Here is a 57,671-nt window from a genome sequence, read left to right as displayed (position 1 = left end):
ATCATGAGGCGTGGTAAGCTGTGTATTTATGGCATTTTTGTGAAAACCGCTAAAGGAAGAGGCAGACAGGGAAATCACAAAGACGGAAAAGACGAACAACGGCCTAGTGGCCGGAGAAGGAATAATGGCAGAGGACGATAAAATTTCGGCTGCAGCTAGCGGCCAGCACGAGCAGAAACAGCGTGATCGACAGACAGCCAAGCAAATCAAGAAGCAGCAGGCCGCAGCAAAACGCAAGGCCCGCAAGCAGAACCCCAGACCGCACCGGGGCTGGAGCGAGCGCCTGCATCTGACCGACATCAACGTGGTGGACAGGTCCACCCTCAAGCGGGCCATCGCAGGCACCGTGGTCGGCAACTTCATGGAATGGTACGACGTGGGGGTCTACGGCTACCTGGCGGTGACCATTGGCCGCGTCTTCCTGTCCGACGCATCCGATGCCGTACAGCGGCTCTTCTCCCTGGGTGTTTTCGCTGTGACTTTCGTTGCCCGACCGCTGGGCGGCGTGGTCCTGGGCCAGCTGGGCGACAAGGTCGGCCGCCAGCGCATTCTGGCCTTCACCCTGCTGAGCATGTCCGCAGCCACCCTGCTGATCGGCCTTCTGCCCAGCTATGCGGCCGTCGGCCCGCTGGCGCCCATCCTGCTTATCCTGCTCAAGCTGATCCAGGGCTTCTCCACAGGCGGCGAGTACGCAGGCGCTTCGACCATGGTCACTGAATACTCCCCGGACCGGCATCGCGGCTTCTTCGCCTCCCTGCTGGATGTGGGATCCTACCTCGGCTACGCCTTCGGAGCAGCCTTGGTCTCCTTGCTGGAGTTCTCCATCTCCCCGGAAGCCATGCTGGCCTGGGGCTGGCGTATCCCCTTCATCATCGCCCTGCCGCTGGCTGCCATCGCGGTCTACTTCCGGGCCAAGGTCCAGGACACCCCTGCCTTCCGTCAGGCCCAGGATGCCAGCGCCGAAAAGACCAAGAGCCAACACAAGAGCCTGCTGGACCTGATTCGCGGCTACTGGCGGGAGCTGCTCATGGCCTTCATCCTGGTGGCCGCGGCCAACACCCTGAGCTACACGCTGACCGCCTACATGCCCACCTACCTGTCGGGCACCCTGCACTACAACACGGCCCAGGCCAACCTGCTCTCCCTGCCGGTCCTGCTCATGGTGGCCTGCTGCATCCCCATTACCGGAGCCCTCTCCGACCGCTTCGGACGCAAGAAGGTGCTGTTCATGGGAGCATTCACCGGACTCTGCCTGTCCCTGCCGGCCTTCCGACTGCTGGAGCATGAGACCACGGGTGCCGTCTTCGGCGGACTGGTCCTGCTGGCCATCCCGGTCATCTTCTTCGTGGCCAACCTGGCCTCCACCCTGCCGGCTCTCTTCCCCACCGCTTCCCGTTACGGCGGCATGGGACTGTCATACAACCTGGCTGTGGCCGTCTTCGGCGGCACCGCGCCTGTCATCATGGAAGGGTTGGTAACAGCGACCGGCAAGTCCCTAGCACCCGCCTACTGGATCATGTTCACCTCCACCTGCGGTCTGATTACCGTGCTCTTCCTGGCGGAGACCGCCCGGCGCCCCATGCCCGGCACCCTGCCCACCGTGCTCAACCGGCAGGAGGCACGCGACCTGGTGGCCACCCAGGACCGTAATCCCGACCTGGACGTGAAGACCATCATCAAGGATGCCGAAGAGAGTGGCGTGCGCAAGACACCGAAAAAGCTGGCTGCCGAAATGATGAAAAAACTGGGCAGCAACAAATCAACTAGAGGAACAAAATAAAAGGGCGCGAAAGCTTCTCTACTTTGATACAAAATGGATTGTCGGCTCCGGAGACAGACCCAGAGCCGACAATCCATTAACCTCAATTAGGTTAAGAACGCAACAGTATCTCAGTCAAGGCCGATTGAACCGACCGTGGCACTGCCGAAGGCATCCCCTGCTCACCGCCAGGGAATCCAGCTTGCAGGGTATCCAAACCCGCAAGCGCATCCACTCCTTGCCTGGACACCATATCCGCGAGCTGATCTTTAACTTCAAAAGAGATCTGCGCTCTCTTTAAGACCGCACCGGCGTCATGCATCGCGGGGTTGCTTGCCAACTCAGCCCGCTCAGGCAATATTTCAACTTTGGAGCCTACTGGCACCCTACCTAGATCAAGCCAGACTGTCAGTGTTGATTCGTCATATGTCGTTGGGACTTTCCTCACACTCCTGTCAATCCGCACCTTGCAATCCGTAGGTGCCCAACCGCGCAAAGCTACTTTCCAATGCCTGTGAGATGGCAAGGCTTCAACGCGTCCATTAACAGCATCTATCGTGACTACGCCGCCGGAAGACCAATTAAGGCGGATGGCGGTCCTTGCAGCACCCGCCTCCCGCTCAGCATTGTCAAGATTGGGAGAAACAGGGAAACGTCCAGCATCCTCGATCAAGGTGAAGCAACCGTCTGCACCAGGGAAAACCATCAGGACCATCTGTTCGGGGTTGCCAGACAGAGGATGGCAATCGACCGATAGTTCCTTCCTAGTTTCCGCCCTAGGTTTGCAACGTCCAACAGAATAGCTGTCAGGAGAGGAAACGCTCTCTCCACCCGGGGCTTCATAGGCAGGCCCTAAAGGAATAATTCCTCCGGCTTTTGCCAAGACCGGTACCCTGTCGATTGTCCGCCACAGGCTCAACCTGCGACCTTGCGGATCACCAGCTTGGTAATGACGACCGTCCATACAATCAAACCAGTCCCCAGAAGGCAGCCAGGTTAGGCTCTCCCCCATTCTGGTAATGGCATCAACAGGCTGCAAGATCGGAGAAACCAGAATCTGGCTGCCAAACCAATATTCGCCGGGAAACGCATAAGCATCTTCGCATTCTGGATCTTCCCAGTAAAGAGGCTGGACCAAGGGGAGCCCTTCATATGCCGCCCGCCAGTTCATTGTATAGAGATAGGGTATCAGCGCCTGTCGTAAGCGCAAGGCATCCTCCATAGCGCCTCGGTAGGGCTGAGGATATTCCCAGGGCTCCTTCCCTTCGAACGGCGAAGCTGATGAGTGCAGACGGTTGATGGGACTAAAGGTACCCAACTGATACCATCTGGCCTCCAGCTCGTCATCCCGACACCCTTTCATATGGCCGCCAATATCATGACTCCACCAGCCAAAACCGATGTTGCTGGCAGTCGCAGTGAAGTAAGGCTGGAACTTCAGTGAATTCCAAGTGACAATGGTGTCGCCAGAGAATCCTATAGGGTACCGATGCGACCCAGGGCCGGCATACCTGGAAAGAATCAGGGGCCAATGACCGGAACGCGCACTGTCTAAGTAATGGAAGTGATTAAGCATCCACAAGGGGTCCAACCCCGGCACCCGAGTCACACCCCCCTGCTGCCAGTCCAGCCACCAAAAATCTACCCCCTGGGACTCCAGCTGATGATGCATTTGCAGGTAAGCCTTGAGGAAGCGGATATTCGTGAGATCGAACATAATCGGATCTCCCTTGTCTGCGTCCACCCCCAATGTCCGTGCCATATCAGCATATGGCTCCTCGAATGCTCTAATCCCATCTCTAGGATGAACATTGAGAGAAACGCGCAAATCCCGCTTATGAAGAGAATGGAGGAAACTCTTAGGGTCCGGAATCAGCTGTCGATTCCAGGTATATCCAGTCCATCCGGACCCGTACTTGGGATCAACTGAATCCGTCAAATGCCAATCCATGTCCATGACGGCGACGGTGAATGGTAACCGAGATGCTCGGAAACGATCCATAAGACCTAGGTACTCCGCTGAAGTATAGGGGTGGAAACGGCTCCACCAGTTTCCAAGAGCCCACCGTGGAAGAAGCGGAACAGGTCCGGTTAACTGGTAAAAATCCACCAGGGCCTCCCGATAACGATGGCCATAGGCAAACAGATAGATATCTATCTCCTTGTTTTCCCTGGGGGTGATCCAATGACCATACGGATCTTTCTCCCCCCCAGCCTGGTCAGTACGAACAATAAGGTTCGAAGATGAATCGTCCAGAATGGCCCACCCATCGCGGGAAATGACACCGTCTCCCAATTCGATTGATCCATCAGCCTCGTCAAGAGTTCTCGCTGTCCCACGCAGGTTATGCAGGGAATCATCACCGAAATGCCAAGTGTTGAACTGATTGGAAACCCCTTTCACCATGGCACTGAGCCCCTCCTTGGCAAAGGAGTTGTAATCATATTCCAGCCTTAGTGCTGGCGTATCAATGACAAGCTGTTCATCTCCTTTTATTACACGCGCATGGATTTGGTCTGGATCGGTGAAGTTTCTGTTGATTACAGTTTGAGTGGCCTGGTCTTCGAAGTCCCCTTTCGCAGACCATTCCAGCCTGATCAGAGAATCGCTCAGAATCCCTATCCTCCAGCAATCCCCACAGATGGTCCACCTGGTATTCATGGTTGGCTTAAGCTTGTTATTAAAAGCAGAAAAGCCTCGATATGAGTCATCTATTCCCCGCATAGAATAATTCCTTCCTCTGTTTTCTTATATCCAGACCCGCATCAAAAGAGCTTCCATGTAAAGAACCGGAAACCTGCTCCATTTAGAAGATCTTCTTGAACATTGTCTACTTGCCGCTACCGCTGGCCACTCCAGCTATAAACTGCTTCTGGAAAACCACATACACCACCAGCACCGGAATAATGGCGATAGAGGTTGCAGCAAACAAGCCACCGTAATCGGTCCCATATCGCCCACTGAACATCTTCAGACCTACGGAGAGCAGCTGTTTCTTCTCATCGGTGATCATCAAGAATGGCCAGAGGTAATCCTCCCAATTCCACAGGAAGGTAAATATAGCCAAGGCGGATATGGAGTTCCTGCTCATGGGCAGGATGATGCGGTGGAAGATTACTGCGTCCCCGGCACCATCCAATTTGGCCGCTTCCACGATCTCATCCGGTATTCCTCCAATCGACTGGCGGAAAAGAAAGACTCCGAAAGCGTTGACGAGGCCCGGAGCCAGCAGAGCCTTGTAGGTATCCAGCCAACCAAACTTGGTCATCATCTCGTATTGAGGAATAATGGTGACTGCCCACGGTACCATCATGGTGCTAAGCACAATACCGAATATCAAATTGCGCCCTCTGAACCTCATCTTCGAAAACACATATCCCAAGGCTGCGCTTGTGTAGATGATCACGACCGTCTTGAACGATGACACGAACAAGGAGTTCAGAAAAAGACGGAGAAAATCGAACTTCTCCTGTATGCCCCGGTAATTGCTCAGAGTTGTGGGTTTGGGAAAGATACCGCCTGACACTTTCACGATCTCGCTGTTGGGCGCAAATGACGAAATGAACATCCAGACAAAGGGGATGATTGTGATCAGAGCAAGGATGAAAAGCATCCCAGTCAGGATCCAGGACCACATTTTCCTTGCTCTCATGATTCCTCCATATCCATATCACCTGAGGCCTTGAACATCAGAATCGTGAGTATTCCTGTCATAAGGAAGAGAAGAACACTCATGGCCGAAGCTGTGCCGAACTTGTATTTCTGGAAGGCCTCATCGAAGATGAGATAGCTGATTGTGTATGTTTGCGTTCCGGGTCCACCGCCAGTCATGATCATGATCTGCACGTAAGCCTGAAGATAACTGATCAGGGAAGTGATGACGATGAAGAGAGTCATCGGCTTCAGCAGCGGAAGCGTGATTTTCCAAAAAGTCTGCCATGCATTGGCTCCATCAATAGCGGCGGCTTCGTAAACACTTCTCGGCAAACTCATCAATGCCCCCAGATAGAGCACGACCGCGTACCCGAAATCCTTCCATATTGTCATGATGATCACGGCCGGCAAGGCCCAGTTGGGATCCTTGAGCCAGTTGATATCCAGCCCAAGAACCCGGTCGATCATGCCGAACTGCGGGTCAAACATCCAAACCCATACAAAGGCCACCGCAACCATAGGGGTGATGGTCGGCATATAGAAGAGACCACGCAGCGTATCCTTGGCCTTGACCAACTTCGAACTGAGCAAGAGCGCCAAGCCCAAACCGAGAACAATACGGAACACAACCGATACCAGGCAAAAGACAGCCGTGTTCCCTATGGACTTCCAAAACAGACCGTCGGAAAGCACCAGACGGAAATTATCAAAACCGACCCATTTATAGGTCCCTATCAGGGGATTCCAATCATGCATGCTACCTGCGAATGCCTTGAATATCGGGTAGATCATGAACACGCTGAAATATATGACCAGGGCCGCAAGAGATACGTTCCTCATCGTGAATACACGACCGAGGCCCTTACCAGTCTGGATGGTCTTGCTGCCTGTGTGACCTGTTTTCGTCACTGCCTTCATAGCTGTGCCTTCCGACGTCCATCCATGGTCTATCGCCTTGCCTCCTTATAGAAGGCATAGGCAGGCTCAAGTGATTTGAATCCGGTGCCTTTGATGTCTTTCTCCATCAGAGCCTGGGTCGAGTCCAGGGCGCTATCAATCGATTTATGGTTCTGGAAAACGTCCTGGAAAGACTTCTTGGCGCTCGATTCCATAGTTGAAGGCGTGGGTCCGGGCCAAATCAAACGGTCAATTCTCGGCTTGATAGCAGCCATGATCGGCATGGAAAGAATCTCTGGATCATTCTGCAGGGATTTCTTAGCCGGGAACGAATTGAAGGCCTTTGCATCATCCTTGATGAACTTGTCATTGGCGAGGATGTATTTGAGGAAGTCCTGCGCCGCCTCCTGCTGTTCTTTGGATTGATTCTTGTTGACGCCGGGGGTTGATTCTCCGTTGTAACGATCGTAGGCAAAAGGCGTCTGTTCAGAGAAAGTCGGGGTTGCGAAGACGCCGTAATCGATATCCGGATACTTCAGCTTCAGCGTGCCAGCAAAACCTCCCCACTGGTAGACCATGGCCGTCTGTCCATTGCCGAAACTCTGCCCCATATCCACGCCGAACGCCGTTGAAGCCACCTTATATTTGTCATACAGGTCCTTGATGAACTGCATGTTCTCTTTGGTCGTTTCATTTTTATAGTTGGGTTTCGTTCCTGAGGAATCAAACATGAGCTCGCCTTTTTGATAATTGAGCCCCTGCCAGAGACCAGGGTAGCCCGCACTTGCTTCGTCTCCGTTGAGGTTAAAGCCGGATTGCACCATCTTGGAGCCATCCCATTTGGTAAGTTTCTGGGCGACTGTAACCAACTGGTCCCAAGTCTTCGGAATGTCGGAATCCGTCAAATTGGCCTCCTTCCACAGCTTCTTGTTGTAATAGATGTTCCCCGTGTTGATGACCGTATCGATGTAGTAGGCCTTGCCCTTCTCAAGGTGGGCGGAGACCCCGGTGTAATCGGCTTTGAGCTGGTCTGCAGGTATATCAATCGGGGCCATATAAGGCTTCAGGAGGGCATCTTGTGAATTATGGATAGCAAATAAAGCAGGTCCATTCTTGCCTTTCAAAGCTAGCGGAACCTTCGTCCAATAGTCAGCCCAAGCAACATTCACAATTTTAAAAGTGACATTGGGGTGAATCTTCTGATAATCACGGGTCATAGCACTGATGGGGTCCTGTTCCTTGTCGACCCAAGACCAGTATTCAAGCTGAATGGGCTTACCTTTATTCACAAGGTGGTTGGGGTTGTACTTGACATTCACCCCAAGAGTTTTCAATCCCTTATCGGCCTTGGTGTCAGTCTGGCCTCCGCCCTGACCGCCCTCGGCACCACACGCCGACAAAGCAATTATGCTAACGGTCGCAACAAATGTAGCCAATACGCGTTTTATTCGCATTGTTTTTCCTACCTCCTTGTAAGATACTCACTTGCGAGACCTATTGTATATCAAAGAATCAGGCTCTATATTCAATCATTCATAACAAATTATCAGGTTATGCGACCCTTAGCATTATTTAGCTATTCTTCCTGAGTCAATTACCGCTCGCTACATCCCAATATGCGGCGTGTCGATCTAATCCATCTGCAAGCGAGGATAAAGTGAGCGATTGTTATACTTACAGAGTTGGTTGCATTTTCTCCGCATTGAGGTGGCAAGTGTCCAAAGCCAGCGTTTACGACGTTGCTCGCGAAGCAGGGGTGTCGATTTCGACAGTATCGAGATCTTTCACCAGTCCAGAAAAGGTGTCAGCGAAAACACGGGCGAAGGTGATGAAGGCCGCTGAGGCCATGAATTTTACCGTTACGCACACGGCAGCAAGCCTTAAAACCGGCCGGACATTCCGCGCCGCACTGCTGGTTGGCAACGAACGCTTGGATTGGTTCGGCTCCTTGGTACGCGAAGGGCTGGATTCCATCCTCCATCCGGCTGGCTACGATACCTCCATCTATCCCATCGGCGACTCCGAAGAACAAGAGCATTTCTTTGCCGAACTGCCTATCAGGAGAAACGTTGATCTGGTTTTCGTGTCCTCTTTCGACATCACTTCCAAGGAAACCAGCCGCTTGAGTAGTATCAATGTACCGATTATCGGCATCAATGTGGAATCGAACCATGACCTGGACGGTTCAGTGAAAATCGATGACGCAAAGGGTATCCAGCTGGCGGTCAATCATTTACTTACACTTGGTCACCGGAACATCGCGTATATGCACATCTCGCCAAAATCGTCCCTGCACTTCAGTTCCTTGAACCGTTTGCAAGGTTTCCTGGAAGCTTGCAGACAGTGGCCGGAACCAGTGAAAACCAAATTAATAAAGCTGCAGCCCGGACAAGACGTATTTAGCTCCTTTATTTCTCAGCTACAAAGCATGGAAAGCCGCCCTACTGCTCTCTGCTGCCAGGATGATTCGGTCGCTATCCCGTTACTTTTCAAACTCAATCGTTTTAGGCTCACCGTCCCAGGTAACCTTTCCCTGGTTGGTTTCGATGACAGCACTTACGCAGATAAAATCGGGCTGACAACAATTCGTCAGGATCCTTTTGATCTGGGCGCCAAGGCTGGTTCGCTCGCATTGGAATTTCTGAAGAAAACCCCACCAAAGAACCCATACATAACCTTGGACACCCAGATCATGATTCGTAACACGACTGCCCCGATTGAAGACACCCGCCCCTTGGATAAATGGGCCTGCAATTCATGATTTCACACCGCCGTAAGTGTGATACGAAAATATTTCCTTGGAAACACCAGAAACACGACATTAGTGGGCAGGTCACCAAATATTTATCGGACCGGATCAGGCAACCAAAATCAGGTCTAAAGCAATCCCGGGGCAGATGCCGGATGATTCACCAAATCCCGCTCGATCCAGGCCATGACCAGCCTGGCCAGGGCATCAACCTCTGCATCGGTCAGAGCCCGGCCGCGAGGAATATGGTGCCAGCGCTCGATGCACCCCCGGCAACAGGTGGCCGTGGCATGCTGGGCCGTGAAGACCGGATGCCCGCGGTAGGGGGTCTGCTTGCCATCCTTCAAAGGGTGGGCAGGCCCCACACGCTTGGCCAGCATCTCATGGGCGTGGCGGTCGATGGTATCCCTACCCTTGGCACGGGCGTAGGCGCGATCCTTGGCCGACAGGGAGAAGCCGGCCCGGAAGCGCGAATGCCCCAATCTGGCAAGAGTGTCCTGGGTCCAGGCCTCATCTGCCCTGACCGACGCTGATCCGCTGCTGGTCATTGCCTGATCGCCTCCATGTTTAGCCTTACCAAAGAGTCTGTACCCAGGCAAGGTTTCCCATGCGGAATAATTCACCAAACATGGACCCAACGGGGACCAGTGTCAGGGGTAGGGTGAAGACAGTACTTGTATCCACTAACTACCAGACCCGCCATGTTCGGTCATGTCCGGGTCACACAAGGGGGCTTCATGGCCAAAAGCAAGATGACTGTAGCCGAGATGATCGGGCTCTTCCTCACCCCTGACGCGCCTGTGCAGGTGACCGCCTTCGATGGGTCGGTCTTCGGGCAGGACCAAGCGCCGCTGCATCTGGAAGTCAAGAATTCCCGTGCCATGTACTACATCACGGAAAATCCCAACGACCTGGGTCTGGCCCGCGCCTACCTGCAGGGTGATCTGGATTCTCCCGAGTTGCTGCCGGGCAACCCCTACCAGGTCCTCAAGGAACTGATGGGCCTCAAGCACTTCGTCAAGCACCCCAGCAAGATGGAGCTGGCCCGGGCGGCCGGAGCCGTCTTCTCTCACGGTGTGCGCGTGCCCGAGCCGCCGGCCATCGAAGGGCCCTCCCTGGCCAAGCGACTGACCGAAGGCATCCGTCCCCACACCCGCCGGGGCGACGCAGCCACCGTCAGCTACCACTACGACCAGTCCAACGACTTCTACCGGCTCTTCCTGGGGTCCTCCATGACCTACACCTGCGCCGTCTTCGAGAAGGAGGACGACAGTCTGGAGGACGCTCAGTGGCACAAGCTCAACATGGTCCTGGACAAGATGCACCTGAACAAGGGCGACCGTCTGCTGGACGTGGGCTGCGGCTGGGGCTCCATGGAGATCGCGGCCGCCCGCCGCGGCATCCACGTCATCGGCGTGACCCTGGCTGAGGAGCAGGTCGAGTGGGCCCAGAACTGGATCCGCCAGGAGGGCCTGCAGGATCTAGCCGAGGTCAGGCTGATGGACTACCGCGACGTGCCCGAGTCCGGCTTCGATGGAATCTGCTCCATCGGCATGATGGAGCATGTCGGCTACAAGCAGTACCCCTCCTACTTCAAGGAGATGATGGACAAGCTGCGTCCGGGCGGCATCCTGCTCAACCACCAGATCACCCGCACCAACTCCCACGACCACAAGCGGGCCGGCGGCTTCATCGACCGCTACATCTTCCCCGACGGCGAGCTGGCCAGCCCGGCCGAGATCGAACTGGCCATCCAGGATACCGGCTTCGAGGTCATCACCCAGGAGAACCTGCGTCAGCACTATGCGCTGACCCTCAGGCACTGGACCGAGAACCTCCAGGAGCATTGGGGCCAGGCCAAGCCCATGGTGGGCGAGCCCAAGGCGCGGCTCTGGGGCCTGTACATGGCCGGCGCGCGGCTCAACTTCGAACTCGACAACATTCAGATACACCAGTTCCAGTGCATCAAACCTGATCCAGAGACCGGCACGGACACCTATCCGCTGCGGCCCTGGTGGGACCGATAACTACGCGACCGTTAAAACCATAAAGCCTGAAAAGGGGCGGGGAGTCAAATCCTCGCCCCTTTTTGTTTACGCAACCCTTACAGCCCGGTCCTCAGGACGACCTGTCCGCCGAAGCTTCCAGCCGGGCCAGGTCCAGAGCCTTGTTAAAGGCATCCGAAGTCCAGCTGGCCCCGGCCACCTTGTCCACCTTGAGGTCCTTGAGCGGGCGTCCCTGGACCACTCCGGGCACAGCCCGGGCAAAGCGTTCCATGTGGCCGCGCGAGACGGGCGAATCCGAATGCCCCTGGACCTGGACCCGGGTCACCTGGCCTCCCGACAGGTCCAGATCCACATCGATGCTGTCAGCCCCGTCATGCCCGTACTTGCCCGTCAGGGCGTAAGTGCCATCGTGATAGTTGCCCGTGTCAGCAGGGGCGGTCGGCAGTCCATCACGGGAAACAGCCGTGGGCGTGCCCTCGCCCGCAGCGCCGGCTCCCGACTCTGGTGCAGAGCTGGACTCGGCGCCTGATCCAGCGAATTCATCGTCCATGGGCTTGGCCTGCTGGCTTCCGCAGCCGCCCAGGAGGGAGCCGACCGCCACCAGGGTCGCCAGGGTTGCCGAGGCCGTGGCCAGTCCCCGAGACTTGCTTTTGGCCATTTCAACGCCCTCCTTCTGCATCAGCAGCCGATCCCGGCAGGGAGCCGCCGGTCTTGGCCGTCTTTGTGGGGTCATGGAAGCCCACCGGAATATCCTGGTCCCCGGTATCACCAGGAGCCCCACTGAAGGCCGGCCGACCTCCGGCTGCCAGGTAGGCCTGCTTGGCCTCCTCATCGTTCCACTGCTCACCGGCCAGCACACCGTGGTTGAGCATGATCTCCCGCTGGGCGCAGGAGGCCACCAAGGCATCGTGCGTAACCACGATCAGGGAGGTTCCCTGGTCATGCAATTGCCTAAAGAGGTCCAGCACGATCCGCTCGTTGGCCTCGTCCAGGTTGCCGGTGGGCTCGTCAGCCAGGATCAGCTTGGGCTCGTTGATCAGCGCACGTGCCACGCAGACCCGCTGCTGCTCGCCGCCCGAAAGCTGGCTGGGCAGGTGGCGGGCCCGATCCGCCAGACCCACCCGGTCCAGGGCCTTCATGGCCTGATCCTCGTCCACCACCGAGTGGTAGTACTGGGCCACCATGACGTTCTCCAGGGCGGTCAGATGCGGGACCAGGTAGAACTTCTGGAAGACCAGGCCGATCACATTCTTACGCACATCGGCCAGCTGGGACTGGCTCAGATCCTCCAGCGGCCGCCCCTGCAGACGGACCGAGCCCCGGCTGGGGGTGTCCATGCAACCCAGAATGTTCATCAGCGTGGTCTTGCCCGAGCCGGAGGACCCCACCACGGCCAGCCACTGGCCCTGCGGGACGCTCAGATTCAGATCGTCCAGGGCATGCAGATCGCCGTAGATCTTGGAAACGTGGTCCAGATCCAGCAGCATGCCGCCGCCCGACTGGGACTCGCTCGCCTTTGCCTGCGTCATTGTCATTCCTCCCTCAAAACCAGGGCCGGGTCGATACGCGAAGCCCGGAGGACCGGCCGGATGGATGCGATCATCGATATGGCCACGCTCAGCAGGACCGTGCCCAGGGCCAGCCACCAGTTGAAGCCCAGCGGACGCTGGAAGACGGACAGGCAGAGCAGCCGGGCGAAGCCATAGCCCAGGGCGGTGCCGACCAGACCTCCGGCCAATCCGTAGCAGGCCGACTCCGCCAGAAACTCCATGGCTATCCCCCGCGAAGAGGCACCCAGAGCCTTGCGCAGGCCGATCTCGCTGCGCCGTTGGGAGACGATGGAGGCCATGGTGGTCCCCACGCCCACAAAGGTCAGGACCAGTACCACCACCGAAACCAGCCAGAAGAGCGACTGGAGCATGGCGATGGTATGGCTGTCGCCCGCTGTGATCCTGGTGACCGGCCGGGCCTTGACCCCCATGGAGGTCATGTCGTTGATGCTGGCAGCGATGGTCTTCAGCCCCGAAGTCATGGTGTTGACCGAGTATTCGATGACATCGGTGCCCCGCTTGGCCCCGGTCAGGAGCTCCAGATCGGCCAGGCCGGCATAGATAATGCGATCCTCGGGTCCACCGGTATCGACGATGCCCCCCACACGAAAGTCACGGACCTGGCCTCCGGCCTTGCCTGTGCCGGTGACCTGGCTTGCCGGGTAGCCGATGGTCATCTGCTTGCCAGTGGTCAGCCCCAGCGAATCAGCCAGGTCCCGCCCCACCATGACCGAACCGGGCCGGGGCCAGGAACCCTCCACACTCCAGTGACGGTTGAGCTGACGCACCTGATCGGGGTGGATGCCGGCCATCTCGCGGGCCCCGGCATTGACCTGCACCGTCTCATATCGATAGGTGGCGTACCTTGCCGGAGCCTTGGCGGTCACCATGTGGGTAGTGTGGTCCACCATGCCCTGTTCGATGCCGGCGGACCGGTTGTCCCCCTGGATGGGCGAAACGACCAGGTTGGCCCCGTAGGAACGCATCTCCTGGTTGATCTGCCTGGGAGCCTCGATACAGACCGCCGCCAGGCAGAAGAGGGTGGCCGCCCCCACCAGGGAGGCCACCACGGCCATCAGTGCCCGGCCACGACGACGGAAGACGGCCCCGAAGAGCATGGTCAGGAACATGCGGGTGTTGGTCATATGGCTCTTATGGCGATCAGCGGCCATGAAGCACCTCCGCCGGCCGAAGCCGCAGAATCGATCTGATGGACGAGATGGACGCCAGCAGCACGGTCAGGGCCAGCAGCACGAAGACCAGCACGAAGACCATGGGCCGCATGGTGATTCCCGAGCCGAAGACCACCCTGCCTACGATCTGAGCCACTCCGGAGCCCAGCAAGGCGCCGACCAGAGCCCCGGCCAGGGCGATCAGGGCCGTCTCGGCCAGCACCAATCGGGATACAGCCCCGTCGGTGGCGCCCAAGGCCTTGAGCAGGGCGAACTCCGAGGACCGCTCGGATATGGAGGACGCCATCAAATTGGCCACGGCGATGGCTGCCGCCAGCAGGCTGAGCACGGTCATCAGGATCATGACCGCCTGGGTCTTCTGCAGAACATCGCCCTGCAGGGCTGCCACCTGTCTGACCTGCTTGGCCATGGACCCGGGGATGGCCTCCTCGATCTGGTAAGCGATGGATGAGGGGTAGGCCGTGCAGTACCAGGTCTCCCACTCGTCCTGGGAGAGGGCAGCTGGGTTTCGTGCGGCCTTGCGGGCCAGGTCGTTCTCGGGCGTGGTCAGAGCCTTGACCTCCACCTGGTCGATCTGATCGGTCAGGCCGGACATCTCCTGCAACGGCCTGGTAGGCAGGTAGAGGGAGGAGGCGTCAGAATCACCGGAGTCGAAGATGCCCACAATGGTGACGGTCCGCTGTTGATCACCCAGACCGACCCTGACCTGGTCGCCAACCTGACGGCCGCCCAGTCGTGCAGCCAGCTCCTTGCCCAACATGGCCTCGGTCCTGCCGCCGGACCCGGCCTCGTCCTTGGGCCAGCGGCCTTGAACCTTCCACCAGGGCCGAAGACCTTTGAGACCCGCAGTGCTGCTCTCGCCGCTGTCGACCTTGACGGTCCGGCCGAACCAGGTGCCCACCAGGGGGGCGCCGACCTGGTCCACGGTGCCACGAAGATCCAGGCGGGGAGCGAAGTCGGTGATGTTGTAGGCCCAGAAGATGGTCTTGATCCTGGGCACCTGGGACTCCTTGAGGAAGGCGGTTGGCGTTGACTCATCGCCTGAGGGGCTGCCCTCCTGGTCGCCGTAGAGGTCGGAGACCACGGCATCAGCCTTGGCCTGGACCGTAATGTTGGATCCGTAGGTGGACAGTTCCGCGTTGAGCTTGTCGCCCACGTCGAAGACCACCCCCAGCATGGCCGTAGCCACGCAGGCCGACAGGCAGACAGTGACGGCGATGAGCATTCTTCGCCCGAACTGGCGGCTGAATGACCGCAGCATCATTCGCATGAAGAACATACCAACCGCTCCTTCCCTCTCTTAGCTCTTGAAGTGCGAAGACAGAGCATCCAGATCGGCGGTGCTGATCAGTATCGCGCCCCGACCGGTCTTATAGGGCAGAGGGACGGGATTGCAGCCGCCCTTGAACCCTATGGTGGCCAGGTTGATGGCTACGTCGCACTTCTTGCAGATGATCTTGCCGTCTTTTTCGTAATAGCCTGCATCCCCGCAGTTATCGCAGGCATCCAGCCCGACTCCGTAGGCTGCGCCATTCTTGCGGATGATGATAAAGCGCATCTCGGTGCCGTCCTTGGCCCGGTAGCTGAATCGATGAAGGTGGCCATCCTCCACCTGGGAGAAGCGGATGGTGGCCGTATCGGCAGTCAGGGAATACCGCTCCGGAGGTGAAAGCACGGGCACCTTGTGGGCCTGGGCCGTTCCCACCGTCAGGGCCAGGGTGACGCCGATCATGGCCACCAGGCTCCAGACCGCCGATGCCAGGGCCCTTCGGCGGAAGGCCCGGTGGCTACGGTCTTCCGCTGTGGAGGCTCCGGTCACCGGCATGCGCCAGCCTGCAATCAGACAGGCCAGGACTGGAATGATGAAGACCAGCACCTGGGCAAGAACCAAGGTCAGGTCGGCGTTGTAACCCAGGGCCATGACCCGGAAGGCCCAGCCGTGCAGAAGAACCAGGCCGGTGGTCTGCATCAGGGCCACCAGGGCCACGATGTGCCGGACCAGCAGCAGGACCACCATGAGCAGGGCGGCCAGGCGGAAGGCTATCCGGGGGCAGGAGGTATGCATGGTCCTCAGAATGGCAGCCACCGTCACAGCGGCGGCCAGACCAAGCAGGAAACCCAGGGCCCGCAGGAGCATGGCCGAGGTCAGCACAGGCTCCCCCGGCTCCACAAAGGCCGTAAGCTGCAGGATGACATCAGGCAGGGCACGGAAGGTGGTCAGGGCTATGGCCAGGGCCGCCAGGGCGTTGGCCAGATCCATGACCCAGGGGTGCCGATGCCAGTCCGAGACCAGCCGGTCGGCGGCCAGCACCACCGCAATGGCCGCCAGATCGGTCAGAACGCAGGCTACCAGGGTCGGGTAGTTGACCATGGTCCGGCGGTTGATGATCACGGTGGCGCGCAGGAGGGCGAAGACCAGCGCCCCCAGCACGCCGACCCCCAGGCCAATCAGTCGCCATGAGGAGGAACGAGGCCGATCGCGGCCCTCGCCAATCCCCAGAAGCACGCTGAAAACCATGACCAGGAGGGCCGGGGCCAGCGTCCCCGGCAAGACCGTGACAAATTGCTCAAGCATGGTGCATAGCAGCTTACCACTGGTGGGGCGTGTAGTCCCAGTCCCAGCTGACCACGATGGGCTCGGTCCAGAAGTGTCCCTTCACGCCGGTCTCCGGGTCGACGTGCAGCATCCAACCCTTCTTCTCCGGGGAGTCGATGGAATAGGTCAGCTTGTAGGATCCGGCCTTCTCCATTTTGATGTTGGCTCCGTAATGCGGACCATCCGAGGCATTCATCTGCATGAAGGTGCCGGACTGCTTGTCATTGGGGTCATCCTTGTTCTGGATGGTGTAGTTGACGGTCAGATCCGGAACGAACTCGCCCTTGGCATAGCCCAGGTTGTTGTTGGGCAGGGCGTGGATATCAGCCTCCAGATGCAGGCTGGCATCCGCCGCCTTCAAGCCCATAGATGCAGGCTCCATGTCGATGGGCTGGAAGAAGACCGTGCCGATGTTCAGGGGGCCCTTCTGCTGGTCGTCGGGCGGGATGGGAATCTCCTCGAACCCGGCTCCCTTGCCCGCCGAGGACTGGGAGGCGCCGGAAGCCTCAGGCGCGGGGGCCTCACGGGTACCCGATCCGCCGGAGCCGCACCCCGCCAGGGCCAGGGTGCCCGAGAGCACGATCGCGACCAGGGCGGTCAATTGTCTCTTCTTCATGATTGTCCTTCGCTCTTTGGTGTTTGCATGGATGCCGTGACCTCAGAGGGCACAGCCCCTTCGGCGGCCTGATCGGTTGCCGTCTGATTGACGGCTGCCGACAAGGACCCGCCGGAGTCCTGATTCGACCGCGACCGCTCCTGCTTGTGCAGGCGGTGGGTCGACACAATTGCCAGCACGACCACGACCAGGGCCGCCAGGATCTGGGCGCCGATGGTCTGCGTGTAGGGATACAGCCCGATCCAGTCGCTGGTGGGCACACCGGGCAGGTAGGTGGCCGGCACCAGGTCGCCCTCGATCAGGGCATGGACGCCGCCCCCGGCGAAGATGACCACCATGACCGCCATGAGCAGGCTGGTGATGATGAAGAAGGGCCGGATGGGAATCTTGACCGAGGTGAAGCGGATGAGCACGAAGACGATGACCAGGACCACGGCGGCAGCCGCAAAACCGGTCCAGATCTCCCGTCTGCCACCAGGGGCCATGGCGAAGATGGCCTGGTAGAACATGACCGTCTCAGCCCCCTCCCGGAAGACCGCCAGGAAGGAGAGCAGAGCCAGGGAGATCACGCTGCCCTTCGAGATGGCCGCCACCGTCCGGCTTTGAATGTAGTGGTTCCAGGATTCCACAGAGGACTTGGACAACATCCAGTTGCTGGTGTAGAGCAGCATGAGCATGGCTACCAGGGCCACCACGCCCTCCAGGATCTCCTGCTGGGGACCGTTCCCGTTGAAGAGCAGGGTGAAGAGCAGGGCCACCAGCCCGCTGGCCACCAGACCTGCCGCAATGCCCCAGTAGATGTGCCGAACCTTGTCTTTATGGCCGGCCTTGACCAGGTAGGCGATGATGGCCGCCACCACCAGGATGGCCTCCAGACCCTCCCGCAGCAGAACCACGAAAGCCTGGCCGAAGGCGGAAGTCAGGAAGGACGTCCACCCATTGACCTGGTCTGCGGCGCCCCCGTCCAGAATGGCTGCGTCCTCGACCAGCATGCTCTTCAGGTCGTTCACCAGGGTCTTGGCCGGCTTACCCGCCACCATGGCCATCCGGGTCTCCTTGAACTGGTATTCCACCTGAGAGACCCTGTTGCCACTGATGGCGTTCATGACGTTCTTCTCGAAGCCCAGCTTTTCGTAATACTGGTAGTAGGCCTTGTTGACCAGGTCGGATCCCGCCTGGCCCTGCCCCTTGGAAGCCTGGGCGAGCGCCTGATCCAGAATGGGCGTCATCTCGTGGGCCACCTGGGTCCAGGTCCGGTCGCCCTTGCCGGTGTTCCGATGCTTCTTGGCTGCGTCCAGCCGTCGACGATCCGCCTTGATCTGCTCCTGCTGGGTCTTGGCGTAGGCACGGGGATTGGCCAGCCCCTGGGTGGCATCCAGCTGGATGGCCGCAGCAGCCAGATCGGCCTTGAGCTTTTCGCTGCCCTGGGTCAGGGCCTGCCCGGCATCCGGGGCATAGGCCTGATTCTGCAGGGCCTGGAACTGCCCGTCCAAGGCGTTGCGCCTGTCCTGCCCCAGGGTCGACCCCACCACCGAAACGAATCCGGAGCCCACGTAACCTACGTTGTAGGCCCCCATGAATTCCGAGGCCGCCCCGGCGCGATCCCCGCGGGCATAATCCTCACACCCTTGATCCAGCTGACGGGATACGGAACCAGCCACCTGGGTCCAGCTGTCATAATCCGTGGCTCCGCTCGCCGCCATGGCCGACTGCGGGGTCTGCAGGACCAGGAATATCAGGGTCAGCAGCAGGCATGAGAGCAGGGAGCCAGCGGTCCTGGCCACTCGTGTCCTGCCGACCTGTGCAACCATGGGTGATGATCTCCTTCGTCAGTCCCTCGTAATCGAACCTGCGAGAAACGAAGGCCGATTTGACAATTACTGAAAATCAATCTAGCTCAGGCACAAGTGGAAAAACAGACTTGTTTATACCGTTTTGAAGCCATATAATGCGCCCGCGCCCGCAGATGGTCAGTCGACCGACAACGGCTCACCCTTATGCTTCCACAGGCAGATGCCGCCGAATACCAGCAGCCAGACCAATCCCAGTATGGCTGGATACCGGGTGTCGGGAGCCAGGAAGAGCGAGAGATAAATCAGGACGAAGAAGGCGATGGCAACGGCCCCGGTCACCCGGTAGGCCGGCATGATGAACCCATCGGGCATGAAATCCTTGCTGGTCCGGTAGCGACGGTGGGCGAGCAGGGTCAGGATGTAGATGAAGATGATGACCGCGCTGGAGCAGGAGGTGAACAGGACGAAGGTGTCTTCGAAGCCTGGCAGCAGATGCAACACCGGGGATAAGAGGATCAGCACTCCGGACAGGACGATGGCCCGGGCGGGCACCTTGCCGCGGCGTGAGATTGTGTGCAGGCTGCGCATCACAGGAGAGCGGCCGGCGGCGGCCAGCTGGAAGAGGTTGCGGCCGGCGGAGTAGAGCAGGGAGTTCAGAGAGGAGCTGGCTGCCGTGATGACCACGAAGAAGACCAGAGCGGCCGCCCAGTCGACACCGGCGTAACGGAAGACCATGACGAATGGCGAGGTGAAGCTGCCGTCGGCGTTGGGGCGGAAGGAGCGCCAGGGCACGATCAGCATGATGGCGACCAGGGCGCCCACGTAGAAGATCAGCACCCTCAGGATGATCTGGTTGATGGCCTTGGGCAGGACCTTGCGGGGATTCTGGGTCTCGGAGACGGTCACCCCCACGAATTCGATCATCTCGTAGGCGAAGAAGACCATCTGGAAGCTCATGAAGAAGGCCATCCACCCGTTGGGCGCCAGGCTCAGGCCGGTGGTGATGTTGTCCAGACCGGCATGCCCGGCCGGGCTGATCCGATCCTGTCCGGGCATACGGACGGCCGGATAGTGGAAGCCCGTGATGACCATGACCACAGCCGTGACGATCATGGCCAGAATCAGGGTGATCTTGATCATGGAGAACCAGAACTCGGTCTCCCCGAAGACCCTCACGGCAATCAGGTTGATGCACACCATGGCCGTCAGGAAGCAGAGCTCGATCAGACCCCGCCAGGCGCTCAGATCGATGCCGAAGGTGCCGAAGAAGGTGACGAAGTAGGTGCCCACGGCGGTCAGCTCGGACATGCCGATCAGGATGAGCACGATCCAGTAGGACCAACCGGCGAAAGACCCCCACCCCTGGCCCAGGTAGCGGCTGATGAAAGCGATGAAGGTGTGCTGGACGGGGCTGCGATACATGAGCTCGCCAATGGCCCGCATGAGCAGGTACATGATTACGCCGACGCCGATGTAGACCAGGATTATGGAGGGCCCGGTCAGGGCAATGGACTTGCCCGACCCCAGGAAAAGCCCGGTGCCGATGGTGCCGCCGATGGCGATGAACTGCACATGACGATTGCTCAGACCGCGTTCCATGCCGTCGCCTGCCGAGGTGCCGTCACCTTGATTCTGCTGCGCCAAAGGGCCATTGCCCATACGGTTCATGCGACTGCACCTCCTTGTCTTCACAACCCATTAATCATCGCCGTCCAGGTAGGGATGCCCCATCGAGGCCGGTAGGTCAGCAATACCACAGAGGTGTCGATAACCGGGAGCGGACGGCAGGCACCGACGCCCATGGTAGGGCCCGGCGGTCATCATTCGGTGAATTTACCGTCTCACATGGCGGACGCCTTTATTCCACAATGTAAAGGCATGGTCATCCGGCTCGGGTCGGCTCCTATAGTGTTGGCCCTGTCAGTCGGCAACATTCAGCTGGCCACTACCACCACCTAAGGAATGACATCCCCATGGATCAACCCAAGGAGTCGCAGGGCAAGAACCTGCGCAAGACCCTGAAGAACAGGCATATCCAGCTCATCTCGCTGGGCGGCGCCATCGGAACGGGACTCTTCTACGGGTCCGGGGAATCCATCTCATTGGCTGGGCCGGCCATCATCATCGCCTATCTGATAGGCGGTCTGGCCATCTTCATGATCGTCAGGGCCATGAGCGAAATGAGCGTGGAAGACCCCAAGTCCGGCGCTTTCAGCTACTACGCCACCCGCTACTGGTCCAAGCGGGCAGGGTTCGTTTCGGGGTGGAACTACTGGATGAACTACGTGCTGGTATCCATGGTCGAACTGTCCGTGGTGGGCACCTTCGTCAACTTCTGGTTCCCGGCAATCCCCGCCTGGGTCTCCGCGGCCTTCTTCCTGGTGGCCATCACGGCAGCCAATCTGATGGGAGTCAGCAAGTTCGGCGAGTTCGAGTTCTGGTTCGCCATCATCAAGATCGCAGCCATCGTCGCCATGATCATCGGCGGCTTGGCCGTCGTGGTCATGGCCCTGCCCACGGCCAACGGACTGCGGGCCTCCTTCGCCAACTGGTTCACCGTAGGCGGCGGGTTCCTGCCCAACGGACTCGTGCGTCACGGGGCCAATGGCCAGTGGACCGGTCTGCTTATGTCGCTGGCGGTGGTCATGTTCAGCTTCGGCGGCACGGAACTCATCGGCATCACCGCCGGGGAGGCCTCCGATCCCCGTCGGACCATCCCCAAGGCCACCAACGCCATCATCTGGAGGATCCTGGTCTTCTACATCCTGACACTTGGGGTGATCATGGCCGTGGTTCCCTGGAATGCCATCGGCAAGCCCAATGCGCAAGGCATGGTCGTCAGCCCCTTCGTCCAGATCTTCGACTCGGTGGGGGTCCACGCGGCCGCAGGCATCCTCAACTTCGTCTGCCTGACCGCAGTCATGAGCGTCTACAATTCGGCCCTCTACTCCAACTCCCGCATGCTCTTCTCCCTGGCCCGGCAGGGCAATGCCCCCAAGTATCTGGGGAGGCTTTCCAAGGGCGGCGTGCCCTACGCGGGAGTGCTGACCTCGGCCTGCATCATCGCCCTGGCCGTGGTCGTGGTCTTCCTCTGGCCGCAGTTCGCCTTCAACTATCTGATGAGCATCGCCACAATCTCGGCAATCATCAACTGGTCCATGATCATGGTGACCGAGATGCTCTTCCGGCGAGCTGTTGCCCGCGGTGAGGGCCCCGGCGACCTGGCGGGCAAGACCGGCGAAAGCGCCCTGGACACCCTGCACTTCAAGCTGCCCTTTGCCCGGGTGACCCCCTGGGCGGTCCTGGCCTTCCTGGCCATGATCGTGGTGCTCATGTGCTTCTCGTCCAGCTACCGGGTGGCCGTCATCGCCGGGCCCATCTGGCTGATCGTCCTCCTGGTGGCCTACCAGCTGACCCAGCGGCGAGCGCAGTAGCGATATAAGCGGAACCCGCCAACCGCCATCGGAGACAGGAAAGCCGCGTTGCCTTGTCTGAGAATCCCTCTATGCTGGCCCATAATTGCAAAGCCACTGAAGAGGTCGCCGAACCTATCAGTAACCGGGAGCAGACAGTGCGGTGTCGCCCACTCCCGGCGAAAGGAGGTCCGGCCGAAACGGTGCGGATCCGCCCATCCGTCCCGTTGGGCCCGGGTCGAACAGGTCCGGGACTGTCGCAACCCCATGTTGCGGAGCGCTATGTGCAGTGTCACGGACAAGGCAATACGTCTGGATTCCGCCTGAGCGGAACCGGCCGGAACCGTTGTCATAGGGCTCTCAGGTCAGTTCGAGGAGAAGAGCAGTCATGGCGACCAGGCAGGGCGGAAAGGCCAGTCCCTCCGCATCCACCGACCGGGTTCAACGCAACCTCAAGACCCGCCACGTCACCATGATCGCCCTGGGCGGCTGCATCGGCACCGGACTGTTCATGACCTCCGGCTCCACCATCGCCAAGGCCGGACCGGGAGGCGCGCTGGTGGCCTACGCGGCCATGGGCCTCATGGTCTACTTCCTGATGACCAGCCTGGGCGAGCTGGCCACCCACCTGCCCACCTCCGGCTCCTTCGCCGCCTACAACGCCCGCTATGTGGATCCGGCACTGGGCTTCGCCATGGGCTGGAACTACTGGCTGAACTGGGCCATCACCGTGGCTGTGGACATCTCCACCGCCGCCCTGCTGATCCAGTACTGGCTGCCCCACACCCCAGGCTGGGTCTGGAGCCTCCTGGTCCTGGTGGTCATCTTCCTGATCAACGCCCTGACCGTGTCCACCTTTGGCGAGACCGAGTTCTGGCTCTCCCTGATCAAGGTGGTGACGGTGATTGTCTTCCTGGTCATCGGTCTGGCCATGATCTGCGGCATTATGTTCCGCCCGGCCGTGGGCCTGGGCAACTTCACCTACAAGGACGCCCCCTTCGTGGGCGGCTTTCCCGCCATTCTCAACGTCTTTCTGATTGCAGGCTTCTCCTTCCAGGGCACCGAGCTGATCGGGGTCACGGCAGGCGAGTCCGAAAACCCCGGCAAGGCGGTCCCCAAGGCCATAAACGATGTCTTCTGGAGGATCCTGCTCTTTTATATTCTGTCCATTTTCGTCATCGCAGCCCTGATTCCCTACACCAGCCCCAACCTGCTCAGCTCCGCCCAGGGGGACATAGCCATGTCGCCCTTCACCCTGGTATTCCAGCGGGCGGGCCTGGCCTCGGCAGCCAGCGTCATGAACGCCATCATCCTGACCTCGGTCCTCTCGTCCGCCAACTCGGGGGTATACGCCTCAACCCGGATGCTCTACGCCCTTGCCAAGGACCATTACGCCCCGGCCTTCTTCGGACACACCACCCGTCACGGCATCCCCATGGCCTCGCTGGTCGCCACCCTGGTGGTCTCCCTGGCCACCTTCGCCGCCAGCATCTTCGGCCAGCGCATCTACATGTGGCTGGTGGCCGCCTCTGGACTGACAGGATTCATCGTCTGGATCGGCATCGCCCTGAGCCACTATCGCTTCCGCCGCGCCTGGGTGGTCCAGGGCCACCGAGTTGAAGAGCTGCGCTACCATGCCAAGCTCTTCCCCCTGGGGCCCATCCTGGCTCTGGTCCTATGCATCATCGTCATCGGCGGGCAGAACATCGAGGCCTTCGTCAACTGGAACTGGCAGGAGATCGGCGTCACCTACATCAGCGTGCCCCTGGTACTTGCGCTCTATCTGGGCTACAAGATCCACTACCATACCCGGATCGTGCCCTTGGAGGCCATGGATTTGAGCGGGGATCCGGAATCGCCATGAAAGATTTGCCAGCTAACATGACACATTGTGACCACGGGGGCCGCAAGGCCATATCAATGGCATAGACTCCCTAAGCGTTCGAGGATCGGCTCAAGGACCCGGCCATATGAATCTATTCCGGCATCCAGCCGGCATATCAGGAATCGCAATATCAGTACGACCCCGGATTCCCCGGTGCGTCGCCCAGCCAAAAGGAGGAGGATCATGACGCGGAACACCAGCAATGCAGCGTCGAACACCAATCAATCCGACCGGGCCGGGCAAGAGCATCATGGCTACGGCAGCGTCAAGCGCAACCTCAAGACCCGCCACATTTCCATGATCGCCCTGGGCGGCTGCATCGGCACCGGACTGTTCATGACCTCCGGTTCCACCATCTCCACAGCCGGCCCCGGCGGAGGACTCCTGGCCTACATCGCCATGGGCGTCATGGTCTACTTTCTGATGACCAGTCTGGGCGAGCTGGCCACCCACCTGCCTGTATCGGGATCCTTCGCCGCCTACAGCGCCCGCTACGTGGATCCGGCCCTGGGATTCGCCATGGGCTGGGACTACTGGCTGAACTGGACCATCTCGGGTGCCGTGGACATCTCCACCGCCGCACTGCTGATCCAGTACTGGCTGCCCCATACCCCAGGATGGATCTGGAGCCTGCTGGTCCTGGTCATCGTCTTCCTGATCAACGCCCTGACGGTCTCCGCATTCGGCGAGACGGAATTCTGGCTCTCCCTGATCAAGGTGGCCACCATCATCGTCTTCCTGGTCATCGGCATGGCCATGATCTGCGGAATCATGTTCCAGCCGGCGGTCGGCCTGAAGAACTTCACCTACAAGGACGCCCCCTTCGTGGGAGGCTTCCCGGCCATCATGAGCGTCTTCCTGATCGCCGGCTACTCCTTCCAGGGCACCGAGGTGGTGGGCGTAACCGCCGGGGAATCCGAAAACCCCGGCAAGGCGGTTCCCAAGGCCATCAATGACGTCTTCTGGCGGATCCTGCTCTTCTATGTGCTGTCCATCTTCGTCATCGCCGCCCTGATCCCCTACACCAGCCCCAACCTCCTGGGAGCCTCTGACGGGAACATCGCCATGTCGCCATTCACCCTGGTCTTCCAGCGGGCCGGCCTGGCCTCGGCGGCCAGCGTCATGAACGCGGTGGTGCTGACATCCATCCTCTCGGCCGTCAACACCGGGGCCTACGCCTCCAGCCGCATGCTCTACGGACTGGCCAAGGACCACTATGCTCCGGCCATCTTCGCCAGGACCACCAAGAGGGGCATCCCCCTGGCGGCCCTGGTAGCCACGGTCTGCATGTCCCTGGCCACCTTCGCCTCCAGCATCTTCGGCCAGTCCTTCTACATGTGGCTGGTGACCGCCACCGGACTGACCGGGTTCATCGCCTGGATCGGCATCGCCCTGAGCCACTTCCGCTTCCGGAGGGCCTTCAAACTCCAGGGGCACGACCTGAACGAGCTCAAGTACCACTCCAAGCTCTATCCGTTCGGCCCGGTCCTGGCCATGGTGCTCTGCGTCGTCGTCATCGCCGGACAGGACATCCCCTCCCTGCTCAGCCTGAACTGGTCACACATGGCCATGACCTACTTCAGCGTGGTCCTGGTCCTGGTCCTCTACCTGGGCTTCAAGTTCGTCAACCACACCAAGATCGTGCGCCTCAAGGACATGGACGTGTCCGGCGCCGAATCCGCCCGCTGAAGCTGTAGGTTCAGCGGACACCCTTGCAGAAAGGCCAGTCCTCTATAACAAACGGTGCCCCCACCCAGGTGGAATTGACCATCTGGATGGGGGCACCACTAAATATCCTCCGGCACTTGAAAATTTCACACATCCACGTAATCGATCCGTTCGGTGAAACAATCTGACCGCATGATTGAAACGTGGACATCAGGTCACGATAACAAAATGGCCGTTCCGTCACCGGTGTTGCATCCGGATGAGGGAACGGCCATCTGCTGAATGGTCAGTCGGACTGGGCAGGGTCCTCCCGACAGAGCCTACAGGTCACTGCACCTGGGAACGGGCAATCTTGCCGGTGAAGGACTGGGCCTCGTCAGCGTCCTTGACGTCCTTGTTCCAAGAGAACATGGCGCGCAGCTTGGGGCCGACCTCCTCGATCTTCTCGTGAGAGTACTTCTCCTGGAGCTCCTTGAACTTGGGGGCGCCGGCATCCTGATCGTCAATGAACTCCTTGGCGAAGGAGCCGTCCTGAATGCGCTGCAGCTGGTGACGCATCCTGTCCTTGGTGGACTCGTCCACCACGGTGGAGGTGAAATCACCGTACTGAGCGGTGTCGGAGCAGGACCAACGGGCCTTGTTCAGGCCGCCCTCATTCATCAGGTCGACCAGCATCTTGAGCTCGTGGCAGACCTCGAAGTAGGCGATCTCGGGCTGATAGCCAGCCTCGGTCAGCACCTCGAAGCCGGCCTCGACCAGGTGGTTGACGCCACCCATGAGCACATCCTGCTCGCCGAAGAGGTCGGTCTCGGTCTCTTCCTTGAAGGTGGTCTTGATGGCGCCGGCGCGCAGGGCGCCCAGAGCCTTGGCGTAGGCCAGGGTGATGTCCCAGGCGTCGCCACGCGGATCCTGCTCCACGGCCACGACCACGGGCACGCCACGGCCAGCGACATACTCACGACGGACGATATGGCCCGGGCCCTTGGGGGCGACCATGAAGACCGGGTGGTCGGCGCTGGGCTTGATGTAGCCGTAATGGATGTTGAACCCGTGGGCGAAGGCGACTGCCGCGCCCTCCTTGATATTGGGCTCGATGTCGTCCCGCCAGATGTTGCGCTGGTACTGGTCGGGGGCCAGGATCATGACGATGTCGGCCTCCTTGGTGGCCTCGGGCACGGTCTTGACCTCCAGGCCCTGCTCCTTGGCGAAGGGCACCGACTTGGAGTTGGCACGCAGGCCGACCACAACGTCCACACCGGAATCACGCAGGTTCAGCGCATGAGCATGTCCCTGGGAACCGTAGCCGATGATGGCCACCTTCTTGCCATCCAGAACCGAAAGGTCCCCATCCTTCTCATACCAGATCTGTGCTGCCATTATTTACACTCCTTTATGTGCGGTCCAACCGGACCGGCTCTATCCAGGCCGGGGAACGCAAAATACTGTGAATTCCTGTCGTTGTTCCAGGCGGACGATGCTCTTTCGACCGGGGCGACGGATTTTGTCCTTGACCCCGATCCGTACCCTGTGGATACGGTATGCCTCCAACCATACTCGTGATATGGCCAGATGGACTGTCCGCAATTCGTTGTTTGGACACCGGCGCGATTCGAGGAACCGACCGGCGGGATGCATCCAGGGCTTACTTGGTGAAGTCCACATCCTTGGTTTCGTGGCAGGTCAGCACTGCCACCAGGCAGCAGACCGCCATAACGGCCAGGTAGAGCCCGACCGAGCGCACTCCCCAGTGGGAGGAGAGCCAGGTGGCGATGGTAGGCACGAAGGCCGCACCCACGATGGCCGCCAAGTTGTAGCCGATGCCGGAACCCGAGTAGCGCACGTTGGCGTCGAAGAGCTCCGGCAGGAAGGCGCCGATGGGCCCGAAGGCGATGCCCATCAGGGCGAATCCGACGCAGAGGAAGACCATGACCTGGAAAGTGTTGTGATGGGCCATGAGCAGGTAGGGGAAGACCAGGCTGAAGACCACCAGCATAACGGAGCTGCCGATCAGCACCCGGCGACGGCCTATGCGGTCCGCATAGACGCAGGCCAGCACGATGAAGAGGGCGAAGACCAGGATGGAGACCATGAGCATCAGCAGGTACTCCTGGTTGGTGAAGCCCAGTCCGCCGCCGCCCTGGGACTTGGGCTTGGTGCCGTAAGCCAGTGACCAGGTGGCCAAGGTGTAGAAGAGTGTGTAGGTGACCGCGACCAGGAAGGTGGCCTGGAGCACCTGGCGCCAGCTCTTGCGGAAGACCTCCAGAAGCGGGGTCTTGACGACCTTCTGCTGGTCCAGGGCCATCTGGAAGATGGGAGTCTCCTGCATGGAGACGCGCACAGCCAGGCCCACGACCACCAGGATGGCGGAGAGCAGGAAGGGCACACGCCATCCCCAGCTCAGCATCTGCTCGGGGGTGCAGAACATCTCCAGCAGGAAGTAGGTCCCGTTGGCCAGGAAGAAGCCGATTGGGGCACCCAGCTCAGGGAAGGAGCCGTAAAGGGCCCTCTTGCCTTCCGGGGCGTTCTCGGTGGCCACCAGGGCCGCGCCGGACCACTCGCCACCCAGGCCGATACCTTGCACGAACCGGCAGAGACAGAGGACCACCACGGCCCAGAGTCCCCAGGTGGCGTAGGTGGGCAGGACGCCGATCAGGACCGTGGAGCAGCCCATGGTCAGCAGGGAGACCACCAGTGTGGTCTTGCGTCCCTGACGGTCCCCGAAGTGTCCGAAGATCAAGGATCCCAAGGGCCGCGCGATGAAAGCGATGGCGAAGGTCAGCAGGGATGCCAGGAGGGCCACGGTCGGATCGGTCTTGGGGAAGAAGAGCTTGGGGAAATAGTTGGCCGAAGCCGTCCCGTAAGCGTAGAAATCGTAGAACTCGATGGCCGTGCCGACCATGGAGGCCCCGATGACTGTGCGGACCGAGCTGCGGGTCACACGGGTTCTGCCGGACGCGGAGGCTGCCGAGGCCGGGGAAGCAACACTGACGTCGTTTGCCGTCACTTCATCTCATCTCCTTATAGAAAAACCCCGCTGTTGGCAGGGTCTGATGCGATGAAGCCTATGCGTCCAGCCCTGCCTTCCGACGGGGTCGAACAATGAAGATTGTCGAGTCAGTCCGCCGGTGAGGACGGGCTAATAATTCGTGCGGACACGGTGCCGAATCGGCGGGTGTCTGTCAAGCTGGTCATCACGGCGAACCTCCCTTCATCATTCACGAATCGGATGCGTTCTCTGCACATCCGCATTGGTGCCGACCATAGGCCTGGCACCGGCTTGTCCAACGAGACAGGTCCACTATGTGGACGGATGGTTATTGGAGTCAGTGAAGAACCGACCCGGAAATTCGTCGGAGATCACGGCCTGGCGGTCGGCATACATCAGTGCGCAGGAGAAGGAGAACCGGGTGGCCAGCGCATCCGGCGGCGTCAGGAAGAGGGCGGTGGCCAGACCGTCGGCCAGACCCGTGGGGTGTTCGTTGTTCTTCTCGTCAGTCACTACCCAGGAGGCCAGCACGCGGTCGACCGGACGGCCGTTGATGGCATCCAGGATGTGATGAAGGGCTGTCAGTCCGGCCGCCGCAGCCTCCTCGGACCGGTCGGCCCAATGGCGGCGACTGGGCGCCGAGGCGCACAGGGACCCATGGGACAGCCCGACCCGGCCCACGCCTGCAGACAGGTCAGCGGGATCCTCCATGGCGATGGAGACCGGGTGAGAGGTCCGCATACGCATGTCGCCACCGGCATCGATCAGATACTCTTCGACCCGGGGCTCGAGCAGGTCGGCAATCAGATCCACCAGATAGCCCTTGCCGACCGCCCCGAAATCAAGGCTGACCGGACCGGCAGTCATAAGGACAGCACCCTGACGTCTGAGGTCATTACCCCAGGTCGGTCGCCCATGGATCCGTCCCAGATGTCCGGCGGCGTCGGCCTGCAGCCGGAAGGTGGGCTGCCTGCCGTAGCCCAGACGGGTCAGGTCCTCGCCCACCATGGGGTCCAAGGCCCCGTCGGTGGCGGAATACAGCCTGTCATACAGATCAAAGAGCCCCTGACAGTAGTCAGGAAAGACGAACCTGCCCCCATGAGTAGCCTGGACCATTTGCGCAGGTATGGCATCCTGCCTGAACCGTGACAGGGCCCGCTCGTAATCCTTGATCAGATCGGCAATGGCATCATGCAGCCGTACTCCCAAGGGCCGATTCGTGGAGATGATGATTCCCGTACCGACCGCCCCGGGGAAGGCGGTCAGGCAGGGCAGACCCATGGAGATTCCTCAGCCGATCAGGGAGTGGATCTGCACAATCTGGTCACGGCCCGGGCCTGAGCCCACAGCCGAGATGCGGCAGCCGGACAGATCCTCCAGACGGTGGATGTAGTCCTTGGCCTTGGTCGGGAACTCCTCGAAGCTCTTGGCGCCGGAGATGTCCTCGCGCCAGCCTGGCAGCTCCTCGTATACCGGCTGGGCGGATTGGAACTCGGCCTGGTCAACGGGCATCTGGTCCACTCTGACACGGGAGCCGTCGGACCGGGTGATGTCGTAGCCCACGCAGACCGGGATGGTCTCCAGGCCGGAGAGGACATCCAGCTTGGTCAGCACGATGTCGGTCAGGCCGTTGATCTGCACTGCATAGCGGCTGACCAGCGCATCGAACCAGCCACAGCGGCGGGAGCGGCCGGTGGTCACCCCGTACTCGTGGCCCTGACGGCGCAGCCATTCGCCCTGCTCGTTGTCCAGCTCGGTGGGGAAGGGCCCTTCGCCAACGCGGGTCACATAGGCCTTGGCCACGCCGACCACCCGATCTATCTTGGTCGGTCCCACGCCTGTGCCGGTGCAGGCACCTCCGGCCGTGCAGTTGGATGAGGTGACGAAGGGGTAGGTGCCATGGTCCACGTCCAGCATGGTGGCCTGCCCCCCCTCGAAAAGCACGTTCTTGCCCTGTTCCAGGGCTTGGTTGAGCATCAGTGAGGTATTGGCCACGTAGGGCTTGAGCCGCTCGGCGTATCCTGCCAGCTCTTCAACGGTGGCCTCCACCTCAATGGCCCGGCGGTTGTAGAGTTTGACCAGCATCTGGTTCTTCTGGTGCAGGCTGGCCTCCACCTTGTCGCGCAGGTGGTCGACATTGAACAGGTCGTGCACGCGAATACCTACGCGGTTGATCTTGTCGGCGTAGGCCGGGCCGATCCCACGGCCTGTCGTGCCGATCTTATGCTTGCCCAGGAAACGCTCGGTCACCTTGTCCAGCGTCCGATGATAGGGGGCGATGATGTGCGCGGACTCGCTGATCCTCAACCGGCTGCAATCCACGCCGCGGGACTGGAGCCCATCGATCTCCTCGAAGAGGGCAGCCGGGTCGACCACGACGCCGTTGCCGATGACCGGGGTGATGGCCGGGTGAATAATCCCCGAGGGCAGAAGGTGGAGGGCGTACTCCTGGTCACCCACAACCACGGTATGGCCGGCATTGTTGCCCCCGTTGAACCTGGCGACGTAGTCCATGTGCTCGCCGATCAGATCCGTTGCCTTGCCCTTGCCCTCGTCGCCCCACTGGGCCCCGACGATCACGATTCCAGGCATACGATGCTCCTTATCCACTGGTCGCCATCCAAGGAAACAACGGCAGACCATCCATAGACGAGCCTAACCCTACGTATGGAGCGGAAGGCGAACCGACCCAGGCACCGACCCAGGCATCAGAAGGCCCGGACAGGCTCAGCAGCCGATCGCGGCTCCCCCGCCCGCAGGACCCTATTCGGACAGGGGATTTCCAGTCATCTCATGGCCCGTCCCGCGCTGCCCAGCTGCTGGCAGGCCTCGACTACGCGCGCCGCCATCCCGTCCTCGGCCTGGCGCCCCCAGGAACGGGGGTCGTACTCACTCTTTTCGCCGACCTCCCCGTCCACCTTGAGGACCTTGTCGTAGTTGGCGAACATGTGCCCGGCCACGGCCCTGGTGAATGCGTACTGGGTGTCGGTGTCCACATTCATCTTGACCACGCCATGAGCGACGGCCGAGGCGATCTCCTCCGGCTGCGAGCCGGAGCCCCCGTGGAAGACCAGGAGGAAGGGCTTGTCGGCAGGGGCGCCCGGGGCGGGGATGCCGCCGACCTCTCCATTAGATATGGCTCTGGCGGTCCTGGCCTGGATCTGCCCCAGCAGGTCGGGCCTCAACTTGACTACACCAGGCTTGTAGGACCCGTGCACGTTGCCGAAGGTGAAGGCCACCATGTAGCGGCCGCGCTCGCCCAGACCCAGGGCATCGACCACCCTGGGGCCGTCCTCGGGCGAGGAATAGAGCCGCTGATCGATAGCAGCCGAGTGACCGTCCTCCTCGCCGCCGACAACGCCTACCTCGATTTCGAGAACGGTGTGGGCGGCACGGGACAACTCCAGCAGCTCCGCCGCCGTAGCCAGATTTTCCCGCAGGGGCAGACCGGAACCGTCCCACATATGCGACTGGAAGAGTGGATCCTGACCGTGGGCCACCTGATCCTTCTCGTAGGCCAGCAGGGGACGCACCCACTCGTCCAGGTATTGCGGGGCGCAGTGGTCCGTATGCAGGGCCACGGTGATACTCGGATAGCGGGCGATCACCTCGTGGGCGAACTTGGCAAAGGCGATGGAACCAGCCACCCGGTCGGCCAGGCGCTGTCCGGACAGGTAGGCGGCACCTCCCACGGAGACCTGGATAATCCCGTCGGACTGGGCCTCGTCCAGCCCCTGCAGAGCCGCGTTCAGGGTCTGGGTGCTGGTCACATTGATGGCGGGAAAGGCGTAGGACCCCCGTCTGGCCGCATCGAGCATCGCCGCATACCGTTCAGGAGTCGCTAAAGTCATACCCTCATTATCGTCGGTTGCGAGGAAAAGCGGCCGACCACCCGTAGCTGCGGACATCACCGATGGATTTGCAGGTCTCTGCCCTTATGGCGAACACCCCACGACGCGTTTTGACAAGCCTCCAAGCCACAGGTAGTTTAGCTCCGTACAGTTTGATGAAACGTTACATCAAACAGGTTGTTTGTTTCACGGCAGTAACGAATCAGCCTAGGGAAGGCACGACATAGGTAAGCAGAAGGTTGGGGCCGCCCATCCTTCTGGGAAGGAGACCAACGTGTCAGCAAGCAAGGGAACCGTCCGCAAGATCATCCTGGATCTGGACACTGGCATCGATGACACGCTGGCCCTGTCCTACGTTCTGGGCTCCCCAGACGCCGAACTGATCGGAATCACCGGCACCTACGGCAACGTTGTGCTCGACCAAGGCGTCGACAACGATCTGCGGCTGCTGGCCATGTACGGCAGGGAGGATATCCCGGTCTTCAAGGGGATCGATCACCCCAGCACGGCCGACTCCTTCAGCGTTCCGCCGGACTCCGAGATCTTCCATGGGGCCAACGGCACCGGCAACATCGAAATCCCCGCACAGACCGACCGGCAGGCCAGCCAGCAGAGCTCTGTGGACTTCATCATCGACGCGGTCCGCCGTTATCCCAAGGGCGAGCTGGTCGTGGTGCCCACCGGCGCCCTGACCACCATCGCCGCCGCCCTGGAAAAGGCCCCCGACATCGTCGACCGCATCAGCATCGTCATGATGGGCGGCACCCTGACCCAGCCGGGCAACGTGGGACCCTTCGCGGAAGCCAACATCAACCAGGATCCCGAGGCTGCCAACCGGGTCTTCGCCACCACCGCAGACATCACCATGGTCGGTCTGGACGTGACCACCCAGGCCCTGATGAGCCGCGAGGACACCGAAGCCCTGCGCGCCACAGGCACCAGCGCCGGACGCTTCCTGGCGGACATGACCGACTACTACATCGACATCAGCGAAAAGGAGAGCGGGGCCTATCTGGGCGGCTGCAACCTGCACGACCCCCTGGCCGCCGCCGTGGCCATCGACCCCAGCCTGGTCACCACCTTCGCCACCAACCTGATGGTCGAGACCGAGGGACCGCAGCGGGCCCGTACCATCGGCGACCCCAACAGGCTTCTGGACACGGTCAAGAACACCAAGGTGGCCCTGTCGGTCGACACCGAGCGATTCACCCGGCGCTTCATGGACAGGCTCCTGACCCTGGTGCGCAAGACCGAGAGCGAACAATAGGAGGACGGCAGTCATGAGCGAATCAATCACCACAACGGCTACCGAAGCGACCGTGGACGAGAACCGCCGCAGCACCAAGCGGGCCCTGCCGGCCCTGCTGGCCATCTTCCTGCTGGGCACACTGATGATCCAGGCCTTCAACCTGGTCTTCCAGAACGTGGGCGACTCCCTGGGGATGTCCGCCAACGCCTCGCTGATCAGCACCCTGCCAGGCATCGTCCTGGGCGTGGTCTGCATGCTCTACGGCACCCTCTGCGACTACATCTCCCCAAGAAAGATGACCCTGCTCGGCGTGGGCGCCCTGATTATCGGCAGCCTTCTGGGCTTCTTCGGCGCATCGAACTTCTGGGCCGTGGTCCTGGCCCGCATGATCCAGACCGCGGGCGGCCAGGTGGCCGGCTCGGTCTTCCTGGTCATGGCCATGAAGTACCTGAGCGACAAGGAGCGCGCCTTCTACCTGGGCATCTTCAACGCCGTCTACTACGCATCCTCGGCTGTGGGCATCTTCGCCGGCGGCCTGATCACCTCCATCGACTGGCGCTACCTCTTCCTGGTGCCGCTGGTCTCCATCCTGCTGATTCCCCCGGTGCTCAAGTACACGCCCGACACCGGCATCAAGGGCGAGCGCATTGACGTCTTCGGCATCGCCCTGTTCGCGCTGATCGCCGGATTCGTGGCCGTCTACTTCTCCTTCCCGGCCACCTGGATGCTCGGGGTGCTGGCCGTTCTGATCCTGATCTTCGCCGGCTACGTCTGGAAGGGAGCCAATCCCTTCCTGAGCCGCGGGTTCGTGACCAACGGCGCCTACATGGCTGTCCTGCTGGCCCTCTTCGTCTTCTACTTCTTCAACTTCGCCTGCGTGCCCATCTACAACGTGATCGGCGACCGAATCTACGGGATCTCCCTGAGCCAGGTCTCCCTCTGCCTGACCATCGTCTACATCGTGGCCACCCTGGTGGGCTGCCTGTCCGGAGTCATCATGAACGCCATGGGACGCCTGCCCATGCTGATCCTGTCAGCAGTGCTCATGATCGCCGGAGCTGCCGGTTCGGCCCTGATGCTCACCTCTGGCTTCTGGGTCCTGACCGCGCTGGCCTCGGTCTTCATCGCCGGCATCACCATGTCCTACACGCCCCTCTACGACTCCTTCTCGGCCACCCTGCCTGTGGACCAGAACGGACGCGGCATCGGCATCGGGGATCTGATGATGAACACCTCGGCCTCCATCGGCATGGCTGTATACAGCGGGCTCATGGCCAATCCCCGATTCGGGTCGCTTGCTCTGGCGGGCGTCAAGACCGGCATCCAGGCCCAGGTGGCCAACATGTTCTGGGTCATGGCGCTGGCCTCCCTGCTGGCCCTGATCATCGTGGCCATCTTCCACAAGGCCATGTCAGCCAAGGCTCCCCAGGAGTAAGGCTGGTGTGACCCATACATACTTGGTCGGATAGCCGCACTGCTTGGTCCACTCTTCCTGGCCTCGGGAATGAGTCAGGCCCGGCACCGGCACCCGGCCGCTCGAACCGGGGAGGGAGCGGAGTTCGGACTGCTTTCGGCAATGTGATAGTCCCCCTCTTCCCTCAGCCGCCGAAGGCAAGAAGATCGCCACCCCTCCCCCTGGTGGAGAACCCCCGTCATAGCCATAACTGACGGGGGTTCTTCCATATCTTCATATCTTCAGCTCCTGTCTTCAATTCTGTGCCTACGACTCAGGCCGTGCACCGAAACACAATTTATATAGACGTCAGAGAAGAGGAATCTGAACCAGAGAATGCGAGTGCCCGGAACTCTCGAGCCCATCTTGGGGATTCGCCGACCTTGAGTCTCGGATCCAAAGGAGATGGAAGCTCAAGGAACAGAAGCCCGGCCCGACCGAACACTAGACGTCTCAAGGGTTTGCGAACACTCAGGGATTTGCAAACGCCCTACCGTCCTGCAATAAGCCTCAACGAACTCAATCGAGCCATTGGGCATGTGGTTTCACGTGAAACGTCGGTGCACTGATACTTGCCCCAAGATGAAGAGAACCCGGCGATGCGTGAACACCGCCGGGCGAGAGAGAAGAAAGGGAAATCAGTTGTCGGACGGAGGTCAAACCGCCCGTTCGGTTTTTGTACCGACATTTATAGTAAAGAACCGCTACCTTATGGTGACGATAGTGTTATCTGAAAATTCTCTGTGAATCCTGCCAGACCAGCTAGCGGGCATAGTGCCGGTTAGACTGGATTTCGGATGGTTTCCCGCCCGAGGAGAGACCATCGACCAATAAACCTAAAGGAGATACCTAGGCATGCTGCTCAGCGACCATGACATCCTGGATGCCCACGAGGCAGGGCACTTGAATCTGGACCCGTGGACGCCCGCCATGGTTCAGCCCTCCAGCGTGGACGTGCGCCTGGACCGCTACTTCCGGGTCTTCAACAACCATCAGTACACCTACGTGGATCCCGCAGAAGACCAGGGTGCACTGACCGAGCAGTTCGAGGTGCCCAAGGACGAGCCCTGGATTCTGCACCCCGGCGAGTTCGTGCTGGGATCCACCTGGGAGTACGTCAAGCTGGACTCCACCCTGGCCGCCCGGCTGGAGGGCAAGAGCTCCCTGGGACGCTTGGGCATTCTGACCCACTCCACCGCCGGGTTCGTCGACCCCGGCTTTGAAGGGCACATCACCCTGGAGCTGTCCAACGTGAGCACCCTGCCGGTCAAACTCTGGCCTGGCATGAAGATCGGTCAGATGTGCTTCTTCCAGCTCTCCTCGCCCGCCCAGTACCCTTACGGCTCCAAGCACAACGGCTCCCACTACCAGGGCCAGCGCGGCCCAACTCCTTCCCGCTCCTATATCAACTTCTACAAGGCCGACGTCTCAGACTAATCACCCTAGGCCAGGACCATAAAGGCCTGGCACCTGCATGCCTGTGTCTGCATATTCGTCGACAATCCCCAAATGCCCTGGCTGGAAGTCTGCCTTCAGCCGTCATGCTTGAAGCAAGCTCTGGCCACCCCCACTTCTCGGGACCAGATTGGCAATAAATGGCAATACCTTAATACGATGTACCCTGCCTGTTGACCGGCCATGATGGCCGGTCGGGAACTGACATCAGCGGGCAGCGAGGCGAGGCGGCGTGAAACTCAATCTCAACGGCATCTGGGACTTCCACCCCGACGATGGAGACCGGGGATATCCCGTCATGGTGCCCACCTGGTGGGACAGCCTGCCGGAGACCACCGGTTATCCGGCCTCCTGGAGCCGGAATCTGCACCATGGTGTCTACCTCAGGGAGTTCTTCCTGGGTGTCCTTGACCCGAATGAGGACATGATCCTGCATCTGGATGCCCTGGCCACCCTGGGCAAGGTGTCGATCAACACAATCCCGGTGGGGCCGTCATCCACCAAGGGCTATCTGATGACGCTGCTCCCCTATGATCTGGACGTCACCAAGGCGGTTCATGCCGGACGCAACCAAATAAGGATTGAAATCTGGAGTGTCAAATCCCTTCCCGCCGATGCCCTGACTTCTACAGAGGGCCCCGATCGGCTGCTCTTCCCCTTCGGCACTGAGAACCTGGTCGGGCGGCTGGGGCTGGGCGGCGATGTCTGGCTCAGCAGCAAGCCCAAGAACCGCATCGAAGACCTGCAAATCATCCCCGATCTGGGCGGCGACGCCGACCCCTCCAACGACCGGCTGGAGCTCAATGCGACGCTGATCAACACCAGCGAGCGCCCATGCAATCTGCGATTCAGGGCCGAGGTGCGCCCCTGGAAGGCTTCGACGTCCAAGGGCCGGACCGTCTTTGCCTTCAACCCGGTGTCCTGCTCCCTGAGTCCCCGCTCCTCCAAGGTCGTCCACCTGCAGACGGCCTGGCCGGACGCCCACTACTGGTCCAGGACCGATCCCTTCCTGTATGTCATGCAGGCTGTTCTCGACGTCGGTGGCCATGTGGTCGACCATTCCCAGGAACGATTCGGCTTCCGGCAATTCCAGCGTCAGGGAGACCGGTACCTGCTCAACGGCATCCCTATCCGGTTGCGCGGCGATTCCCTCTGCCTGCTCAACCAAGGCAGCCGCGACCTGATCAACGAGGTCGGCGATGCCTATGGACTGATCCTCGACGACAACCAATCCGGTCAGGACATGACCAAGGCCTGGGTGGATGCCTATCGACATGCCAACTTCAACATCCTGCGCAACCACATCCGCTCAGTCCCCTCGCAAGCCCTGGCCGACAACGCCGACGAAACCGGCATGCTCCTTGAGGAGGAGACAGCCTTCTGGAATCCGGGCTCTCCAGCCAATGTTCAGTTGAATCCGCCCTTCCACATGAGCTACGGGCCCGAAGCCATCGGCCACTATGTCGAGTGGACGCAGCGGTGGGTGCGGGCCTACCGGAACCACCCCAGCATCGTCCTCTGGTCCACCACCAACGAGGCATGGAACCCCAGGGACGGCGACCTGCTCATCCCAGCCCTGCAGGCGGCCGTGCATGAGCAGGACGGCACCCGGCCAGTGGTCAATGACGGCTTCAATGCCCCCATTACCGACGAGGATTCCCGCCACTATTACGGCGGGTACCCCTCGGGTATGACCTCGGCCCCAGACATCTATGCCCTCTACGACATCGATTCGCCCCTGCCCTTGGCCGCCGGTGAGGAATTCTCGGTCTCCACCGCAGGAATCCCCCGCTACGACGGGCAGGGACGGATTGCCGACATCTACCACGGCCGGCTCAACGGCGATCCGGACACCATCTCCCGGGCGGACTTCGGCCGGGAGGTCGGACGGGTGACCAGGGGCATACGAACCACGCGAGTGGTCGACTGGAAGCCCTTCTGCATATCCGCCTTCATCTACGACAACATCGAGGCCTGCCTGGAACCGGACCGGCGCAGAATCCGCAGGGGGCTTAACCCTAAAAGGCTGGTACGCCCCCAGTTCGATCCCTGGCGCGGAGAGGATGAACCCTGGCAGGAGGGGCCGGCCTTTGGATATATAGCCGCCTCCTTCGCGGATGTCGCCGCCTACGACAAGGAATTCGACCGTGAACCTCGCCTGGGCCGGCCCCGCAGGATCTACCCGCACGCAATGACCAGCCGACGCACCATCATCGTCCACAATGACGAGGAGCGTCGGGGAACCGACCTTGAGCTGGTCTGGCAAGTGGCCTGGCAGCGTAGCCCAGGGGGCAGACGGATAGTTGTCGAGCGGGGTCACCGACGGGTGCAGGTCCCATACGCCTCCTGGCGGACCGTGCCCGTGACCATCACCGTGCCCAGGAATCAGGCCAGCCGGGGGGCCCGACTCCTTCTGGTCCTGTGCGTGCGCAAGCAGGGGCGACAGGTCTTCCGGGAGGAGAATTTTCTGGGGTGGATCGAGCATGCTGCTCCGCCTCGGCTGGGGACCGCACGCCCCCGGATCGACCTGGGCCGGGTGGAATGGATATCACGGGAAGTCAAGCACTGCATCCATCTGCGTCAGGAGGGCGGCGCAATGAGCGAGCGCTGGAGCGCCCAGGTCCTGGAGGATGCCGAGGGCGCCTTCAGCTTGGAAAACATGAACGGGAACCTGCGCCACGAGCAGGATATCTACTACACCGTCAATCCTTCTGGCTTGGAACCCGGGCATCGCTACCGGGCCCGCGTGCGCTTCCGAGGGGAACTGCAGGAGACCACCACGGTGACGGTCACCTTCACCGCCGGGCGGCGGCCTCCCCGACAGGCCCGGGCCGATCTTGCCGCAGGAGCCCGGGTTCAGGTCTCCTCCCAGGCTGATCTGCCGGGATGGACCAGGGCCGCTTTGGTCGACGGCCGTCTCGGAGCCGCTTACGACCGATTCGGCTGGTCCAGCTCCGTCGGCAACCGGAACCACCCGGAGTGGGTTCTTCTGGAGATGCGGCAGGCGGCCACCCTGTCCCAGGTGGTTCTGGCGCCCAGGGGCCGCGATCCGTCCGGAGGCGCGGACCAGTCCAGCCAGCGGTCAGGCACCGATTCCTTCGGCGTGGTGGAGTACGCAGCCGGCAACAGATCGACCGACCCCAACCAGGGTCAGGGTTTTCCGCTGGACTTCTCCATCAGCCTCTCGTCAGACGGCCGCAGCTGGACTCGGGTCTGCAGTCGCCACAACTATCCGCTGCCGGTGGACGGTCAGCCACAGGCCTTCGACTTCGCCCCAATGAGCAATATCAGGTTCATCAGAATCGAGGCAACCCGGCTGCGCGCCAACCCTTATCAGGGAGGACGGTACGCCCTGCAGCTAAGCCAGGTCATGGCCTTCGCCCGCCATCGTCTGCCAGCCATACCTGCAGCTCCCAAGAGCATCGACGCCCAGCCTCACGGACATTGTCTGCGACTGGATTGGCAGCACGGACCAATCCGACACCAGGCCGACGCGCCGCGCACCGCCCAGGTACTTCTGCGTGACCGAAAAGGCAGGTCCATGACCTTCTACCTGGACCAGTCTCAAGGACGGGCCGACCTGGACGGAATCCCCTTCGGCTCCTGGCGGATGATCCTGCAGGAGTGCAACTCCACGGGCATCGGCGAACCTGCAGACCCGCTTGAGCTGCACATGGGCCCTCCCGAAACCGGAAGGACTGATCCAACGCTGCCCCGGCCCGGCAACCCCCAGGTCAGCATCGATCTGGCAACCATGACCGTCCATCTGACTATTGACCAGGCCCCTCAGGGGTTTTCAGGGTGCGAACTGACCTTGAAACCGGCCGACGAACATGACCCCATGCCGACCGTCTGGCTGCCCGCCGACAGGCAGACCCACAGTTTCCGGCAGGTTCCGCCAGGCATCTACCGGGTCATGGCAGCCTTGACCACCGAGGATGGCCGGGTCTCGCTCCCCTCATTCCAAGACAATCCCCTAAACCTGGGGCATGCACCCGGACGTCCGGGCAAGCCCAGGCTGACCTCTTCCGACAAAACCATGCAGGCATCCTGGTCACCCCCGAACGATGGGGGCATCCCTCTGCAGGCCTATCTGGTCACCGTGCACGAAATGGGCCGCGGACAGAGCACAAGACTGCGGTTGGCTGCGAAACAGACCACCCTGGCCCTCAATGATCTGGAGCCCGGCAAGTACACGGTCAGCGTCAGCGCCATCAACGCGGCAGGAGCCGGACCGGAATCCCCAGCCTCCCTGCCCTGCCTCATCTCCGAGGGCGACCATGAGCGCTGAGTCCCTGCCCAGGTCCGCCATTCTGGGCTACGGCCTTGGCGACGCCGCCAACAACGTCGGCTGGCAGATGACCAACCTCTTCCTGACCACCTATTACCTCTACTTGGGTATGGACCCCATGCTGGTGGCCGACATCTTCCTGGGGGCCCACCTCTTCCAGGCCCTGGTCTACCTGGTCGCCGGAAGAATCACCGACGGACGCGCCAAAGACCGGGAGGGCGGTCTGCGGCGGCTGGTGGTCGTCTTCGGCCTGCCGATGATGATTTCCATCACCCTGATGTACACCATTCCGGCGGGCGCCCCTATGCCGGTGCGCATCGGCTGGGCCATCGCCACCTATCTGCTTTATCAGCTCCTTGGAGCCTTGGGGGGCGTGCCCTATGGGGCCCTGCTGGGAGCCATGACCCGGGACTCCGACGACCGTCAGCGCCTGGCGGCCTCCCGTACCTTCGGCGGAGCGGCGGCAGGAGTCGTCCTGACCTTTACCCTGGCTCCGCGGGTCAACGACATGGACCCCTCCCGCCTCTTTCTTCCGGTGGTCGCCGCCTGCTGTCTGCTGGGCTCCCTGGGCTATCTGATCATGGCCCGGACCACCAGGGAACGCTACCTGCCTCCGGCAGCCCCTCCTACCTCACTGAAAGAGGATCTGCGGCTCCTGGCCGACAATCGACCCCTGCTGGTGGTCTGTCTGGCCACCCTGTTCATGACCAACCCGGTGGCCTCGCTGGCCCCAATCGTCGCCAAGGAGGTCCTGACCGTCGGCAACCCCGGGCTGACCGGACGAATCACCTTCGCCCTGACGCTGGTGGGCGTCCTTGCCGGGGTGGTCGTAGCCCCCTGCTCGCCCTGGCTGGTGCAGCGTCTGGGCAAGCGGGGCACCTGGACCTTGGGCGGGCTGGTGGTCATCGGATCCTCGCTGGCCTTCATCCTGGTCCGATCCGCCTGGCCTGCCGTCGCCTGCATAGCCTTGAACGGCATCGGAGTGCAGGTCATCACCCCCTGCATCTGGGCCATGCAGGCGGATTCGGTCCAGTACGAGCAGTGGCGAACCGGCAATGGGAACACCGCCGGAGCCTCCATGGCCGCCCTCAGCATCACCCGGCAGGTCGGAGCAGCCATCAATGGATGGGCGGGGCCGGCCATCCTGTCTTTCCTGGGTTACAGGCCGGGCATGAATGTCGCCCAGGATCCGGCCCTGGGCGCCAACATGAGGCTGGCTGTAGGCCTGGTGCCGGCTGCCATGTTCACCATCTCTGTCCTGCTCATCCGCTGCTATCCGCTGACCGAGGAGGTCTTCGGACGCATCAGCGCCGACCTGCAGGCAGGCCGTATACAATGCCAGTGCAGCCATATCAGGCAAGGAACGGAGCATCAGGCTTGTCCAGGAGATCCCCGGAGCCCGCACAGGGGCGGGAGCAGCACCGACGCGTGCGCATGATCGACGTGGCCACCAGGGCCGGAGTGTCTCCGTCCACGGTCTCCCGCGCGCTCAACACTCCCGGTCGGCTGAACTCGCAGACCGCCGCCCGGATCCGCTCCCTGGCCCGATCCATGGGATACCCTCTGCCTGACCATCCTCCCAGCAGCGATACGACCGGGCCGGTCATGATAACCTTTCTGGTCCAGGACACCTCCAATGGCATCTCCTCCCAGATTCTTGCCGGCGCTCAGGAGGCTCTTCCCGAGCAGGGTGCAGTCGGCATCATCGAAGCCGGAGCCGAGCTGGGACGTACGGAAGACCTGCTGGAAAGCCTGGTCGGCCATACCCGCGGAATCATTCTGGCCACTGATCAGGTCCGGGCACCAACGGCCCGGCGCCTGGGACGCCGCCTGCCTCTTGTAGTTCTCAACCGTCCCATGGAGGGCCTTCCCTCCGTCCTGCCCGATGCCTCCACCGGCCTGGCTCAAGCCCTGGAACTGTTGCTGCGGCAGGGACGACGGTCCGTAGTCTACATAGCCAGCCGGGTGGGGGCCTGGTCCGATCGATCCCGCTGGGAGAGCCTGCAAGCACTCAGCCGGGCTATGGGGCTGGAATGCCGACGAACGGGTCCGGTGGATCCTACTGTCGAAGGCGGTAGGCATGCTGCCGCCGTTCTGGAGCGGCAACCTCCCGATGCTGTGGTCGCTTACAATGACCTGATCGCCGCTGGAGTCATTCTGGGACTGCAATCCAAAGGAATCACCGTGCCTGATAGGGTCGGTGTCCTCGGATTTGACAACACCATGGTCGCCCCCGTCGTCAAACCGGCTGTCGCTACGATTCGGATCCCCCGCAGAACCATAGGACATGCAGCGGCGGATATCCTGCTGGGTCGGAAACCTGAGAACGGACAGTCCCGCCAACAGTCCGCCCTGATCGCCCGGCTGCGTAAAGTCGGTATCCCTCCTGTCACCGAGGACCCAGGAGCCCTGGCCCTGCCTACCTCGCTGATCATCCGGGACAGTCTGGGCACCTTGACTTCGAGCGCACTCGAAGGGGTATAGCTGAATCTGCCGGAATGACCCGGCCAAGATGACGGCAAGGAGACCAACCCATGGCAATCAAACAGACGGCGGGCCACGACAGGCTCGGTCGGTTCGCACCGCAATTCGCCCACCTGAACGATGATGTGCTCTTCGGCCAGGTCTGGTCCCGCGAGGATGAGCTTTCGGCTCGGGACCGCAGCATGATCACCTGCGCAGGCCTGATGAGCATGGGGCTCTTCCCCCAGTTGAAGAGCCATATGGCCATGGCCAAGGGCAATGGCGTCACCCGCACTGAAATGGTGGCGCTGATCACCCACCTGGCCTTCTATGCGGGCTGGCCCAAAGCATGGTCGGCTTTCGACCTGGCCAAGGAGGTCTACGGCGAGGGCCGGGACACCGCTGCAACCCCATCCAAAGCCGGGACTGAGCCGGATTCAGGACCCTACCCCTTGGGGGATTCGGCCGACGGGCCCAACTTCACCGGCCATGTCTGGCTGCACCGCCTGACCGATCCGGACGCGGAATGCCCAGCCAGCAATGTGACCTTCGCACCCGGGTGTGTCAACCGTTGGCACACCCACCCGCATGGCCAGCTCCTGATTGTCACCGCCGGGCAGGGGTGGGAGCAGGAGGAGGGACATCAGCCCCGCAAGCTGGAACCCGGCGACGTGGTCTTCTGCCCGGCAGGGGTCAGACACTGGCATGGCGCCTCGGGCCGGTCATCCATGGCCCACATCGCCGTCACCCCGGCATCGAGCGGGCAGTCCCCGGTCGAATGGATGGAGTTCCCAGATCCTGACCAGGTGGCCGCCCTGGGATGACCCGCACGGCCGATCCGCACGGCCTGAACGATGAAGGTAGAGCGTGTCTTCGCCCTGCAGATATTGGGTCCGACGGATGTCTGACCGGTTCCCGCCTGCCTTTACACTGAAGACATGGCTAACAAGAAAGGCCCGACCAAGGGTTCGGGCGGCAAGCACCGCAACAAACTGCGCGGCCGGGGACCCACCCCCAAGGCCGAGGATCGCGTCTATCACAAGGCCTACAAGGCCCGGCAGGCGGCCCAGCGCAGGCAGGCGGCCGACCCACGTCTGGCAGCCCGCCGCAGGGCCGACCGATTCACCTCCGACTCCGACGACCTGGTCATCGGCCGCAACGCCGTCCTGGAAGCCCTGCGTGTAGGAGTCCCGGCCAGCCAGCTCTATCTGGCCGCCCGGATGGACCACGACGACAGGACCAGGGAGATCGTACGGCTGGCCGGGCAGGAGGGGCTCAACCTGCTGGAGGCCGACCGTCTGGAGATGAACCGCATCGCCCGGTCCAGCAATCATCAGGGCGTGGTCCTCAAGGTGCAGCCCTACCAGTACGCCTCCCTGCAGAGCCTGGTCGACAGGGCAGAAAAACACGCAGCCGCCCTGGACGGGGCCGACCAGGCGACCAAGGTCGCCGCCCGCCCCCTGTTCATCGCCCTGGACGGGGTCACCGACCCCCAGAACCTCGGGGCCGTGATCCGTTCAGCAGCGGCCTTCGGGGCCTCGGGGGTGGTTCTGCCCGAGCGGCGCAGCGCCTCGGTCACAGCCGCAGCCTGGAAGGTGTCCGCCGGAGCCGCCGCCCACCTGCCCGTGGCCCGTGTGGTCAATCTGACCAAGGCCATCCAAGGGCTCAAGGAGCGCGGCTACTACGCGGTCGGCCTGGACGGCGCAGGCAGCGCCACAGTAGGCGAGACAGGCTTCGAGACCGATCCGCTGGTGGTGGTCCTGGGCTCCGAGGGCAAGGGGCTGAGCCGCCTGGTCCGCGAAAACTGCGACGCCCTGGCTTCCATCCCCATCTCCAGCTCGGTGGAATCCCTGAACGCCTCGGTGGCGGCCGGCATCAGCCTCTACGCCGTAGCCATGGCACGCCGACGGTCCGCCAGCCAAGCCAAATAGCCCCGGGCTGGCAGCGGCAATCCAAAGACAGGCAGGCCAAGCGGCAACAGCCTGCGCGCAGCAACCAGCATGCAACAGACCCATGCCGCACAAACCAATCAATCAGCTGGAGGCCCAGACCGCATCATCCTGATCGTCCTGGTCGGCAGCCGCATCCAGGCTGCCGGGGGCATAGACCGACCTCAGCGAGCTTCGTCCGCCATTCGCATCCTCAAAGGCCGGCTGTGACGGCACCTTCCCGCCCGCCCGGTCACGGTCAGCCTGAGTTTCTGCCCCGGGCCGGCCGCCAGCATCGGCTCGGACGTTCACGCCATTGTCAGCTGTTTCATGGCCATCTGTGCCCTTGTCGGTCTGATCGCGGGTGGCTTGTTTACCCTGACCAGCCGGGGCACGGCCGCCCTGCCAGTTCATCTCGTCGTCGACCACACCGGCATCGGCCTCTTCGTTGATGGTCTTCATGTCCTCGGAGTCCAGCCGGTACTCGGGCAGGGATTCGCTGATGTAGCTCTGCACAGCCTCGGCCATGGGCACGTCGTGACCGGCCTTCTCGGCCATCAGCCAGCGGTGGGTCAGCACCTCATGGAAGAACTGGGCCGGTTCGATCTGCGAGCGGTATTCCGGCGGGATCATGCGTACGGTGGGCTCGAAAACCTCGCGCATCCAGTCGGTGGCCACAATCTCCAGATCCTCGCCCTGCCGCCAGGTGGATGCCCGGTAGGCATCCAGATCGTTGAGCAGCCGCCGGGCCTGGTTCTCCTGCACATCCAGGCCGGTCAGCCGCAGCAGCTTGCGGGAGGCGTAGCCGGCATCGACCACCCTGGGGCGCACCAGCACCCGGTTGCCGTCCTCCTCGGTCTTCATCTCCAGCTCATCCACGTCGAATCCCAGATCGTTGAGCCGGTTGACGCGGCGCTCGATCTTCCACATCTCATCCGGGTCGAAGCTGTCCACGTCCGTCAGGGCGCTCCAGAGGGAGTGATAGCGGTCCACCAGCCGGTTGCCTACGCCGACCTCGTCCACCTCGCCGGCCAGCAGGTTGCCGGAATCCAGATCCATAAGCTCGCCGATGATGTTGGTCCTGGCCAGGTCGATGTCATACTCTCGCTGGCCATCAGTCAGGCTGGGATGCAGATCGCCGGTCTCGGCATCGACCAGGAAGGCCGAGAAGGCGTCCGCATCACGCAGGAAGAGCACGTTGGACAGGGAGACATCGCCCCAGTAGAAGCCGGCCAGATGGAGCCGAACCAGAAGGACCGCCAGGGCATCAATCAGGCGCTCGGCAGTATCCGGACGCAGATTACGGGCGAAGAGGGCACGGTAGGGCAGCGAGAACTTCAGGTGCTGGGTGACCAGCATGGCCTCAAGCGGCTCGCCCTCACGGGTGTGCCGACCGGTGACCACGGCGATGGGGTTGACCGTGGGCAGCTCCAGTTTTTTCAGTTTGCGCAGAAGCTCATACTCACGCTCGGCCACACGCTGGGTGATCTCCTTCATGGCGTAGACATCGTCGCCCACGTGGACGAAGCGAACCACGTGCCGGGAGATGCCCCTGGGCAGGTTGGCCAGCAGATCCCGGGGCCAGGTGGCCAGCGGCCGCTCCCAGGGCAGGGTGAACATCCTGGGGTTGGAGCTGGTGGCCGTGATGTGCAGGGCGGCCGGCTCCTGCTCGGAGGAGGGATCGGTCGTGGTCTTTATCGAGGTGGCTTTCATGGCACGAGGGTCCAGAGAGGAGGCCGTCGCCCGGTTGATGTTCACACTAGTCATGCTTCATCCATCCCATCGCCGCCCATCCTATACGGGAAGAGCCCCGCACGGATGCGCCGCGCGGGGCTCCTGGTCACCCGGTCAACAAGGAAAGGAGATGATATCAATGATCGATACGGGCCCTGCGGCCCGGCGGGAAACCGTGGCCGAACCACAGGGTCACAGGAACGCTCAGTTCAGCCGCAGCTCGCTGGCCGGGGAGAACAGGTGCATCTTTTCAGGATCGATGTGGATCTTGACCACGTCGCCCACCTTGGGCAGGTCACGCGGGTTGACACGGATGGTGGTCAGCTTGTTCTGGTCGGACATGACGATGGCCTGTTCAGCCACGCTGTTGTCGGTCAGAATGTTGCCATAGATGTAGCCGTCGGACCCCAGATCCTCCACGTTGGCCACCTTCAGGGAGAAGGCATCCGGCTCGTCGGCACCGGCCAGAGAAGCATTCTCGGGACGGAAGCCCACGACGATCTTGCCCTGGTCCTCGGGGGTCAGCTTGTCGACGGCCTCGCGAGGCAGGCTGATGGTGTCCTCACCGATCTTGGCCTGGCCGTTGACCACGGGGTGGATGTTGATGTTCATGGAGGGCGAGCCGATGAAGCCGGCCACGAAGACGTTCTCGGGCCGATCGTAAAGCTCGGTAGGCGCACCCACCTGCTGCAGGACGCCCAGCTTAATGACGGCGATCCTGTCGCCCATGGTCAGAGCCTCGGTCTGATCGTGGGTCACGTACAGGGTGGTGACGTTGAGCTGACGCTGCAGGGCGGCGATCTGGGTACGGGTCTGGACACGCAGCTTGGCGTCCAAGTTGGACAGAGGCTCATCCATCAGGAAGACCTTGGGCTGACGCACAATAGCGCGGCCCATGGCCACACGCTGACGCTGACCACCGGACAGAGCCTTGGGCTTGCGGTCCAGGTACTCGGTCAGATCCAGCACCTCGGCGGCCTTCTCCACCCGCTGGCGAATCTCGTCCTTGGGGGTGCCGGCGATCTTCAGGGCGAAGCCCATGTTGTCGGCCACAGTCATGTGGGGGTAAAGGGCGTAGTTCTGGAAGACCATGGCGATGTCGCGGTCCTTGGGCTGCATGGTCGTCACGTCCTTGTCGCCAATCATGATGCGCCCCTTGTTGACCTCTTCCAAGCCGGCCAGCATGCGCAGGGTTGTGGACTTTCCGCAACCGGAAGGCCCAACCAGAACAAGGAATTCACCGTCTCTGATGTCCAGACTGAGGTCACTGACCGAGGGCTCATCGTTGCCCGGGTAGATACGAGTGACGTGGTCGAATACCACTTCTGCCATTGTTCATCCTTTCATCGGCAGGTACGTGCCGAACGATCCGTAGTGAAGGGTTGTTTTTCACTGTGGTTTCCGTCCCGGGGTCAACACCGACATCGGCATGGCCATGCGACGGTTTTCTATTTTGTGGTTAAGAGAAACTCTCCCTTGAGCCAGTGCCCACTATACACCAAGGTCCGAATTCGACGTGCGAACCCTCGCCTACTCAATCCTTGGACTTGTCGGAATCTTCGGAATCGCGCTCGAAGACCGTCCTGGCCACGTTGATCGCATTGATGACCCTGGGGAATCCCACGTAGGGAGCACATTGGAGTATGGCTTCGACCACGGCCGCCTTGCTCAGCCCGACATTCAAGGCGCCCTGTATGTGAACGGCCAGCTGCGGGGCCGTGTCACCCTGCGTCACCAGGCTGCCTATGGTGACCAGCTCACGCTGCTGGAGATCCAGTCCTTTCCGGGTGTATATGTCGCCAAAGGCGAATTCGACAATCCAACGGCCAAGGTCCGGCGCTATATCCTGAAGCGAATCGATGACAGCCTGGCCTCCCTTGCCGTCAATAGCGGCCAAGGCCTCGGATCCCTTTTCAAAGCGCGAAGCTTCCATGGAAGCCCCTTCTTTCTGTTGTTTTGCATATTTTCCCGCCGAGAATATTGTATCAACGCCTGTTCGCTCATTATGCCGCTGGCGGCCTCGGACGCGGCGAAACAGCCGGGGCCGCAATCAGGTGCTTTTCAACCAGTCGGGGCACAATGGAGATATGAGCGATCTTGAGGGTTTGGACCTAAGGCCGGGACGGCTGGTCGGGGGCTACACCCTGATCGAGCCCCTGGGCGGCGGCGCCATGGGGTCCGTCTGGCGTGCACGGGATGGCGGAGGCCAGGACTACGCCATGAAGATTCTGCGGGAATCCCTGGAGGAGGACCAGGTCTCGTCAGAGAGCCCTGACGAACGTGACCGTGCCTCGGCCCGTGAGCGCCTGCGACGCGAGGCTCTGGCCCTGCAGCGGATCCGTCATCCAGGAGTCTGCCGGATCGTGGATATGGAACTTGATGATGCCTTAGCATTCATCGTGACAGAGCTGATCGAGGGGCGCAACCTGCGCGACGATGTGGCGGTCAACGGCCCCTATCGTGGCGACGACCTGGAGCGGCTGGCACGCAAGCTGACCGATGCCGTCGCAGCCGTCCACCAGGCGGGCATCGTCCACAGGGACATCAAACCCACCAATGTCATGATTTCGGTCTCGGGGCCGGTGCTGGTGGACTTCGGCATCGCCATGGGTCAGGGGCAGAGCCATGTGACCAGGACCGGGCTGGTCATGGGGACCCCCGGCTTCATCGCCCCGGAGATCATCGACGGAGCCGAGGCCGATCAGGGAACCGACTGGTGGAGCACGGCCGCCGTTCTGGCCTACGCGGCCACCGGACGGGCGGTCTTCGGCGACAAACCCATGATGGCGGTCCTGGAGCGGGAGGCCTCAGGCAATGCCGACCTGTCCGGGCTACCCACCGGCACCATGAGAGCCCTGCGCTCGGCCCTCTCCCCCGACCGAGGCGCGCGTTGCACACCCCAGGAGCTCTTGGAGGCCATCAGCCGGGATGCCATGGATCCTCAGGCCTGGCAGGGGGAGCAAGACGATCAGGATACGGGCAGTCAGGAGACGATGCGCCCTTTTGGCGCCGGCTCTTCGGGGGCTGAGGGGCAGGCTGACTCGCCCACCATGGTCGTTGAACCGGCCACCATGCCCATGCCACCAATCAGACAGGCTGATCCAGACAGTCCACGGACGGCCTGGTCACGACCTCCGACCGAGAACGAAGCCGATGAACAGACGACCCTCCTGCCCGACTCGGAGCAACCCACCAGCCTCTTGAACCCCCTTCCCGCTGTCCAGGAGCAGCAGGAGCAGACCCAGACCTGGCAGGATCAACAACCCCTGGCCGACCGCCAAGATCTGCAGGCCACCACTGTTCAGGACCCGCTGCCACCGGCACAGCCCCTGCCCAGCGGATACCGCAACGAGGCGAACGCCCACTGGTTGGGAGACCAGCCCCCCGCACAGATGCGACGTCTTCGTTACTTGAAAGCCGGAACCCCCTGCCTGGTCATGCTGGGAGTTTTCCCCGCCCTGCTGACAGCCCTGGCCCCGGTCTCGGCACTGGTCGTCGCCGGAATCCTCCTGTGGGTCCTGAGCACCGCAGGATGGAGCATAAAAGCCCAGATCGAACGGGAGCTGCGCCGCAGCGGCCCTAGGCGGGGCACCGACCATCTGCTGAACGTGGCCGCCCTCCCCTGGCACCTGCTCAAGGGCCTGGCGGCCGCCCTGCTCCGCCTGCCGGGCATAATCCTTGTCCAAGCCTTGGTGGCCCTGCCGCTGACCTGGGCCGGCACCCTCACCACCGTTCGCGCAGGCCTGACCCTGGGCGAACACCTGCTGGCCCTCCCCCTCCCGGCGGCCAGGCCCCTGTCCGCCGGCGGACTGGCCATGGCCCTGGCGACGCTGGTCGGCTGGCTGTTGACGACCTTGCCCACGCAGGACCGATCAACCCCCAAGGCCGACAGTGGCAACGTGGTCCTGCGTCTGGCGGCAGGCCGTATTCCCCTGGGCCGCCAGGACCCCGAGGTGCCGGGCAGCCCCCGCCGCAGGTGGATTCTGCTCCTGATCTGGCTGCTGATCATTGCCGTCCTCCTGGCCGGGCTGATAGCCCAACCCTCCATGGACTGGGCCCCCATCCACCTCCTGCGCGCCTAAGGTCGCGCTCCACCCCAGGCGGCTACACTATGCTCAGTACGCCAAGGAAAGGATCCAGGTCATGTCCAAGGGCAAGCAGAACCGCAAGGCCGCGCTCAAGGCCCAGGAAGAGGCCCGACGGCTCCAGGAGGCCAAGGAGCGCCGCCAGCAGACCATGATCGGCGTCATCGTCACCGTGGTGCTCATCACCCTGATCGCTCTGGGCGGATTCTTGTACTGGCGCAGCCATCGCCCTGTCAAGACCCAGGACCTGGAGCAGGCTCGTCAGGCCGTCGCAAAGGTCAAGGAAAAGCCCTCGGCCGCCAATGACCAGGGCGGCTTCCTGATCAGTTCCAAGGGGCTGGGCAAGCCGGTGGCCAAGGCTCCGACCGTGGAGATCTACATGGACTTCATGTGCCCAGGCTGTGGCGCTTTGCACCGCGGGCTGGACTCCACCCTGACCGGTCTGGTGGATGCCGGACAGATCAACCTGGTCATCTACCCCATGAGCTTCATGGACCGGCTCTCCACCGACAACTATTCGACCAGGACAGGCACGGCCACCATCTACGTGGCCCAGCACGACCCCGACCATCTGCTGCCCTTCATCGCCAATCTCTACGCCAAGGACTTCCAACCGGACGAGTCCGACTACCACCCCGTCAGCAACGACAAGATCCGCCAGCAGGCCATAAAGGCCGGGGTTGATCCCAAGGTCGCCGACCAGGCGGTCAAGGGCCACTACCGGGCTTGGATCAAGGCCATGGACGCCTACACCCCCCTGCGCAAGGAGCTCTGGAATCCCAGCGGGTCCAACAAGGGGCAGATGACCACGCCCACGGTCCGCATCAACGGCAATTACTGGGAGCTGGGCAACCTGTCCCGAGCGGGCTTGGACTACAGTTCGGGCCTGCTCAAGGCTCTGGGCCTGGACCAGTCAAAGGTGGGCGTCAAGGGCGCCATGCCGGCCATCGGCGCCTCCGGCCAACCGCGCTCGCTGAGCTGAACCGGGCAGGTCGAGAGAAATTACGCGCCCAGCGTCCCCTTGGGGGCACGGTGATGGTACGATATCATTCCGTACCGCGGCCCGGAATGCTGTAATGGACCACCGGGACCGCCTCCTTAGCTCAGTTGGCCAGAGCAGCCGCCTTGTAAGCGGCAGGTCGTCAGTTCGACTCTGACAGGAGGCTCTACGCCAGGAACGAACCATTAAATCCGACTATCCGGCTTTGTCTCCGGGCAGGCTATAATAATGGACATTACCTGGATAATTGCAAATACTTCCCTCGAGTAAGTCATTTCGGAGGCTCGTTCTCCGAAGTACGAACGGAGCTTTTCCCCAACCATCTCCGTTCGTATTCGAGGACGGGAGCATTCCCCTTCATTCCCGTCCTCTTGACGTTGATCCGCCGGCCCAGGGCCCGGGTCTTGAAAAGCCGACTGACCGATGACGGCCAGGTCGGCTTTTTTATTGCCACCCGTCCGCGACAAATGTGGATGTTTGCCCGACCTTGCGAATTGTGTGGCCTCGCTCCATGCCCGCCCCGTTAGAATTGCCGGGTACAGACAAGGCAGGAACAGGGAGGCGAGCACATGGCCAGACGCTGGACACCGCGGCGTTTCGTCGTGCTCAGAAGAATCCGCGTGGTCTCTTGTGCCCTCCTGGTCGTTCTGGCCACGGTCCTGACCTTCGGCATAGCCGCGCGCAAGAGCGTGGCGCTGAGCGTCAACGGGCAGACCAGAATGGTGACCACCTACGCCTACAGCGTGGACGGTCTGCTGCGCGAGCGAGGGATTAAGGTCAAGACCCACGACCTGGTCGATTCCACTTCAGGAGGCCAGCTGCGCAACCATGCGGCGGTCACCGTGCGTTCCGCCTACCAGACCACCATCGTCATCCAGGGCCAGCGGGTGCCTTTCTGGACCACGGCCACCAGCATGGACCAGCTGCTGGGATTCTTCGAGGAGAACCGCAAGCAGGCCATGAAGGTCACCGTGGATGTGGACAACGTCTATAACCAACTGACCGGCGGTCTGGTCATCAACCAGACAGGGCCGGTCACTGTCATAGCTGACGGGAAGACCTCGGTAGCCCCTGACGGCAAGCTTCCAGCCGCCTCCATCCTGGACTCCAAGGGCATCGTGCTGGGCAAGGAGGACCGGGTCAGCGTGGAGCATGACCAGGGCACCACCGTGCTGCGGGTCCAACGGGTCACCCACGGAAACACTCAAAAAACAATCCCCATACCCTTCGCTACGAGGACCGTGGTCGACCCGAGCCTGGCGCCCGGTCAGACCCAGATGCGGCAGGCAGGCGTAGCAGGTCGACGCCTGCAGACCATCCAGGTCACCTACGTGGACGGACAGGCCGAATCGGAGCAGGTGATCAAGGAGGAGACCGTGGCCATACCGGTGGATCAGGTGGTGGCCGTCGGTCCCGACAAGCCGAAGGAGGGACAGAACAGCGGGCAGCAGTCCAAGGACACAGGCAAGGATTCCCAACAGGCGCAGAAGACGCCATCTCCGAGCCCCTCGCCCAGCAAGGATTCGCAGTCGGCAACGACACCGGCCCCTACGCCAACACAGACCAAGCCTCCGCAGACCACGCAGCCGAAACAGCCAAGCACACCAGCTCCAACCAAGCCCGAGAACAAACCAGCCCCGTCGCCAGCGCCAGCGCCGAGTCCATCTCGTGACGGTCTTTGGCATGCAGAACCCGATGTAGCCCAGGCCTACGCCGGGGGCGCCGCCGCCCAGCGCGGATGGACAGGTTCGCAATTCAATGACCTGGTGACACTCTGGAACAAGGAGTCGGAATGGTGGTGGTATAAGAAGAATCCCAACTCCGACGCCTACGGCATCCCACAATCTCTGCCGGGCTCTAAGATGGCAAAGTTTGGAGACAACTGGCGTGACGATGCCGCTGTCCAGATTGATTGGGGCCTCTGGTATATCGGCCAACAGTACGGGAATCCCAGCACGGCCTGGCACCATTGGCAGCAATATAACTGGTACTGATCCCCTAACCACACCCGCCGAGTAGCGAACCGACATGAACACTAAAACCGAGAGTGACCGCCTCCTGGGAGCAGCCGACATCCGACGCCTCGCCGACCAGATCGGCATCCACCCCACCAAACGGCTGGGGCAGAACTTCGTCATCGATCCAGGGACTGTCCGCAGGATTGTCCGTCTGGCCAAGGTGGAATCTGGCCAGCCCGTTCTGGAGGTGGGTCCTGGTCTGGGATCCCTGACTCTTGGATTGTTGGAGGCGGGCTGCCCGGTGACCGCCGACGAGATCGATCCCGTTCTGGCCCGACAGCTGCCGCAGACCGTCAGCGAGCGCATGCCGGAGAGCCTGGACCGGCTGACCGTAATCAACCGGGATGCCCTGACCCTGACCCCTCAGCTGGCAGGCGACGCGGGCACGGCCGCCGACCTGGCCATGGTGGCCAACCTGCCCTACAACGTAGCCACTCCGATCATTCTGACCCTCCTGGCCCGGTTCACCAATCTGAACCGGTTTCTGGTCATGGTCCAGAAGGAGGTGGCGGACCGACTGACGGCCGCCCCGGGTTCCAAGGTCTACGGCGTACCCAGCCTGAAGCTGGCCTGGTACGGGCATGCCGCCCAGGCTGGCAGGGTCGGGCGCCATGTCTTCTGGCCAGCCCCCAACGTGGACTCGGCCCTGGTCTCCTTCACGCGGGACAAGGATGGACACGGGCGCGGGGACGAGGGCACGAGGACCGAGGTCTTCGCCCTGATCGATGCCGCCTTTGGACAGCGCCGCAAGACCCTGCACGCCGCACTTAAGAGCCTGGTGACCGCCGAAGCCTTCCAGGCCGCAGGCATCGACCCTGCACGCCGGGGGGAAACCATGACCATCGAGGAGTTCGTCGCCCTGGAGCAAGCCCGCCGCGAGGTGGCCGCGTGAGCCCGGCAGCCAGGAGGGAGGGCGTTGCCCTTTACTGTCCCGCCAAGATCAATCTGAGACTCCGCGTCGGACCGACACGAGCCGACCTTGGAGGGCGACACCGCCTGGACACCATATACAGTGCCGTGGGAATCTGGGACAAAGTCGAACTTCGCCGGAGAGAACCAGGCAGCGGATTCCGCCTGAGTCTGGAGGGCGATCACCTGGGCGACCTGAACCGCCGTGATGCCGATCCACATGCCAACCTGGCCGTCAAGGCCCTCCTGACCATGGCCAAGGCCACCGGACACCAGCCTGATGTGGCCATCCACATCGTCAAACGGATACCGGTGGGTGCCGGACTGGCCGGCGGGTCAGCGGATGCCGCCGGAACCATGCTGGGGCTGAATCGGCTCTGGAATCTGGGGATGGCTGCCGCCGATCTGGATCGTATCGCCGCCGGGCTGGGCGCGGACCTGCCCTTCTGCCTGCATGGAGGGCTCAGCAGGGGCACGGGCTTCGGCCAGATTCTGGAACCCCTGGAACCGGATGGTCTGCAAGCCCAGCGGCTGTCCCGGGCCGGGCTGACCGGGCACCTCCTGATCGGGGCCTACGAGGACCAGCTGAGCACCGCCCAGGTATACAAGGCCTTCGATCTGATCGGACCCGGCTCCGACGACTTGAACGACCTGCAGGAGACCGCCTGTACCCTGCACCCGCGCTCGCGCCAGGCCCTGGACCTCGCCCGGCGGGCAGGCACCGGTCCGGCCTTCGTCTCCGGATCGGGCCCCTCTGTGGTGGTCATGGCCCCTCGCCCCGAGCAGGCAAGCACACTGATAAGGCTCTGGCGGGAGCAGAATGCCGTGGACAGGATCATCGAGGCTGACTCGCCAGTCCTGCCCAGGATAATCCCCCTGCGAGTCACCCATGGACAGTAGAGTAGGCAACATGACGAATCCCGAACCACTCGACGAACGCGAGGCCCGCAGGCAGTTCGTGCGACGGCGGCAGAAGATGGTCTTCACCATAGTCGTCAGCGCCCTAGTAGCCATCCTGATCATCTGCGGACTGATCATCTTCGGGTCCATCGGGCATACCGCCGAACACGCCACCATCGCCAAGCCCAACTACGGGGTCGCTGTGCCCTGCCCGCCCGACAATGCCAAGCTGGTCAACCACCCCGACATCCGCGTGCGCGTGCTCAACGGAACCAACAAGTCCGGACTGGCCACAGCCCTGGCCTCGGCCCTGCGCAATCGGGGATTCAACATGCAGGATGTGGCGGACTACCCAGGCAAGACCGAGACCGCCCGCACCCAGATACGCTTCGGAGCCTCAGCCATTGACCGCGGCTACACAGTGGGATCCCAATTCAACGATGCGGTTCTGATCATGGACGACCGCAACGACGATTTGATCGACGTGGTCATCGGGGCCACCTTTACCGATCTGGACGACGAGGACAGCAACTCTGTCGTAGGCCGCAAGATCGAAGCCATCAAGGGCTGCCAGGCCGACCCCTCCTCCATGAAGAACCTGCCCAAGGCTCCCAAGGCCTGACACCGCAGATCCGGCGTACCGCCGGATTCAACATCCACAGTCTCCCGACCAAGAGCGCCCGCCCGGAAAGGTACGACCTTGGTCAGGCTTGGTCAGCGCCTTCTCTTTGCCACCAGTCCCGCAGCTCCTGCTCGGCTGTCTGCCGGTCGACCGGGCCTTGATCCAGGCGGTAGTCCAGCATGTGCTTATAGGCGCGTCCCACCTGCGGTCCGGGCTTGAGGTCCAGAATCTGCATGATCTGTCGTCCATCCAAGTCGGGCCGGATGGCATTCAGATCCTCCTGCTGGCGCAGTTGAGCCACCCTGTCCTCCAACTCGTCCATGGCGGAGGAGAAGACCTGAGCCTTTCGCTTGTTGCGGGTGGTCGCATCGGCACGAGTCAGGCGATTGAGCCGCTCATATAGAGGTCCTGTCTCTCGGGCATAGCGGCGTACGGCCGCATCGGTCCACCGCTCATCCACGTAGCCGTGGAAACGCAGGTGCATGGAGATCAGGTCGCAGACGTCGGCGATCAGGTGGTGGTCGAAGCGCAGGGCCTTGAGGCGCTTGCGGGCCAACCGGGCTCCGACTGCATCATGGTGATGGAAGCTGACCTTACCACCGGGCTCAAAGCGTCTGGTGGCGGGCTTGCCGATGTCGTGCAGCAGAGCGGCAAGGCGCAGGGTCAGGTCCGGGGCGGGTACCGGTCCGTCAGGTCCTGTCTCCAGGGCGATGGCCCGGTCCACCACCATCAGGGTGTGCTCGAAGACATCCTTGTGCCGGTGATGCTCGTCTATCTCCAGCTGCAGAGCCGGCACCTCGGGCAGAACGATGTCAGCCAGGCCGGACTGCACCAGAGCCTCAATGCCCTGGACGGGGTGGTCGGACAGCATGAGCTTGGTCAGCTCGTCGCGAATCCGCTCGGCCGAGACGATGTTGATTCGATCGGTCATGCGGGTGATGGCCTCT

At 61.7% G+C, this 57,671-nt stretch carries 41 protein-coding genes, 1 tRNA gene, 1 pseudogene and 1 riboswitch (1 of these 44 running past the window's edge); of the genes and pseudogenes, 21 read left to right on the top strand and 22 right to left on the bottom strand.

Annotated features, from left to right (window positions below):
• Window positions 1–124 precede the first annotated feature (124 nt).
• Window positions 125–1,780: an MFS transporter gene (locus H3U89_RS03875; protein ID WP_198178427.1), complete on the top strand. Its 1,656-nt coding sequence runs from the start codon at window positions 125–127 to the stop codon at window positions 1,778–1,780.
• Window positions 1,781–1,871: 91 nt separating this feature from the next.
• Here H3U89_RS03875 and H3U89_RS03870 read toward each other — a convergent pair whose 3' ends face one another.
• From H3U89_RS03870 to H3U89_RS03855, 4 genes are all read right to left on the bottom strand, one after another.
• Complete coding sequence (locus H3U89_RS03870) at window positions 1,872–4,484, bottom strand: glycoside hydrolase family 31 protein (protein WP_232345489.1); 2,613 nt, start codon at window positions 4,482–4,484, stop codon at window positions 1,872–1,874.
• Window positions 4,485–4,590: 106 nt separating this feature from the next.
• Window positions 4,591–5,412, bottom strand: a complete 822-nt coding sequence (locus H3U89_RS03865; protein WP_045935920.1) for a carbohydrate ABC transporter permease — start codon at window positions 5,410–5,412, stop codon at window positions 4,591–4,593.
• The gene (locus H3U89_RS03860; RefSeq protein ID WP_045935921.1) at window positions 5,409–6,332 is read right to left on the bottom strand and encodes a carbohydrate ABC transporter permease; all 924 of its coding nucleotides are present in this window, start codon (window positions 6,330–6,332) and stop codon (window positions 5,409–5,411) included. Before H3U89_RS03860 ends, H3U89_RS03865 begins: the two co-directional genes overlap by 4 nt.
• A 29-nt stretch (window positions 6,333–6,361) precedes the next feature.
• Window positions 6,362–7,765: an extracellular solute-binding protein gene (locus tag H3U89_RS03855; protein WP_198178428.1), complete on the bottom strand. Its 1,404-nt coding sequence runs from the start codon at window positions 7,763–7,765 to the stop codon at window positions 6,362–6,364.
• Window positions 7,766–8,025: 260 nt separating this feature from the next.
• Between H3U89_RS03855 and H3U89_RS03850 the strand changes: the two genes are divergently transcribed.
• Window positions 8,026–9,072 carry a LacI family DNA-binding transcriptional regulator gene (locus H3U89_RS03850; protein WP_198178429.1) on the top strand — a complete coding sequence of 349 codons (1,047 nt, stop codon included), beginning with the start codon at window positions 8,026–8,028 and terminating at the stop codon, window positions 9,070–9,072.
• 116 nt (window positions 9,073–9,188) lie between these two features.
• On the opposite strand, the gene H3U89_RS03845 is transcribed toward H3U89_RS03850, so the two are convergent.
• Window positions 9,189–9,608, bottom strand: a complete 420-nt coding sequence (locus H3U89_RS03845; RefSeq protein WP_198178430.1) for a DUF4186 domain-containing protein — start codon at window positions 9,606–9,608, stop codon at window positions 9,189–9,191.
• A 189-nt stretch (window positions 9,609–9,797) separates the two neighbouring features.
• Between H3U89_RS03845 and H3U89_RS03840 the strand changes: the two genes are divergently transcribed.
• A complete protein-coding gene (locus H3U89_RS03840; protein WP_198178431.1) occupies window positions 9,798–11,087 on the top strand; it encodes a class I SAM-dependent methyltransferase in 1,290 nt (429 codons plus the stop codon).
• A 91-nt stretch (window positions 11,088–11,178) separates the two neighbouring features.
• Here the strand turns inward: H3U89_RS03840 and H3U89_RS03835 are convergent, their stop codons facing one another.
• From H3U89_RS03835 to H3U89_RS03800, 8 genes are all read right to left on the bottom strand, one after another.
• Window positions 11,179–11,724 carry an FMN-binding protein gene (locus tag H3U89_RS03835; protein WP_198178432.1) on the bottom strand — a complete coding sequence of 182 codons (546 nt, stop codon included), beginning with the start codon at window positions 11,722–11,724 and terminating at the stop codon, window positions 11,179–11,181.
• A gap of 1 nt (window position 11,725) precedes the next feature.
• Window positions 11,726–12,553 carry an ABC transporter ATP-binding protein gene (locus H3U89_RS03830; protein WP_198179399.1) on the bottom strand — a complete coding sequence of 276 codons (828 nt, stop codon included), beginning with the start codon at window positions 12,551–12,553 and terminating at the stop codon, window positions 11,726–11,728.
• Between the two features lie 44 nt (window positions 12,554–12,597).
• Window positions 12,598–13,761, bottom strand: a complete 1,164-nt coding sequence (locus H3U89_RS03825; protein ID WP_198179401.1) for an ABC transporter permease — start codon at window positions 13,759–13,761, stop codon at window positions 12,598–12,600.
• 16 nt (window positions 13,762–13,777) lie between these two features.
• Entirely contained in the window at window positions 13,778–15,088 is a 1,311-nt protein-coding gene (locus H3U89_RS03820; protein ID WP_198178433.1) for an ABC transporter permease, read from the bottom strand.
• A 21-nt stretch (window positions 15,089–15,109) separates the two neighbouring features.
• Complete coding sequence (locus H3U89_RS03815) at window positions 15,110–16,384, bottom strand: DUF2318 domain-containing protein (protein ID WP_198178434.1); 1,275 nt, start codon at window positions 16,382–16,384, stop codon at window positions 15,110–15,112.
• A gap of 13 nt (window positions 16,385–16,397) precedes the next feature.
• Window positions 16,398–17,021: an iron transporter gene (locus H3U89_RS03810; protein WP_045935929.1), complete on the bottom strand. Its 624-nt coding sequence runs from the start codon at window positions 17,019–17,021 to the stop codon at window positions 16,398–16,400.
• Window positions 17,018–18,832 carry an FTR1 family iron permease gene (locus tag H3U89_RS03805; RefSeq protein ID WP_198178435.1) on the bottom strand — a complete coding sequence of 605 codons (1,815 nt, stop codon included), beginning with the start codon at window positions 18,830–18,832 and terminating at the stop codon, window positions 17,018–17,020. Before H3U89_RS03805 ends, H3U89_RS03810 begins: the two co-directional genes overlap by 4 nt.
• 159 nt (window positions 18,833–18,991) lie before the next feature.
• Window positions 18,992–20,458, bottom strand: coding sequence for an amino acid permease (locus H3U89_RS03800; RefSeq protein ID WP_415873551.1), 1,467 nt, complete (start codon window positions 20,456–20,458; stop codon window positions 18,992–18,994).
• A gap of 329 nt (window positions 20,459–20,787) precedes the next feature.
• Here H3U89_RS03800 and H3U89_RS03795 point away from each other — a divergent pair, with 329 nt between their 5' ends.
• The 3 genes from H3U89_RS03795 (at window position 20,788) to H3U89_RS03785 (ending at window position 25,801) form a co-directional block, all read left to right on the top strand.
• Window positions 20,788–22,248 (top strand): amino acid permease, encoded by a 1,461-nt coding sequence (locus tag H3U89_RS03795; protein WP_198178437.1) that lies wholly within the window; start codon window positions 20,788–20,790, stop codon window positions 22,246–22,248.
• 91 nt (window positions 22,249–22,339) lie between these two features.
• Window positions 22,340–22,518: riboswitch (Lysine riboswitch) on the top strand.
• Between the two features lie 97 nt (window positions 22,519–22,615).
• The gene (locus H3U89_RS03790) at window positions 22,616–24,091 is read left to right on the top strand and encodes an amino acid permease (RefSeq protein WP_198178438.1); all 1,476 of its coding nucleotides are present in this window, start codon (window positions 22,616–22,618) and stop codon (window positions 24,089–24,091) included.
• Window positions 24,092–24,295: 204 nt separating this feature from the next.
• The gene (locus H3U89_RS03785; RefSeq protein ID WP_198178439.1) at window positions 24,296–25,801 is read left to right on the top strand and encodes an amino acid permease; all 1,506 of its coding nucleotides are present in this window, start codon (window positions 24,296–24,298) and stop codon (window positions 25,799–25,801) included.
• Between the two features lie 306 nt (window positions 25,802–26,107).
• On the opposite strand, the gene ilvC is transcribed toward H3U89_RS03785, so the two are convergent.
• The 5 genes from ilvC to fbaA all read right to left on the bottom strand — a co-directional run bounded on the left by ilvC (window position 26,108) and on the right by fbaA (window position 32,617).
• Window positions 26,108–27,157, bottom strand: a complete 1,050-nt coding sequence (gene ilvC, locus H3U89_RS03780) for a ketol-acid reductoisomerase (protein WP_015022635.1) — start codon at window positions 27,155–27,157, stop codon at window positions 26,108–26,110.
• Window positions 27,158–27,422: 265 nt separating this feature from the next.
• Window positions 27,423–28,679, bottom strand: a complete 1,257-nt coding sequence (locus H3U89_RS03775; protein WP_195760154.1) for an MFS transporter — start codon at window positions 28,677–28,679, stop codon at window positions 27,423–27,425.
• Between the two features lie 399 nt (window positions 28,680–29,078).
• On the bottom strand, window positions 29,079–30,047 hold the full coding sequence (locus H3U89_RS03770) for an FAD:protein FMN transferase (protein ID WP_198178440.1): 969 nt from the start codon (window positions 30,045–30,047) through the stop codon (window positions 29,079–29,081).
• 9 nt (window positions 30,048–30,056) lie between these two features.
• Window positions 30,057–31,358, bottom strand: a complete 1,302-nt coding sequence (locus H3U89_RS03765; protein ID WP_045935936.1) for an adenylosuccinate synthase — start codon at window positions 31,356–31,358, stop codon at window positions 30,057–30,059.
• Between the two features lie 194 nt (window positions 31,359–31,552).
• Complete coding sequence (gene fbaA, locus H3U89_RS03760; RefSeq protein WP_198178441.1) at window positions 31,553–32,617, bottom strand: class II fructose-bisphosphate aldolase; 1,065 nt, start codon at window positions 32,615–32,617, stop codon at window positions 31,553–31,555.
• A gap of 274 nt (window positions 32,618–32,891) precedes the next feature.
• On the opposite strand from fbaA, the gene H3U89_RS03755 reads away from it, so the two are divergent.
• From H3U89_RS03755 to rlmB, 8 genes are all read left to right on the top strand, one after another.
• Entirely contained in the window at window positions 32,892–33,884 is a 993-nt protein-coding gene (locus H3U89_RS03755; protein ID WP_198178442.1) for a nucleoside hydrolase, read from the top strand.
• Between the two features lie 13 nt (window positions 33,885–33,897).
• Window positions 33,898–35,301: an MFS transporter gene (locus H3U89_RS03750; RefSeq protein WP_198178443.1), complete on the top strand. Its 1,404-nt coding sequence runs from the start codon at window positions 33,898–33,900 to the stop codon at window positions 35,299–35,301.
• A gap of 873 nt (window positions 35,302–36,174) precedes the next feature.
• On the top strand, window positions 36,175–36,756 hold the full coding sequence (dcd, locus tag H3U89_RS03745; protein WP_154312985.1) for a dCTP deaminase: 582 nt from the start codon (window positions 36,175–36,177) through the stop codon (window positions 36,754–36,756).
• Between the two features lie 250 nt (window positions 36,757–37,006).
• Window positions 37,007–41,065 (top strand): fibronectin type III domain-containing protein, encoded by a 4,059-nt coding sequence (locus tag H3U89_RS03740; protein ID WP_198178444.1) that lies wholly within the window; start codon window positions 37,007–37,009, stop codon window positions 41,063–41,065.
• The gene (locus H3U89_RS03735; protein WP_198178445.1) at window positions 41,055–42,503 is read left to right on the top strand and encodes an MFS transporter; all 1,449 of its coding nucleotides are present in this window, start codon (window positions 41,055–41,057) and stop codon (window positions 42,501–42,503) included. Before H3U89_RS03740 ends, H3U89_RS03735 begins: the two co-directional genes overlap by 11 nt.
• Window positions 42,443–43,549, top strand: a complete 1,107-nt coding sequence (locus tag H3U89_RS03730) for a LacI family DNA-binding transcriptional regulator (protein ID WP_198178446.1) — start codon at window positions 42,443–42,445, stop codon at window positions 43,547–43,549. Before H3U89_RS03735 ends, H3U89_RS03730 begins: the two co-directional genes overlap by 61 nt.
• A gap of 50 nt (window positions 43,550–43,599) precedes the next feature.
• Window positions 43,600–44,352 (top strand): carboxymuconolactone decarboxylase family protein, encoded by a 753-nt coding sequence (locus tag H3U89_RS03725; RefSeq protein WP_198178447.1) that lies wholly within the window; start codon window positions 43,600–43,602, stop codon window positions 44,350–44,352.
• Window positions 44,353–44,466: 114 nt separating this feature from the next.
• Complete coding sequence (rlmB, locus tag H3U89_RS03720) at window positions 44,467–45,459, top strand: 23S rRNA (guanosine(2251)-2'-O)-methyltransferase RlmB (RefSeq protein WP_198178448.1); 993 nt, start codon at window positions 44,467–44,469, stop codon at window positions 45,457–45,459.
• Between the two features lie 402 nt (window positions 45,460–45,861).
• On the opposite strand, the pseudogene H3U89_RS03715 reads toward rlmB, so the two are convergent.
• The 3 genes and pseudogenes from H3U89_RS03715 to H3U89_RS03705 all read right to left on the bottom strand — a co-directional run.
• Window positions 45,862–47,223 (bottom strand): annotated as a pseudogene (locus tag H3U89_RS03715) (DUF4032 domain-containing protein); the annotation flags it as partial.
• Between the two features lie 171 nt (window positions 47,224–47,394).
• Window positions 47,395–48,522, bottom strand: a complete 1,128-nt coding sequence (locus H3U89_RS03710) for an ABC transporter ATP-binding protein (protein ID WP_045935944.1) — start codon at window positions 48,520–48,522, stop codon at window positions 47,395–47,397.
• Window positions 48,523–48,724: 202 nt separating this feature from the next.
• On the bottom strand, window positions 48,725–49,123 hold the full coding sequence (locus H3U89_RS03705; protein ID WP_198178450.1) for a carboxymuconolactone decarboxylase family protein: 399 nt from the start codon (window positions 49,121–49,123) through the stop codon (window positions 48,725–48,727).
• 154 nt (window positions 49,124–49,277) lie between these two features.
• Here H3U89_RS03705 and H3U89_RS03700 point away from each other — a divergent pair, with 154 nt between their 5' ends.
• The 7 genes from H3U89_RS03700 to H3U89_RS03670 all read left to right on the top strand — a co-directional run bounded on the left by H3U89_RS03700 (window position 49,278) and on the right by H3U89_RS03670 (window position 56,724).
• Entirely contained in the window at window positions 49,278–51,272 is a 1,995-nt protein-coding gene (locus tag H3U89_RS03700; protein WP_198178451.1) for a serine/threonine-protein kinase, read from the top strand.
• A 61-nt stretch (window positions 51,273–51,333) separates the two neighbouring features.
• On the top strand, window positions 51,334–52,257 hold the full coding sequence (locus H3U89_RS03695; protein WP_198178452.1) for a DsbA family protein: 924 nt from the start codon (window positions 51,334–51,336) through the stop codon (window positions 52,255–52,257).
• Between the two features lie 110 nt (window positions 52,258–52,367).
• Window positions 52,368–52,441 (top strand) — tRNA-Thr (locus H3U89_RS03690).
• 403 nt (window positions 52,442–52,844) lie between these two features.
• The gene (locus tag H3U89_RS03685) at window positions 52,845–54,269 is read left to right on the top strand and encodes a G5 domain-containing protein (RefSeq protein WP_198178453.1); all 1,425 of its coding nucleotides are present in this window, start codon (window positions 52,845–52,847) and stop codon (window positions 54,267–54,269) included.
• 34 nt (window positions 54,270–54,303) lie between these two features.
• Window positions 54,304–55,185 (top strand): 16S rRNA (adenine(1518)-N(6)/adenine(1519)-N(6))-dimethyltransferase RsmA, encoded by an 882-nt coding sequence (gene rsmA, locus H3U89_RS03680; protein WP_198178454.1) that lies wholly within the window; start codon window positions 54,304–54,306, stop codon window positions 55,183–55,185.
• Window positions 55,182–56,102, top strand: coding sequence for a 4-(cytidine 5'-diphospho)-2-C-methyl-D-erythritol kinase (locus tag H3U89_RS03675; RefSeq protein ID WP_198178455.1), 921 nt, complete (start codon window positions 55,182–55,184; stop codon window positions 56,100–56,102). The genes rsmA and H3U89_RS03675 overlap by 4 nt, the downstream gene beginning before the upstream one ends.
• Before the next feature lie 10 nt (window positions 56,103–56,112).
• The gene (locus H3U89_RS03670; RefSeq protein ID WP_198177095.1) at window positions 56,113–56,724 is read left to right on the top strand and encodes a LytR C-terminal domain-containing protein; all 612 of its coding nucleotides are present in this window, start codon (window positions 56,113–56,115) and stop codon (window positions 56,722–56,724) included.
• A gap of 82 nt (window positions 56,725–56,806) precedes the next feature.
• Here the strand turns inward: H3U89_RS03670 and H3U89_RS03665 are convergent, their stop codons facing one another.
• A protein-coding gene (locus tag H3U89_RS03665) for a CCA tRNA nucleotidyltransferase (RefSeq protein ID WP_198178456.1) crosses the window boundary here: on the bottom strand, window positions 56,807–57,671 show its 3' portion. Its footprint extends 560 nt past the window's final position; only the last 865 of its 1,425 coding nucleotides appear in the window; the start codon falls outside the window, past its right edge; it ends in the stop codon at window positions 56,807–56,809.

Origin of the sequence: Bifidobacterium sp. W8104, assembly GCF_016100735.1 — a bacterium.
In the GTDB taxonomy this organism is placed as follows: Bacteria; Actinomycetota; Actinomycetes; order Actinomycetales; family Bifidobacteriaceae; genus Bombiscardovia; species Bombiscardovia choladohabitans.
This window is presented reverse-complemented; position numbering and strand designations above follow the sequence as displayed.

Excerpts from the sequence above, each read along its gene's own strand:
- H3U89_RS03875 (WP_198178427.1), top strand. The coding sequence starts at position 125 with ATGGCAGAGGACGATAAAATTTCGGCTGCAGCTAGCGGCCAGCACGAG.
- H3U89_RS03870 (WP_232345489.1), bottom strand. The coding sequence starts at position 4,484 with ATGCGGGGAATAGATGACTCATATCGAGGCTTTTCTGCTTTTAATAAC.
- H3U89_RS03865 (WP_045935920.1), bottom strand. The coding sequence starts at position 5,412 with ATGAGAGCAAGGAAAATGTGGTCCTGGATCCTGACTGGGATGCTTTTC.
- H3U89_RS03860 (WP_045935921.1), bottom strand. The coding sequence starts at position 6,332 with ATGAAGGCAGTGACGAAAACAGGTCACACAGGCAGCAAGACCATCCAG.
- H3U89_RS03855 (WP_198178428.1), bottom strand. The coding sequence starts at position 7,765 with ATGCGAATAAAACGCGTATTGGCTACATTTGTTGCGACCGTTAGCATA.
- H3U89_RS03845 (WP_198178430.1), bottom strand. The coding sequence starts at position 9,608 with ATGACCAGCAGCGGATCAGCGTCGGTCAGGGCAGATGAGGCCTGGACC.
- H3U89_RS03840 (WP_198178431.1), top strand. The coding sequence starts at position 9,798 with ATGGCCAAAAGCAAGATGACTGTAGCCGAGATGATCGGGCTCTTCCTC.
- H3U89_RS03835 (WP_198178432.1), bottom strand. The coding sequence starts at position 11,724 with ATGGCCAAAAGCAAGTCTCGGGGACTGGCCACGGCCTCGGCAACCCTG.
- H3U89_RS03830 (WP_198179399.1), bottom strand. The coding sequence starts at position 12,553 with ATGCTGCTGGATCTGGACCACGTTTCCAAGATCTACGGCGATCTGCAT.
- H3U89_RS03825 (WP_198179401.1), bottom strand. The coding sequence starts at position 13,761 with ATGACCAACACCCGCATGTTCCTGACCATGCTCTTCGGGGCCGTCTTC.
- H3U89_RS03820 (WP_198178433.1), bottom strand. The coding sequence starts at position 15,088 with ATGTTCTTCATGCGAATGATGCTGCGGTCATTCAGCCGCCAGTTCGGG.
- H3U89_RS03815 (WP_198178434.1), bottom strand. The coding sequence starts at position 16,384 with ATGCTTGAGCAATTTGTCACGGTCTTGCCGGGGACGCTGGCCCCGGCC.
- H3U89_RS03810 (WP_045935929.1), bottom strand. The coding sequence starts at position 17,021 with ATGAAGAAGAGACAATTGACCGCCCTGGTCGCGATCGTGCTCTCGGGC.
- H3U89_RS03805 (WP_198178435.1), bottom strand. The coding sequence starts at position 18,832 with ATGGTTGCACAGGTCGGCAGGACACGAGTGGCCAGGACCGCTGGCTCC.
- H3U89_RS03795 (WP_198178437.1), top strand. The coding sequence starts at position 20,788 with ATGGATCAACCCAAGGAGTCGCAGGGCAAGAACCTGCGCAAGACCCTG.
- H3U89_RS03790 (WP_198178438.1), top strand. The coding sequence starts at position 22,616 with ATGGCGACCAGGCAGGGCGGAAAGGCCAGTCCCTCCGCATCCACCGAC.
- H3U89_RS03785 (WP_198178439.1), top strand. The coding sequence starts at position 24,296 with ATGACGCGGAACACCAGCAATGCAGCGTCGAACACCAATCAATCCGAC.
- ilvC (WP_015022635.1), bottom strand. The coding sequence starts at position 27,157 with ATGGCAGCACAGATCTGGTATGAGAAGGATGGGGACCTTTCGGTTCTG.
- H3U89_RS03775 (WP_195760154.1), bottom strand. The coding sequence starts at position 28,679 with ATGGTCGGCACGGCCATCGAGTTCTACGATTTCTACGCTTACGGGACG.
- H3U89_RS03770 (WP_198178440.1), bottom strand. The coding sequence starts at position 30,047 with ATGGGTCTGCCCTGCCTGACCGCCTTCCCCGGGGCGGTCGGTACGGGA.
- H3U89_RS03765 (WP_045935936.1), bottom strand. The coding sequence starts at position 31,358 with ATGCCTGGAATCGTGATCGTCGGGGCCCAGTGGGGCGACGAGGGCAAG.
- fbaA (WP_198178441.1), bottom strand. The coding sequence starts at position 32,617 with ATGACTTTAGCGACTCCTGAACGGTATGCGGCGATGCTCGATGCGGCC.
- H3U89_RS03750 (WP_198178443.1), top strand. The coding sequence starts at position 33,898 with ATGAGCGAATCAATCACCACAACGGCTACCGAAGCGACCGTGGACGAG.
- dcd (WP_154312985.1), top strand. The coding sequence starts at position 36,175 with ATGCTGCTCAGCGACCATGACATCCTGGATGCCCACGAGGCAGGGCAC.
- H3U89_RS03735 (WP_198178445.1), top strand. The coding sequence starts at position 41,055 with ATGAGCGCTGAGTCCCTGCCCAGGTCCGCCATTCTGGGCTACGGCCTT.
- H3U89_RS03725 (WP_198178447.1), top strand. The coding sequence starts at position 43,600 with ATGGCAATCAAACAGACGGCGGGCCACGACAGGCTCGGTCGGTTCGCA.
- rlmB (WP_198178448.1), top strand. The coding sequence starts at position 44,467 with ATGGCTAACAAGAAAGGCCCGACCAAGGGTTCGGGCGGCAAGCACCGC.
- H3U89_RS03710 (WP_045935944.1), bottom strand. The coding sequence starts at position 48,522 with ATGGCAGAAGTGGTATTCGACCACGTCACTCGTATCTACCCGGGCAAC.
- H3U89_RS03705 (WP_198178450.1), bottom strand. The coding sequence starts at position 49,123 with ATGGAAGCTTCGCGCTTTGAAAAGGGATCCGAGGCCTTGGCCGCTATT.
- H3U89_RS03700 (WP_198178451.1), top strand. The coding sequence starts at position 49,278 with ATGAGCGATCTTGAGGGTTTGGACCTAAGGCCGGGACGGCTGGTCGGG.
- H3U89_RS03695 (WP_198178452.1), top strand. The coding sequence starts at position 51,334 with ATGTCCAAGGGCAAGCAGAACCGCAAGGCCGCGCTCAAGGCCCAGGAA.
- H3U89_RS03685 (WP_198178453.1), top strand. The coding sequence starts at position 52,845 with ATGGCCAGACGCTGGACACCGCGGCGTTTCGTCGTGCTCAGAAGAATC.
- rsmA (WP_198178454.1), top strand. The coding sequence starts at position 54,304 with ATGAACACTAAAACCGAGAGTGACCGCCTCCTGGGAGCAGCCGACATC.
- H3U89_RS03670 (WP_198177095.1), top strand. The coding sequence starts at position 56,113 with ATGACGAATCCCGAACCACTCGACGAACGCGAGGCCCGCAGGCAGTTC.